General features: G+C 45.3%; 47 protein-coding genes and 2 tRNA genes (1 of these 49 cut by a window edge). 16 read left to right on the top strand and 33 right to left on the bottom strand.

The genetic code is table 11. The features are described 5' to 3' along the window. Positions 1-103 carry the start of a butyrate kinase gene (gene buk, locus DWZ67_RS06910; RefSeq protein WP_005830498.1) on the bottom strand. 980 nt of this gene lie to the left of the window's left edge, so 103 of the gene's 1,083 nt are visible here — the first part of the coding sequence; it begins with the start codon at positions 101-103; its stop codon lies beyond the left edge, outside the window. Between the two features lie 44 nt (positions 104-147). Beyond that, positions 148-1,068, bottom strand: coding sequence for a phosphate acyltransferase (locus DWZ67_RS06905; RefSeq protein ID WP_005834523.1), 921 nt, complete (start codon positions 1,066-1,068; stop codon positions 148-150). 258 nt (positions 1,069-1,326) lie between these two features. Here DWZ67_RS06905 and DWZ67_RS06900 point away from each other — a divergent pair, with 258 nt between their 5' ends. The 3 genes from DWZ67_RS06900 to DWZ67_RS06890 are packed head-to-tail and all read left to right on the top strand — an operon-like array spanning position 1,327 to position 3,743. Continuing rightward, entirely contained in the window at positions 1,327-2,265 is a 939-nt protein-coding gene (locus tag DWZ67_RS06900; RefSeq protein ID WP_009037685.1) for an LD-carboxypeptidase, read from the top strand. Continuing rightward, positions 2,262-3,275, top strand: a complete 1,014-nt coding sequence (locus tag DWZ67_RS06895) for a M20 family metallopeptidase (RefSeq protein WP_120138441.1) — start codon at positions 2,262-2,264, stop codon at positions 3,273-3,275. The genes DWZ67_RS06900 and DWZ67_RS06895 overlap by 4 nt, the downstream gene beginning before the upstream one ends. A gap of 45 nt (positions 3,276-3,320) precedes the next feature. Further along, positions 3,321-3,743: a SufE family protein gene (locus DWZ67_RS06890; protein WP_034523308.1), complete on the top strand. Its 423-nt coding sequence runs from the start codon at positions 3,321-3,323 to the stop codon at positions 3,741-3,743. Between the two features lie 240 nt (positions 3,744-3,983). On the opposite strand, the gene DWZ67_RS06885 is transcribed toward DWZ67_RS06890, so the two are convergent. The 10 genes from DWZ67_RS06885 to DWZ67_RS06840 all read right to left on the bottom strand — a co-directional run bounded on the left by DWZ67_RS06885 (position 3,984) and on the right by DWZ67_RS06840 (position 13,358). Continuing rightward, the gene (locus DWZ67_RS06885) at positions 3,984-4,187 is read right to left on the bottom strand and encodes a helix-turn-helix domain-containing protein (RefSeq protein ID WP_005830522.1); all 204 of its coding nucleotides are present in this window, start codon (positions 4,185-4,187) and stop codon (positions 3,984-3,986) included. A 43-nt stretch (positions 4,188-4,230) separates the two neighbouring features. Continuing rightward, positions 4,231-4,872, bottom strand: coding sequence for a DUF2975 domain-containing protein (locus tag DWZ67_RS06880; protein ID WP_117881111.1), 642 nt, complete (start codon positions 4,870-4,872; stop codon positions 4,231-4,233). A 15-nt stretch (positions 4,873-4,887) separates the two neighbouring features. Next, positions 4,888-5,493 (bottom strand): DUF2975 domain-containing protein, encoded by a 606-nt coding sequence (locus DWZ67_RS06875; RefSeq protein ID WP_005830530.1) that lies wholly within the window; start codon positions 5,491-5,493, stop codon positions 4,888-4,890. Positions 5,494-5,516: 23 nt separating this feature from the next. Next, complete coding sequence (locus DWZ67_RS06870; protein WP_005830532.1) at positions 5,517-6,185, bottom strand: DUF2975 domain-containing protein; 669 nt, start codon at positions 6,183-6,185, stop codon at positions 5,517-5,519. Then, a complete protein-coding gene (locus DWZ67_RS06865) occupies positions 6,182-6,976 on the bottom strand; it encodes a CPBP family intramembrane glutamic endopeptidase (protein WP_016272429.1) in 795 nt (264 codons plus the stop codon). Before DWZ67_RS06865 ends, DWZ67_RS06870 begins: the two co-directional genes overlap by 4 nt. A gap of 181 nt (positions 6,977-7,157) precedes the next feature. Further along, positions 7,158-7,643: a DUF3836 domain-containing protein gene (locus DWZ67_RS06860; RefSeq protein ID WP_016272428.1), complete on the bottom strand. Its 486-nt coding sequence runs from the start codon at positions 7,641-7,643 to the stop codon at positions 7,158-7,160. 225 nt (positions 7,644-7,868) lie between these two features. Next, positions 7,869-8,810, bottom strand: coding sequence for a bifunctional riboflavin kinase/FAD synthetase (locus DWZ67_RS06855; RefSeq protein ID WP_117600186.1), 942 nt, complete (start codon positions 8,808-8,810; stop codon positions 7,869-7,871). Further along, positions 8,794-9,414, bottom strand: coding sequence for an HAD family hydrolase (locus DWZ67_RS06850; protein WP_005830542.1), 621 nt, complete (start codon positions 9,412-9,414; stop codon positions 8,794-8,796). The genes DWZ67_RS06855 and DWZ67_RS06850 overlap by 17 nt, the downstream gene beginning before the upstream one ends. A 2-nt stretch (positions 9,415-9,416) precedes the next feature. Continuing rightward, entirely contained in the window at positions 9,417-12,101 is a 2,685-nt protein-coding gene (locus DWZ67_RS06845; protein WP_005830544.1) for a calcium-translocating P-type ATPase, PMCA-type, read from the bottom strand. 90 nt (positions 12,102-12,191) lie between these two features. Next, positions 12,192-13,358, bottom strand: a complete 1,167-nt coding sequence (locus DWZ67_RS06840) for a sensor histidine kinase (RefSeq protein WP_016272426.1) — start codon at positions 13,356-13,358, stop codon at positions 12,192-12,194. A gap of 108 nt (positions 13,359-13,466) precedes the next feature. On the opposite strand from DWZ67_RS06840, the gene rd reads away from it, so the two are divergent. Next, positions 13,467-13,628 (top strand): rubredoxin, encoded by a 162-nt coding sequence (gene rd / locus DWZ67_RS06835; RefSeq protein ID WP_005830549.1) that lies wholly within the window; start codon positions 13,467-13,469, stop codon positions 13,626-13,628. Here the strand turns inward: rd and DWZ67_RS06830 are convergent. Continuing rightward, positions 13,625-15,322 (bottom strand): Na/Pi cotransporter family protein, encoded by a 1,698-nt coding sequence (locus DWZ67_RS06830; protein ID WP_005834507.1) that lies wholly within the window; start codon positions 15,320-15,322, stop codon positions 13,625-13,627. The two genes, rd and DWZ67_RS06830, sit on opposite strands and share 4 nt — an antisense overlap. 83 nt (positions 15,323-15,405) lie before the next feature. Here DWZ67_RS06830 and DWZ67_RS06825 point away from each other — a divergent pair, with 83 nt between their 5' ends. Continuing rightward, positions 15,406-17,079 (top strand): nucleoside kinase, encoded by a 1,674-nt coding sequence (locus tag DWZ67_RS06825; protein ID WP_005834505.1) that lies wholly within the window; start codon positions 15,406-15,408, stop codon positions 17,077-17,079. Between the two features lie 42 nt (positions 17,080-17,121). Beyond that, positions 17,122-18,627 (top strand): sensor histidine kinase, encoded by a 1,506-nt coding sequence (locus DWZ67_RS06820; RefSeq protein ID WP_005830555.1) that lies wholly within the window; start codon positions 17,122-17,124, stop codon positions 18,625-18,627. Between the two features lie 101 nt (positions 18,628-18,728). Here DWZ67_RS06820 and DWZ67_RS06815 read toward each other — a convergent pair whose 3' ends face one another. Next, entirely contained in the window at positions 18,729-20,102 is a 1,374-nt protein-coding gene (locus DWZ67_RS06815) for an aminopeptidase P family protein (RefSeq protein WP_005830557.1), read from the bottom strand. A 327-nt stretch (positions 20,103-20,429) separates the two neighbouring features. On the opposite strand from DWZ67_RS06815, the gene rpoN reads away from it, so the two are divergent. The 5 genes from rpoN (at position 20,430) to DWZ67_RS06790 (ending at position 25,756) form a co-directional block, all read left to right on the top strand. Continuing rightward, positions 20,430-21,920, top strand: a complete 1,491-nt coding sequence (gene rpoN, locus DWZ67_RS06810) for an RNA polymerase factor sigma-54 (protein WP_120138439.1) — start codon at positions 20,430-20,432, stop codon at positions 21,918-21,920. 93 nt (positions 21,921-22,013) lie between these two features. After that, positions 22,014-22,676 carry a membrane protein gene (locus tag DWZ67_RS06805; RefSeq protein ID WP_005830565.1) on the top strand — a complete coding sequence of 221 codons (663 nt, stop codon included), beginning with the start codon at positions 22,014-22,016 and terminating at the stop codon, positions 22,674-22,676. A 68-nt stretch (positions 22,677-22,744) separates the two neighbouring features. Continuing rightward, entirely contained in the window at positions 22,745-23,125 is a 381-nt protein-coding gene (gene gcvH / locus DWZ67_RS06800; RefSeq protein WP_120138544.1) for a glycine cleavage system protein GcvH, read from the top strand. A 123-nt stretch (positions 23,126-23,248) separates the two neighbouring features. Next, on the top strand, positions 23,249-23,758 hold the full coding sequence (purE, locus tag DWZ67_RS06795; RefSeq protein ID WP_008662630.1) for a 5-(carboxyamino)imidazole ribonucleotide mutase: 510 nt from the start codon (positions 23,249-23,251) through the stop codon (positions 23,756-23,758). A gap of 129 nt (positions 23,759-23,887) precedes the next feature. Beyond that, the gene (locus tag DWZ67_RS06790; protein ID WP_120138437.1) at positions 23,888-25,756 is read left to right on the top strand and encodes a 4-hydroxy-3-methylbut-2-en-1-yl diphosphate synthase; all 1,869 of its coding nucleotides are present in this window, start codon (positions 23,888-23,890) and stop codon (positions 25,754-25,756) included. Positions 25,757-25,759: 3 nt separating this feature from the next. Here DWZ67_RS06790 and DWZ67_RS06785 read toward each other — a convergent pair whose 3' ends face one another. From DWZ67_RS06785 to DWZ67_RS06715, 15 genes are all read right to left on the bottom strand, one after another. Then, positions 25,760-26,761, bottom strand: a complete 1,002-nt coding sequence (locus tag DWZ67_RS06785; RefSeq protein ID WP_120138435.1) for a metallophosphoesterase — start codon at positions 26,759-26,761, stop codon at positions 25,760-25,762. Next, positions 26,758-27,528 (bottom strand): prolyl oligopeptidase family serine peptidase, encoded by a 771-nt coding sequence (locus DWZ67_RS06780; protein WP_005834487.1) that lies wholly within the window; start codon positions 27,526-27,528, stop codon positions 26,758-26,760. Before DWZ67_RS06780 ends, DWZ67_RS06785 begins: the two co-directional genes overlap by 4 nt. An 8-nt stretch (positions 27,529-27,536) precedes the next feature. Then, a complete protein-coding gene (locus DWZ67_RS06775) occupies positions 27,537-29,261 on the bottom strand; it encodes a family 43 glycosylhydrolase (protein WP_087332396.1) in 1,725 nt (574 codons plus the stop codon). A 58-nt stretch (positions 29,262-29,319) separates the two neighbouring features. Continuing rightward, positions 29,320-30,894: a sulfatase gene (locus tag DWZ67_RS06770; RefSeq protein ID WP_005834483.1), complete on the bottom strand. Its 1,575-nt coding sequence runs from the start codon at positions 30,892-30,894 to the stop codon at positions 29,320-29,322. Between the two features lie 222 nt (positions 30,895-31,116). Beyond that, entirely contained in the window at positions 31,117-31,968 is an 852-nt protein-coding gene (locus tag DWZ67_RS06765; protein ID WP_005834481.1) for an endonuclease/exonuclease/phosphatase family protein, read from the bottom strand. 55 nt (positions 31,969-32,023) lie between these two features. Then, positions 32,024-33,340, bottom strand: a complete 1,317-nt coding sequence (locus tag DWZ67_RS06760; RefSeq protein WP_009037668.1) for a glucoamylase family protein — start codon at positions 33,338-33,340, stop codon at positions 32,024-32,026. A 10-nt stretch (positions 33,341-33,350) separates the two neighbouring features. Next, positions 33,351-34,991 (bottom strand): glucoamylase family protein, encoded by a 1,641-nt coding sequence (locus tag DWZ67_RS06755; protein WP_120138433.1) that lies wholly within the window; start codon positions 34,989-34,991, stop codon positions 33,351-33,353. Positions 34,992-35,016: 25 nt separating this feature from the next. After that, positions 35,017-35,853, bottom strand: coding sequence for a LamG domain-containing protein (locus DWZ67_RS06750; protein ID WP_005834473.1), 837 nt, complete (start codon positions 35,851-35,853; stop codon positions 35,017-35,019). Positions 35,854-35,875: 22 nt separating this feature from the next. Then, positions 35,876-37,396: a RagB/SusD family nutrient uptake outer membrane protein gene (locus DWZ67_RS06745; RefSeq protein WP_120138431.1), complete on the bottom strand. Its 1,521-nt coding sequence runs from the start codon at positions 37,394-37,396 to the stop codon at positions 35,876-35,878. Between the two features lie 19 nt (positions 37,397-37,415). After that, positions 37,416-40,418 (bottom strand): SusC/RagA family TonB-linked outer membrane protein, encoded by a 3,003-nt coding sequence (locus DWZ67_RS06740; RefSeq protein ID WP_009037665.1) that lies wholly within the window; start codon positions 40,416-40,418, stop codon positions 37,416-37,418. A 439-nt stretch (positions 40,419-40,857) separates the two neighbouring features. Beyond that, positions 40,858-43,149, bottom strand: coding sequence for a beta-glucosidase BglX (gene bglX / locus DWZ67_RS06735; RefSeq protein WP_016272416.1), 2,292 nt, complete (start codon positions 43,147-43,149; stop codon positions 40,858-40,860). A 167-nt stretch (positions 43,150-43,316) separates the two neighbouring features. Further along, positions 43,317-46,151 carry a hypothetical protein gene (locus DWZ67_RS06730; RefSeq protein WP_005834465.1) on the bottom strand — a complete coding sequence of 945 codons (2,835 nt, stop codon included), beginning with the start codon at positions 46,149-46,151 and terminating at the stop codon, positions 43,317-43,319. Positions 46,152-46,271: 120 nt separating this feature from the next. Then, entirely contained in the window at positions 46,272-47,669 is a 1,398-nt protein-coding gene (locus DWZ67_RS06725) for a DUF5723 family protein (RefSeq protein WP_207888805.1), read from the bottom strand. A 154-nt stretch (positions 47,670-47,823) separates the two neighbouring features. Next, on the bottom strand, positions 47,824-49,590 hold the full coding sequence (locus DWZ67_RS06720; RefSeq protein ID WP_120138427.1) for a S41 family peptidase: 1,767 nt from the start codon (positions 49,588-49,590) through the stop codon (positions 47,824-47,826). Positions 49,591-49,698: 108 nt separating this feature from the next. After that, the gene (locus tag DWZ67_RS06715) at positions 49,699-50,682 is read right to left on the bottom strand and encodes an adenosine kinase (protein ID WP_022402172.1); all 984 of its coding nucleotides are present in this window, start codon (positions 50,680-50,682) and stop codon (positions 49,699-49,701) included. An 81-nt stretch (positions 50,683-50,763) separates the two neighbouring features. Between DWZ67_RS06715 and DWZ67_RS06710 the strand changes: the two genes are divergently transcribed. The 3 genes from DWZ67_RS06710 (at position 50,764) to DWZ67_RS06700 (ending at position 51,724) form a co-directional block, all read left to right on the top strand. Continuing rightward, positions 50,764-50,837, top strand: a tRNA-Asn gene (locus DWZ67_RS06710). A gap of 21 nt (positions 50,838-50,858) precedes the next feature. Next, positions 50,859-50,932: transfer RNA gene (locus tag DWZ67_RS06705), tRNA-Asn, on the top strand. A gap of 186 nt (positions 50,933-51,118) precedes the next feature. Further along, a complete protein-coding gene (locus tag DWZ67_RS06700) occupies positions 51,119-51,724 on the top strand; it encodes an outer membrane beta-barrel protein (protein WP_016272411.1) in 606 nt (201 codons plus the stop codon). On the opposite strand, the gene DWZ67_RS06695 is transcribed toward DWZ67_RS06700, so the two are convergent. From DWZ67_RS06695 to DWZ67_RS06680, 4 genes are all read right to left on the bottom strand, one after another. Next, positions 51,663-52,430, bottom strand: coding sequence for a ComF family protein (locus DWZ67_RS06695; protein ID WP_243635139.1), 768 nt, complete (start codon positions 52,428-52,430; stop codon positions 51,663-51,665). The genes DWZ67_RS06700 and DWZ67_RS06695 overlap by 62 nt on opposite strands. Positions 52,431-52,461: 31 nt before the next feature. Continuing rightward, a complete protein-coding gene (locus DWZ67_RS06690) occupies positions 52,462-53,259 on the bottom strand; it encodes an inositol monophosphatase family protein (RefSeq protein WP_016272410.1) in 798 nt (265 codons plus the stop codon). 9 nt (positions 53,260-53,268) lie between these two features. Further along, on the bottom strand, positions 53,269-53,736 hold the full coding sequence (locus DWZ67_RS06685) for a hypothetical protein (protein WP_016272409.1): 468 nt from the start codon (positions 53,734-53,736) through the stop codon (positions 53,269-53,271). Positions 53,737-53,977: 241 nt separating this feature from the next. Continuing rightward, positions 53,978-54,580, bottom strand: coding sequence for a DsbA family protein (locus DWZ67_RS06680; RefSeq protein ID WP_016272408.1), 603 nt, complete (start codon positions 54,578-54,580; stop codon positions 53,978-53,980). Between the two features lie 493 nt (positions 54,581-55,073). On the opposite strand from DWZ67_RS06680, the gene DWZ67_RS06670 reads away from it, so the two are divergent. Next, on the top strand, positions 55,074-56,207 hold the full coding sequence (locus DWZ67_RS06670; RefSeq protein ID WP_016272406.1) for a hypothetical protein: 1,134 nt from the start codon (positions 55,074-55,076) through the stop codon (positions 56,205-56,207). 76 nt (positions 56,208-56,283) lie between these two features. Beyond that, positions 56,284-57,671 (top strand): tetratricopeptide repeat protein (locus DWZ67_RS20250; RefSeq protein WP_207888804.1); only part of this gene is annotated, 1,388 nt, incomplete at its 3' end.

Here is a 57,671-nt window from a genome sequence, read left to right as displayed (position 1 = left end):
CCTCCACCGAATGCCGGATGTTGAGTACCAGACGGGGAGTTTCATCCTCATAGACAGCAATTTTTGTCGAGGTGGAACCGGGATTTACTGCCAGTATTTTCATTGATTACGATTTACAAATTACGAACTACAAATTACTAATTACAATCAAGGCTCTTTCACCCCGCTGGTCAGGCAAGCCATGGCAATGCTGTAATATTTGGACAAACCGGAATCGCTACGCGACGGTAATACCACCGGACATGAGGGTCCTTGCAGCAACCCGGCCATATCGGCATGAGAAAACAGAGATACAGCCTTATAAAAAGCATTGCCCGATTCGATGTTTGGGAATATCAACACATCCGCCTCCCCGTCAATCGGTGACACAATGCCTTTGATGTTACCGCTCGTCTTCTCACAAGAGGTCTTCACATCCAGCGGGCCGTCGATGATGACATTGCCGAACTCTCCGGCTTCCGCCAGTTCCACAATATTCACATAGTCCAATGAATGGGGGAATTTGGCGCTTACCTTCTCCGTGCAATGAATCAGCGCGATACGTGGCTGCTCTATCCCGAAATGGCGGCAAGTATGGATGGCATACCAAATCATTTCAATGCGCTGTTGCAGTGTCGGGCGGGGAATGACCGCAGCATCGGAGAAAAAGAGCAGTTTATCGTAAGTAGGTATCTGCATCACGGCCAGATGGGTCAGAATCTTTCCTTTAGGCAACAAACCATGTTCCTTGTCCAGAATGGCACGTAGCAAATTGTCGGTATTGATGATGCCTTTCATCAGGATGTCCGCTCCACCCTCGCGTACGATACGCACCGCCTCACGTGCAGCCTCATCGGAATCTTCTATATGCAAGGTACTGACATATTGAGGATATTTCTTCAAGGTGGGATATTTTTCCAATATGGCAGAATCGCCAATCATCAGAAATTCCGCAATCCCCTCCTCCAAGGCACGGGATATGGCATATTCTGTATTAGGGTCATTGGCACAGACTACCGCAATACGTTTCCTCTTATTCAAGGTTTTCAGGTGGGCTGTTAACTGGGCAAAGTTCCGTATCGGTTCCATAACGTTAGATTTTTAGCAAATATCTAAAAAAATGTCGAGAAATACGGCATTTGCCCCATTGAAATTTTATATGTTTAATATCATTTTGATATGTTCACCACAGATTACACAGATTGACACGGATTTGAACAGAATTTGAGTTACTCTGCTGATTATATATCATATATAACCTCCCTCTCTTCTGTTAAAAATCCGTGTTAATCTGTGATATCTGTGGTGAATTGTGTACTTTTGCCCAAAATAGATTGATAATATAATATGGGTAGTCTTATTTTCCCTCCGTATCTGCAGGAAGGTGATCGTGTCATTGTTCTCTCCCCTTCCAGCAAGATTGACAAATCTTTCCTGAAAGGCGCCTACAAACGTTTGAAGTCCTGGGGGCTGGAAGTCGTATTCGCAAAGCACGCGGGGAGTTCCAACGGAACGTATGCAGGAAATATCCGGCAACGCCTCGAGGACCTGCAGGAAGCCATGGACGATGAAGAAGCCAAAGTCATATTCTGTAGTCGGGGCGGTTACGGAGCCGCGCATCTGATAGGCAAACTGGATTTTACCAAGTTCAGGCAGCATCCCAAATGGCTCATCGGATTCAGTGACATCACCGCCCTCCATAATCTGTTCCAGCAGAATGGCTTCGCGTCGTTGCACGCCCCCATGGCGCGCCATCTCACAGTAGAACCGGAAGACGACTTCTGCACACAAGCACTGAAGGATATACTATTCGGGCAGGCATTGGGAGGAACCGAAGCATTCAGTTATGTCTGCCCGGGGCACAAACTAAATCATAAGGGAGAGGGAAAAGGCGTGTTACGCGGCGGCAATTTGTCTGTGTTCTACGGGCTGCGTGGTACTCCTTACGATATTCCCGCCGAAGGCACCATCCTCTTCATCGAAGATGTGGGAGAACGCCCACATGCGGTGGAACGCATGATGTACAATCTCAAACTGGGAGGTGTCCTCGACAAGCTTTCCGGCCTCATCATCGGACAATTCACCGAATACGAGGAGAACAAGTCCCTGGGAAAAGACCTATATGGCGCATTGGCCGATTTGGTGAAGGAATACGATTACCCGATATGTTTCGATTTTCCCGTCGGACATGTCAGCATGAATGTACCGCTGATAAACGGCGCTGCGGTAACACTGAAAGTTGGAAAGAAAGAAGTGAAACTAAGTTTTAATACAGAAAGAGAATGAAACGGAATTATACATTCATCCCGTTGCTGCTGTTGCTGATTGTAGCGATAGTGGCATGCAGCAACAACAGCAGCAAGTCTGCAGCCGATAATGACAGTGAGGGCAATGCGACCCAAGCGACTGTCCAAGTGCCTCAGTTCAGTGCAGACAGTGCATATCAATACATACAGACCCAAGCGGATTTTGGTCCGCGCGTGCCCAACACCGCCGCCCACAAAGCCTGCGGAGAATTCCTTGCCAAGAAGCTGGAGGAATTCGGCGCCAAAGTATACAACCAGTATGCCGACCTGGTGGCTTACGACAACACCATCCTGAAAGCGCGCAATGTTATCGGCGCCTATAATCCGGAAAGCAAAAGGCGTGTACTGCTCTGTGCCCATTGGGACAGCCGTCCTTATGCCGACCAGGATGCCGACAAGACGAAGCATCACAGCCCCATCCTGGGTGTGAACGATGGAGCCAGCGGTGTAGGCGTATTGCTCGAAGTGGCCCGCCAACTGCAACAGCAGGCTCCAGCCATCGGCATCGACATCATCTTTTTTGACGCCGAAGACTATGGCATCCCCTACTTCTATCAAGGTGCATACAAGAACGACACTTGGTGCCTGGGCTCGCAATATTGGGGACGAGTACCCCATGTAGACGGCTATAATGCCCGCTACGGCATCCTGCTCGACATGGTAGGCGGAAAGAACGCCACCTTCTACAAGGAACAGTTCTCTCAAAGAACCGCCGGTAAGTACGTGAACAAGATATGGAACACAGCCCACCGCCTGGGCTTCGGCAACTTCTTCCCCAAAGAAAAAGGCACCGAAGTGACAGACGACCATATGTATGTATACAACCTGCGGCAGATTCCCTGCGTAGACATCATCAACTATGACCCGAACTGCGACACCGGCTTCGGTGACTTCTGGCACACGATAGACGACACCATGGACATCATCGACAAGGGCACTCTCAACGCAGTGGGACAGACCTTGCTCGAAGTCATCTACAATGAGAAATAGACCATCAAATAGTAAATCGTAAATAGTAAAATAGTAAATCCCATGATAAGTATCAACGAAGTACAAGATGAAGTAATTGCCGAATTCAATGATTTCGACGATTGGATGGACCGGTACCAACTTCTTATTGATTTAGGAAACGAGCAGGAACCGCTCGACGAAAAATACAAGACGGAACAAAACCTGATTGAAGGTTGCCAGAGCCGCGTATGGCTGCAGGCAGACGAAGTGGACGGAAAAATTATTTTCCAGGCCGAAAGCGACGCACTAATTGTGAAAGGAATCATTTCACTGCTTATCAAAGTACTCTCCGGGCACACACCGGATGAGATACTGAATGCCGACCTCTATTTCATTGATAAAATAGGACTGAAGGAACACTTGTCGCCCACCCGTAGCAACGGACTGCTGTCTATGGTAAAGCAGATGCGAATGTATGCGCTGGCCTTCAAAGCGAAAGGCATCTAAAGGTTACGACCGACAATATATAAACTAATAATCAGCAGATTATATTTACCGGATGTTTACCCTATAATGTAAAAGCCGTTACTCCAGAATGTAACGGCTTTTACATTATGAAGTAACGACGTTTACCATAGTATGTAAAGGCGTTTACCGTAGTATGTAAAGGCGTTTACTGTAGTACATAAACGGAGTTTCTTAAGGCGGTAAGCATTTCAACCTCTACTTGCGCCTTCTTCTCCCTATTTATCCCTCCTTAAACTCCAGTATATCCCCCGGCTGGCAATCAAGTTCCTTACAGATTGCTTCCAGTGTAGAGAAACGGATGGCCTTAGCCTTTCCGGTTTTGAGAATAGAGAGATTGGCAGGCGTAATATCAATCTTCTCCGCCAGTTCGCCCAAAGATATCTTTCTTCGGGCCATCATTATGTCAAGGTTTACTATAATCATATAATTGTGTTCTATTTATCAATTATTCTTTTCCCACTCACACCTAAATAGTTAAGTCCTGTTCTTCCTTTATCTTCACCCCGGCGGCAAATATCTCGGTGAAAAGAATTATAATAACCAGGGATGTGAAATCCGTATCATGCGATGCAACCACTTCATAGCCCAGCAGAGCCACTTGCTTCACTGCTTCAAGATGATTCAGCCAATCGTGCAAAGTCATCAAGCCGTACAATGCAGCAAACGAATAAGTAAAGAAACGCAACCGGGCTACATTATCCGAAGTAAACACTTCCCGCTTTGAGATGGATACCAGCAAACGTATCAGGCAATAGATTCCTACAAAGAAAGGAATGATGGCAAACATGGCAAAGAAGTTCACTATGGAACTCCAGACAGTGGGGACAATCACAGTGCCTATTCTCTTTACCTGATAAGGTACTGACTTATCGGCAAAACGATTCGTCAAGGAATCGACTGCTGTCGTTTCCAAAGGTCTTACATCCACATATACCTTATCAAATAAACCGGAATACTCCGGCTGTGGAGTTCCCGAATGTACATTTACACTATTGTAACCCTCAAGAAAACTATTCTTCATATCCACCCAGCCCGCTATCATCGCATAGGCAAACTCTGCAACAATGACCAATATAGCCAGGATACCCAATATACTTATCTTTTTCATAATCCTCCCCCCACATTAAACCGTTAAATCCTGCTCTTCCTTTATCTTCACGCCGATGGCGAATATCTCGGTGAACAATGCCAACAGCATATAATTGAACCAAGCATACTTGAAAGAATAAGGCAACACCTCGTATCCCTCCAGCCGCACTTGAGAAGCCAAGTCATGATAGATGCCCCATTGCTGCAACTCGAATAAAAGACTCACCGAAATCAGCGCATAGACAAAGATGCGCATCCGACGCACATTCTTGTGCACAAACACCTCGCCTTTCGTGGCAGTAAGCACCAGCCGCGCCACACTATAGAACCCGTAAAGCGCAAACAGTCCCGCAGGAAACAGCAAGAACGATACCCACCGCCACTTCGTACTACGGAAACCTTGCACCGATACCTCACTTGTATTGCAATACATGGGCGTATCCTGTGCCGCACTAATCAAAGTATCAGCAGGCAGCGTATCATCTGCCCGCACCAAAAGTGACACAGAGGGTAAGGCATGAAAATCCTTCTGGTCGCCCGCCTCATTCCAGCCGTCCATAAATCCACTAAACATATCCGTTACAACACTACCAATAAACACTACCAAAGCCAGGAAGGCACATACTCTGATTTTATTCATATCTCTGTCCGTTCTTCTTATTATTAAATCGTCAAATCCTGCTCTTCCTTCATTTTCAATCCAATGGCAAACACTTCACCTACAATCAGCGAACAAAGCCCAAGTACCAGCGTGGTAGTGCTCACCAATTCTGAGAGGCTCAGCTCGTAACCATGCAGCGAGAATACGGTATCGATACCTATAAAATCAAGATATGATGACGCAAAGGTACAGCAGAAGCTGACAACCAGTGCCATTCCCAACCGACGCAGCCGACGTACATTCCGCCAGTTGAAGATGTCGGACTTGTTGATAGAGATTATCAAGCGGATAAACAATACTACCGCCCAAAGGGAAAAGCCCAAATGCAGATATATCAGCAAATACTTTGCCACCACTTTCCCGACAGAATCATGAGAATCTACGCTGACCATCAACGAAGAGTAGGCTGCAGGCACATAACTCCTGCTTTTCTCATTGTAGACGGAATCCCTGAAGAAATCAAACGACTCCATGGAAGAAGGTATCAGGTTGACAACCTTCAGGTTCATCAGTTCCTTGTAGGCAGCAATGTCACTCCCTTTCTTTCCCAGCTCCAGTCCGGTCTGCGCCCCCATCTTGGCTCCCAGAAAGATATAGTACCCCTGCTCCAATACCGAGTAACTCAGTACAAGCATTACCACCAGGCAGAGAATGTTCAATCTTCTTTTCATAATTCAGTTGTTGTTGTATTAGTATCAGATATATTATATTTATTCAGTTGTTTCAAGGAGAGTAGAAGCAACAATATGAAAACCACTGCCCAAACCAGTACATACGGGTTACTCAGCAGATGTGTCACATCCTCCATTTCAGGATGTTTCAGGCTCAGATAGACAGACAAGCCGTTATTCATGATATGTATCAGAATACATGCCATAAGACTCCGTGTCTTATAATAAAGCCAGGCAAGCAAGAAACCGATGAGGCAAGCACCTATTATCTGAACCGGATTCAGATGAAAGATACCGAATATCAACCCGGAAAACAAGATAGCCTTTGCCGGGCTATATCTGCGAAGCAGCTCCTTGGTAATGGCACCACGGAAAAGCAGTTCTTCCAGTACGGGTCCCAAAACAGAAATACAGAGAATACCCAGCCAACCGGATTGCAGTATATCAAATGTCTGGTCCAACAAATTGGGCAAAAAAGTAAGTTCGGACATCAGAAGACCTATTATACATATGGAAGTCATTCCGGCAAGCAGGCTCCATGCCAGATAAGGGACTGACACCGGAGAATACAGATGCTTGTCTCCCGTCAGGTAGTTCTTGCGCCACAAGTACAGTCCCATGAAAACAAAGCCCAGCAGCATGGTAGGCGCCACAGCAATCTGACCAGCCTTGTCCATGTCGAAAGTTCCATAAGCGAAATACGTATACAGCAGACAGAAAGGTCCTGCAAACAGTGCTCCTATAAGCTGCATCAAAAAGTAAATCAATACTAGTTTTATTGCCGTTTTCATTGTTCTATTCGTCTAAAAGTTCGCAAAGATACACATTTTCTCTGTCAATCCGTCAAGCTGTGGCAACAAGTCCCATCAGCAGCACCATCACTGTAGAAAGTGACAATACCAATAGTGTAATACTCATAAATGCTCTTCTCATAACCTAAGCCCCTCCCTCATTTCTATATTTGTTCTTCATTTATTTCACTGCCAGGAGCAATACGTCTTCCTCTGCAGTGGCATGTTCCACCAACAGATTCCAGTCGTTGTCCTTCTTACTCCATTTGTAACTCAAGTAGTTGATGTCATCTCCCGCCTGCAGATAAACTGCTTTTTCTTTCACATCGGAGTAGGCATGCGTCTTGTTGTCCCACAAGGCATATTCCACATCCGTACCGGCTTCTGTATAATTGTAGTTCAAGCAATAGAAGCGTTCAAACGCCTGCTCAATCTCGTTCCATTTCAACGCTTCCTTCTGTATCGTACGCCCTTGGGCATCATAGATGAAATTGTATTTCAAATGGTTCTGCAGAAACTTACCGTTCTCTACTTTATATACAATCTGGGACTCCACCTGATTTCCGTTCATCACTTCATTATAGGCAAAGTTTTCCTGGATATTACCACCAAAAGCATTTATCACTACTGTCACTACAAAGATTGTTGTCATTACTAAAGTTTTCATACCGTTATTGTTTTATTAGTTCTTTATTTTGTTTTTCGATAATCATTTATCGTTTCTCGATATGCAAATAAAAGACTTTTTTTTGATATGACAAAGAAAAACAGAAAATATTTATCGAAAAACAATAAAAAAAACATGTTTTACGATAAATACACAGAAAACAAACATTTCAAACGGGAAAATACATAGAACTGCAAGGAGATAAATGACCTTATCGCCTTATGTTTATAAAGAAAGAATGGATTTAATCTCCACCTCGTCACGGTGAAGCTGGGCAATAAGTTCTTCTATACTGTCGAATTTCAGTTCAGGACGGGTGCGGCGCACAAAGGAAAGACGCATCGGCTGCTGATAAATGTCAGCATCAAACCGGAATATATGGACCTCAATACTGCGATCGGGGCCGTTCTCCAACGTAGGTCGGTAGCCAATACTTAGCATACCGCCGTACTCCTTGCCTTCAACACAGACACGGACGGCATACACACCATCGCAGGGAATCAGCTTGTCAGAATCGGAAACACGGAGATTAGCCGTAGGAAAACCTATCTTACGCCCCACCTGATAGCCGCCGACAACCGTACCGTCCAAAAAGAAATCATATCCCAGATACTCGGCAGCTTCCGAAACGTTTCCCTCCAGCAACAGACCGCGAATAGCCGAGGAGCTGACAGTAACCTCCGTTACCGATGTCTCCTTACTATAAGAATACGCGCGCGCAAGAAGCACCTCCATACCCAATTCGCGACCATAGTGCACATAGTCTTCAAAACCCTCGCTGCGGTTATGCCCGAAACGATGGTCGTACCCCACTACCAAAGCTTGTATCTGATAGCGATCCTTCAGTATGGACATGAATTCCCGTGCCGAAAGCCGGGCTATTTCAGGAGTAAAATCAAGCATCATGCAATAATCCACCCCAGTCTTGGCAAGCAGGGAAACTTTCTCATCACAAGTGGTCAATAACTTCGGATGATAATCGGCCTGCATCACTTTACGCGGATGTACCGGAAAAGTCACGACCGACGAAGCAAGCCCACGCCCGGCAGCTACCGCACACACTTGCTCTATCAGGTAGCGGTGTCCCCGATGTACTCCGTCAAAGAAACCGATAGTGGCTACACTTGGACGGGAACCAATGTCCGATGTTTCACAAAACAACTGCATGTCTCCAATCCTCGTGGGCCTTTGGCGTATAGGTAGAAATACCCAACGCCTCCGCTGTCCGGCAATTGGCCTCAGAATCGTCAATGAAAAGAGTCTCGTTGGGAAGAATACCGGTCTCATCCAGTACTTTCTGAAATATATCGGCATCCGGTTTTGCCATCTTCATCTCATAAGAGAGATAGATATGCTCAAAAAAGTCCTCCGCACGGAAAGCCTTGTAGCGAAACGCGTGCAGACACGACCATTGCCAATGGATTTCATTGGTGTTGCTCAGCAGATAGACAACGTATTTTTTGCGCAGTTCCAACAGTAAATCCAATTTAAAAGTAGGAATACTCACCAGGAAACTGTTCCAGGCGTCATCTATCTGGGCATCAGTCACCGGTTTCCCTATCTTTCCACGAATCACTTCCCGGAACTCCGCACTGGTAATCAACCCTTTTTCATATTTCTGGAAGAAATCCTGCTGGTGATAGAGGTCCAACATGACTTCCACGTCCGGCAATCCCAGCTTTCTGAAATTCTCTAAACAGCGCTGGCGGTCCAAATCAATCAGAACTCCGCCAAAATCAATAATAAGGTTCTTGATTCCTCTTCTTTTCATCACTATTTCTGTGTTAAACGTCGGATAAGGCGAACCAGTTCACCTATCCACAAAACAAACGAGGTAGAAACGACAATCGTCATCCAAGTCATAAAATCGAGCGGCACTGTGCGGAATACAGCTCCACCAAACTGTACAATCAGTATCTGTCCGCCCAAAATGGCAAGTATAATCAGCTCCATGCCATAAGATTTGGAAATGCCCTTGAACGCCGAGTCCGAAGTGCCGAACACACGCGCATTGAACAAGTTCCAGAACTGAAGCATAACAAAGAATGTGAAGAACACAGTCAGCCGATAGGTAGTCATCCCTCCCTCCTCACTGTTAAACCAGAAGAGCATTCCCATAAGTAACACCAGGAAGGCAGACCCCATTCCCAGAATGTAATACCTCATGGACTTGGTTATAATGAAATCCGTACTCTTACGCGGTTTTTCCTTCATCACGCTCTCACTGGGTGGAATGGACGCCAGGGCCAGGGCCGCAAACGTATCCATAATCAGGTTCACCCACAACATCTGCGTGACGGTCAAAGGAAGCGTCGTACCCACCAGTGAACCCAGGAGAACGATAAACAAAGCCACAAAATTGATAGTCAGTTGAAAAACAATGAAACGCTGTATATTCTTATATAAAGAACGTCCCCACATCACGGCCGTACCTATACTGTTGAAGGAGTCATCCAGCAACGTGATGTCGCTGGCCTCCTTGGCAACGGAAGTCCCGGTACCCATCGAAAGTCCCACTTGCGCATGGTTCAACGCAGGAGCATCATTCGTGCCGTCACCCGTCACAGCCACTACCGCACCTTTCTGCTGCAACAGTTGCACCAGACGCTGTTTGTCTGTGGGGCGTGCACGCGACATTATCTTCAAGTCCATCACACGGTCCAATGCCTCCTCATCCGTCAATTCGGCAAATGCAGCTCCCGTAATGCGGTTCTTTTCCGTATCCTCCGGTTTCCACAGACCAATCTGGCGTGCTATCTCGGTAGCCGTACCCGGTGTATCTCCCGTCACAATCTTCACTCCGATACCTGCCGACTGGCATTTGGCAACGGCCGCAGGCACATCCGGACGGATAGGGTCACTGATGGCAACCACACCGAGGAACGACAAGTCATTTTCAGCAACCAATGACACACAATCAGACGCTTCCGCATCATCCACAATCTTGAATGCAAAGCCAAGTGTACGCATAGCCATATTCTGGTAGTTGAGCAACTGAGCCTCCACTGTAGAACGGTATTCCACCGCATCCACACGCTTGCCGTCCAACATGACATCCTTGCATTTACCCAAAACAATCTCGGGAGCTCCCTTCACATACAGCACCTTCTTCCCAATCAGGGGGGATTGCACCAGGGTAGCCATGAATTTCCTTTCCGTAGAGAAAGTCAGCTGGTCGATAACCGTAGCTTTCTCACGCAGCGCCAGATAGTCGCATCCTTGGCTGTTCAGCCAAAGCAGCAGTGCCACCTCCGTGGGGTTACCCACCCCTTTCGGCTTCTCGCCAGTCACCTCTTCTTCCAGGAAAGCAGTGGAGTTAGCACTGATACCTTCCATTACCAGCTTGCTGAGGTCATCATTCCCCAGCTGCCCGTTATTCTTCAAACCATAGAAATTGGGTTCATGCACCTGCATCAGATTTTGGGTCAATGTACCGGTCTTGTCGGTACAAATCACTGTAATGGCTCCCATCGTCTCGCATGCATGCATCTTGCGCACCAGGTTGTTGGTGGAGAGCATGCGGCGCATATTCAACGCCAGACTGAGTGTCACGCTCATCGGCAAGCCTTCGGGCACAGCCACCACAATCAGGGTAACTGCCATCATAAAGTATTGCAAAGTAGCCTGCAAGGCCGGCAGCCAATCACGGAAGGTATGAAATGAAGAAAAGTCATAAACCAGTACCACATCCTTTACAAAGAAAATGAGAAAAGCCAGACCCGCTACGGAAAAGCCAATCTTTCCAATCAGATTGGCCAATTTGGTCAACTGAATATTCAGCGGAGTAGGTTCCGTATTCTGTTCGGTACTTTGACGTGCCACTTTACCGATTTCCGTAGCATCGCCCACAGCCTCCACACGCATGGTGCCATGTCCGTCCACCACCGTTGTACCGCGCAAAATGCGGTTGGAAGCATACGTAGCCTCTTCGTCAAAGTCAGCTTCTACGGTAGTTTTCGTCACTACCGGCTCACCGGTCAGATTCGATTCGTTCACTTGCAGGGAAATGGCTTCCAGCAATTCACCGTCCGCCGGAACCTCTTCACCGGTTTCCAGCACCACTATATCACCCACCACTACATCTTTACGGGGAATCTCCTGCACATGTCCGTTACGAATTACTTTCACCAAAGTTTCTTCGTTCACTGCATTCAGCAGGTCAAACTTCTTTCCGGCATCATACTCAAAGAAGAAACCGATACCGGTAGCCAGCAGAATGGCTACTATAATGCCGATAGTCTCGGCATATTCATTCTCTACAATGGAAATAATCAAAGAAAACAGAGCGGCAACCAGCAATACCCTTACTACGGGGTCCTCAAACTTCTCCAGATACAATTTCCATAAGGAAGGCCGTTTAGGAGGCGTCAATAAATTTACTCCATGTTCGTCGCGGCTCTTCCGCACTTGTTCGTCGGTCAGTCCGACATGATAATAATCATCCTTTATTGCAGTCATGCAAGTCTTTAGGTTTAATTTTGGAACGCAAAAATACAATAATAATCCGGGAAAACAATACCTATATAATGATTAGTGATTAATTGACTGTCATTGATTCTCTTTTTCCCTCACCAGTTTCGGTCTGGTTGCAGGCTCCCACGGCAATGTGAACCAGAAAGTCGAACCTGCCCCTTCTTCCGATTCCACGCCTATTTCGCCCCCCAATTTGCGGACAATGGTCTGGCAAATGGAGAGTCCCAGTCCGGTACCGTTCTTTTCCTGCTTCAGCTTGACGAAACGTTCAAAAACATGTGGCAACTTTTCCTGGGGAATACCGGTTCCCGTGTCTTTTACGTAGAAATAGAGACCTTCCTCATAGGGTCTGAATCCGAGGGTAATACTGCCTTCCTGGGTGAACTTCAGGGCATTCGTCATAAAATTGGATACCACTTGTGCAAGCCGGTTTCTGTCTGTATGCATGGTATATTCCTTCTCAGAAGCCTCCCGGACAATCTGCACTCCACTACCCAGCTCAGCCACCCGCATACGGAACTGTTGTTCCAAATCGGACATCATCTGGTTGATGTCCACATCCGAGAACACAAATTCCAATGTTCCGGCTTCTATCTTCGAGAGGTCCAGAATATCAGCAATCAGCTGTTGCAGCATTTCATTGTTACTTTGCACAATTTCCAGGAACTGTGTCTTCTCCTCGTCTGTCGATGCAGAGGCCAGCAATTCCGAGAATCCGACAATTGCGTTCAGCGGGGTACGGATTTCATGGCTCATATTCGCCAGGAACACCGATTTGGAGCGGTCGGCATTCTCTGCCTTCTCACGTGCCAGTTTCAATTCAGCTTCCACTTGTTTCAGCCGGGTAATGTCATGCACGGTAATCACCATGCAGTCGCGGTCCTCAATCTCCATATACTCGCCGGAAACATAAGCATTGCATTCCGTAGTTCTGCCTTCGCTATCCCTAAGATTCAGAATAGCTGCCAAATCCGTGAAGTTCTTTTGCACCACAAAGGCATTCTCTATGGCATTCCGCACGGGGCAGTGCTCACACAAATCGTGAGTGCCGCAACCTCCTGCTGCCGACAAGGCATTGTTACAGCGCAGAATATCTCCCACCCGTCCAGTTTCGGCAGGCTTTACAGCTCCGGTAATATCGTAGTAATTGGTGTAGAATACAGTGAAGTCGCGGTTTATCAGCAGTACATAGGCGTGCAGATTCCGCATAATCGCCCTGAACAGCTTGTCGGTCATTTTCATAAAATGTTGTTTTAATAGAGAACAAAAATAAACTATTTTTGTTCAACAATAGAACAAAAAGGGCTTTTAAACGTTATTATAAGAGAATAAACCTAAAAAAAGAAATTTATGGAAAAGTACATTTGCACTGTATGCGATTATGTCTATGACCCTGAATTGGGCGACCCTGAAAATGGAATAGAACCGGGAACATCTTTCGAAGACCTTCCCGAAGATTGGGTTTGCCCCTTGTGTGGAGTAGGCAAAGAAGAATTTGAGAAAGCGTCCTAAGACGCTTTCTTTTCTTTTATATCGCTGCTGGCCTCCACTACATTCACCACATAGTCGCCCAGCTTTTCACATTCTGCAATGATGTCCATATAGTAAACACCCATCTGGTAATCATATTCCTTGTTGTTCACATCCAAGATATTCTGATTCTTCAGCTGATTGCGGTAATTATTGATTTCATTCTCCAAATTAAAGGACTTGTTCACATCCGCGCCTGCATGCTCCGGATGTTCCACCACGACAATCATCTGCTCCAAGGCATCATCCGTCAGCTTCATCATGAAATGAATATGCTCGTACTGCTTCTCGGTGAAATCCTGATTGGTCTGGCGCTTGCGGTTGATGGTACGTGCCAGATTATAGCAGCTGTCGCCGATGCTCTCTATCTCCGTCACTTCACGCAGCATGGCACGTATTTGCAACTTACTTTCCGAACTCAGGCGCCCTTCGGACACTTGATTCAGATAATTGGCAATCTCCAGCTCCATGCTGTCACTGATATTCTCGTACTTCTCCACACGGCTGAACACTTTGTTGAAATCATCATCCTTCTCCGTATGCAGCAAGTCCTGCACCATTCCGAACATACGGCGGGTACGTTCGGCAAAGAGATGTATTTCCTTGCTTGCCTGCAAGATGGACAGCTCTGCCGTAGAAAGCATACCGCCCGAGATAAAACGCAAGCGATATTCCTCGTCCTGCTCCTTCATTGGAATAATGGCACAGACCGTACGTTCGATAAACTTCACGAACCATATCAATATCAGCACGTTGCAGATATTGAAGCAAGTATGGAATGCCGAAAGCTTGAAGGATACGGCCACAGCCGGATCTTTAGTACCCATCACGTTCTCTACGAACCATGACACAGCCTCGGTAAAGGGGGTGAAAAGACACAACACCCATATCACACCAAACACATTGAATACCAAATGAGCCAAAGCAGCCCTCCTCGCCTGCGTATTACCGGTCAGCGCCGCAAGGTTTGCCGTGATGGTTGTACCGATATTCTCTCCCAAAACCAGTGCTGCCCCCAATTCGAAACTAATCCAGCCGTTGGCGCACATAATAAGCGTAATGGCCATAGTTGCCGCAGATGCCTGCACAATCATGGTCAACACCGTACCGATACCCACAAAAAGGAGTATGGAGATAAAGCCCATGTCGGTATAGTCCTGCACAAATGACAGCATATCAGGATTTTGGCTCAAGTCAGGAGCATTGTTTTTCAAATAGGAAAGCCCCATGAACAAGAATGAGAAACCGAAAATAAATTCACCGACAGACTTGCGGTTACTTTTTTGAGAGAAGAGGAGAGGAATGCCGAAAGCAAGAAGAGGAAGAGCAAAGGCGGCAATGTCCACCTTGAAACCTAAAGCTGAAATAATCCATGCCGTAACAGTCGTACCGATATTAGCACCCATTATGACACCTATGGACTGTGAAAGCGTTAACAACCCCGCATTGACAAAACTTACAACCATCACCGTGGTTGCAGAGGAAGATTGTACAAGTGCTGTAATCAGCACGCCCGTCAACACACCGGTCACTCTGTTGGTTGTCATTGCGGTCAATATTTTCCGCAGTCTGTCACCGGCAAATTTTTGAAGCCCCTCACTCATAATCTTCATTCCGTAAAGAAACAGTGCCAATGAGCCGAGTAGCTTTAAAAAATCATAAAAAGAATATTCCATCTTTAATTATTTAAGGTGTTTCATTCCTTCACGTGTTATAATGTCCTATATTTAACGTGTCAACCCACTAAAAACGAGACATCATGAAACACATGTTACAAATTTGTTGCAAAAATAATAATATTTCTAAAGAATTCCCTATAGGGAGCTCACTTTTGGATATTTATTACGGTTTTAATCTAAATTTCCCCTATCAGGTAGTCAGTGCAAAAGTCAACAACCGTTCCGAAGGACTGAATTTCCGTGTATACAACAATAAGGATGTAGAGTTTCTCGACATACGTGACTCCTCAGGCATGCGCACCTATGTCCGTTCCCTCTGCTTCATTCTTTACAAAGCTGTCAGCGAGCTGTTTCCGGAAGGAAAACTGTTCGTAGAGCATCCGGTATCCAAAGGTTACTTCTGTAACTTGCGCATCGGCCGTTCCATAGAGCTGGAAGATGTGACCGCCATCAAGAAACGGATGCAGGAAATCATCGCCGAAAACATCCCCTACCATCGTGTAGAATGCCACACCACCGAGGCTGTGCGTATCTTTAGCGAACGGGGCATGAACGACAAGGTTAAGCTGCTGGAAACCTCCGGCTCGCTATATACCTATTATTACACATTGGGCGACACCGTAGACTACTACTACGGCAACCTGCTGCCCAGTACCGGGTTCATCTGGCTGTTCGACATCGTGAAGTATTACGACGGCCTGCTGCTGCGTATCCCCAACAAGGAGAACCCGAATGTACTGGAAGAAGTGGTGAAACAGGAGAAGATGCTCGACGTATTCAAGGAACACCTGCGCTGGAACTACATCATGGGGCTGAGTAACGTGGGCGACTTCAACCTGGCTTGCGAGACAGGCCATGCCACCGACCTCATCAACGTAGCCGAAGCCCTGCAGGAGAAAAAGATAGCCCAAATAGCTGACGACATCTACCACCGCGGCGAAAACGGAAACCGGGTGAAGCTCGTACTCATCTCCGGTCCATCGTCCTCCGGAAAGACGACTTTCAGCAAGCGGCTCAGCGTGCAGTTGATGACCAACGGCCTGCGTCCCTATCCCATCTCGCTGGACAACTACTTCGTAGACCGTGAAGACACCCCACGCGACGAAAACGGAAACTACGACTACGAATCACTCTACGCCCTCGACCTCGAACTCTTCAACACCCAGCTGCAGGCATTGCTCCGTGGCGAAGAAGTGGAGCTGCCCCGCTTCAACTTCAACCTCGGGAAGAAAGAGTACAAGGGCGACAAACTTCGCATCGACGAGCATACCATCCTCATCCTGGAAGGAATCCATGCCCTGAACCCTGAACTGACACCACAGATTCCCGCCGCCAGCAAATACAAGATTTATGTATCCGCCCTGACCACCATCTCGCTGGACGACCACAACTGGATTCCCACCACGGACAACCGCCTGCTGCGCCGCATCATCCGCGACTTCAACTACCGCGGCTACTCGGCACAAGAGACCATTTCACGCTGGCCCAGTGTACGTGCCGGCGAGGACAAATGGATATTCCCCTACCAGGAAAATGCCGATGTCATGTTCAACTCCGCCCTCTTGTTCGAATTTGCCGTGCTCCGCTGCCACGCAGAGCCCATCCTTACCAGTGTTCCACGGAACTGTCCGGAATACGCAGAAGCCTACCGGTTGCTGAAATTCATCAAATATTTCACCCCCGTGCAGGACAAAGAAATTCCACCGACATCCTTATTGAGAGAATTTTTAGGAGGCAGTAGCTTCAAATACTAAGTTTTTATTCTAACTTTGTGAGCAAATAAAACAAACGTACACATGAAAAAAATTATTTCGATACTTCTCTTAGCGACTTTCTGCATCTTTACTCAACTCCATGCGCAAAACCGTGCAGACGAATTGATGAAACAAGCACAAGAAAATCTTACGAAAAAAGAATATATCAAAGCCCGCTATCTATTCCTGCAAGCCTACAATGCCTTTGCCACGCAAGACAAGTATGCCCAGGCAGTGGAATGCGGCGTCAATGCCAGCGCCCTCTACCATCGGGAGAATTACTATAAAGAAGCTTTTGAACTGCTGCGCGGTGCCGAGCAAGTGGTGGCAACCGGCGAACAGAAAACGGGCAAGGCCATGCCCAACCTACGTTTCCGCATCAACAAGGAACGCCTGCAGATGTACATCAACCTGAAAAATCCCGCACGCGCCAAGGAACAGCTGACCAAACTGGAAGAGACCGCCAAAGCCTCTCACAACGACTCTCTGAGCAACGACCTGCTTTATACGCAGGCCAACTATTACTACACCTTCGGCATGAACACACAAGGTGATGCGGCTACCAACCGCCTGATAGGGCAATATAAGGAACAGAAGAACTACGCCAAAGTAGACGAATGCTACAAGACTCTTATCAGTATCGCCCGCAAAGCAAACAATGCCGGACTGGTGGCACGCACCTACGACAAGTACATCCTATGGACCGACTCCGTAAAGGCGCTTACCGCCCAAGAGGAACTGAACGCCCTGAAGAAGAAATACGATGAAAGCCTGGCCACTATCCAGGAGAAAGATGATTCCCTAAGCGCCAAGCAGTACATCATCATCGGGCTTTGCATACTCGCCGCCATCCTTGCCGCCGCACTGGTATTCGGCGCCATCGTATTGCTGCGTTTCATCATCCTCACCCGTAAACAGAAGAAGGCCATCAGCATTGCTAATGAGCACAATGAGCTGAAAACCAAATTTATCCAGAACATTTCCGCCCAAATGGAACCGACACTGGACACGCTCGACGCCTCACTGCCGGGCGTAAAAGCCCTGCATGCATTCTCCAACCATATCCAGGAACTGTCCGAATTGGAAACCACCTTGTCCGAACCCTACGAAGTGCAGGAGAAGAATATCTCCACTTTCTGTGAAGGCATCATGGACAAAATCAAAGGAATGACACAAGAAGATGTCACCCTGACCGTGAATGCCCCCAAATTGAATGTGAAAATCAACCCTGAGCAACTGGAACGCGTCTTGCTGCATTTGTTGGAAAACGCCGCCGAGTACACCCCTGCCGGAGGAAAAATATGGCTGGACTTCAAGAAACGCGGTGCGCACACCCACCAGTTCATCATCAGCGACACCGGTTGCGGTATACCCGAGGAGCAACGCGAAAACATCTTCAAGCCTTTCACCGAAGTGAAAGACCTGACGCAAGGCGACGGCCTGGGACTCCCCATCTGCTCACTGATTGCCACCAAGATGAACGGCAGCTTGACACTAGACAGCAGCTACAACAAGGGAGCACGGTTCGTACTGGAACTGCACGCATAAACCATACATAATACAATCTGTATGACCCCTAAATTTGAGAGCCGCTTGCCACCGGCATTATCGGGACAAACGGCTCTCTGTGTATATTAAGGATGTGGTTGTCAACGCAACGCTTCCACCTCTTCCGGTGTCAACGGAATTTTCTTGCCCAAGCGACGTGCTCCCGTTTCGGTAATCAGATAATCCTCCTCATTACGGATGCCGCCGAAATTGCGGTATTCTTCCACCTTATCGTAGTTGATGAAGTCCATGAACTTCTTCTCTCCTTTCCATAAGTCAATCAGCTCGGGGATGAAGTAGATGCCCGGCTCAACCGTATGCACAAAGCCCGGTTCCAGAGGGATGGCAAGACGCTGGCTCTTGCGGCCGAACTGCGTACTCTTGGGCTGACCGTCATAGCCTACCCAGAGCTCACCCAGGTTCTCCATATCGTGCACATCCAACCCCATCATATGACCCAGTCCATGGGGATAAAACAAGGCATGCGCCCCTTCGCGCACGGCATCTTCGGCATTGCCCTTCATCAACCCCAGCTCTTTCAGCCCCTCCACCATCACTTGGGCGGAAAGCTCGTACACCTTCATATAGGGAATGCCCGGGCGAAGCGCTTTAACAGACTCCAGATGCATGGCGTTCTGGATTTCGTAAACGGCACGCTGGCGTGGAGTAAAAGTCTTGTCCGCCGGCACGGTAGACGACATGTCACCACAGTAACCCGAAGGCAGCTCGGCGCCGGCATCAATCAAGAAAAGGTCTCCCGGTTGCACCCGGTTGCCGTGATAGTGGTTATGCAGGGTCTGGCCGTTGACAGTAGCAATCGTGGCAAAAGACAGCTCGCAGTTGTTCATCTCGGCGATACGGTTCATTTCGGCCACAACCTCGTATTCGTACATGCCCGGACGAAGCACCTTCATTGCGGTGATGTGCATGTCAGCAGTCACGTCGCATGCCTTTTCTATTTCCGCTATTTCTTCTGCCGACTTGTAGTTGCGCTGTGCCACCACCGCACGGATAAACGGCACAGACCCTTCCTGACGTGCCGGAGGAACACCCAGCCAGTCCATCAGTTTCAACTTATGCTCGGCACGATAAGGGGGCAAATAATGGATGGTCTGTCCCTTCTGTACAGCCTTGTGCAGATAACCGACGATGTCGGCAAAAGGACGGGTTTCGGAAATTCCCACAGCAGAAGCCTTTTCGTGAAGGGTGGGCTGGGTACCCATCCAGACAATATGGTCGATGGTCAGCTCATCGCCAAAAATGATTTCTTTATCTTCATCTATGTCGATGAGAGCTGACAGCCCGGCAAACGACAAGCCAAAATAGTAGAGAAAAGTGGAATCCTGGCGGTAACGGAAAGTATTGTCCTCATAGTTCAAACCTTGTTCATCGTTACCCAAAAACAGTAACACTCCGGAGCCTATCGTTTTTTTCAGCTGGGCCCTGCGCTGCACATACGTTTCTTTAGCAAACATAACATTCCTTGTTTTAGTAGTTATAGGACAAAGATATAGATAATCTTTGAAAGAAGATAATACAAAAAGGAGATTAATCTATATAGTTCATAATCAGAAGACTATTTTGCCAACGTTTTTCAAGCCTTTGGCAAAGTTTTGCCACCGCGTTGGCAAAGTCTTGCCATAGGCATGGCAAAAGTTTGCCAAGCTATTGGCAAAAGCTTGTTTTCTCTTTTCTTGTTAAATATCATCAGAGAGGTTTCGTGTTATCGAACTATTCACTATTTTTGCGGTAAATATCTGAAAGAAGATGCACAATGAGTGCATTGAATAATTTATAAAAATATGGCACAAGGCTCCCGACAAGTACAGACCCAAGCGCAACAGCAGATACAAACGCTGTCGCCGCAACAAATTCTGGTGGTAAAGCTGCTGGAACTTCCCGCCGTGGAACTAGAGGACCGCGTACGTGCCGAACTCTTGGAAAATCCGGCACTGGAAGAGGGTAAGGAGGATACTCCCGGTGATGAATACCCCGACACTCCTGATACGGAAACCGGAACGGAAGACGGTGGAGACACCAGCTATGATTCTTTAAGCGATTATCTGAACGAAGACGATATCCCCGACTACAAGCTGCAGGAGAACAACCGCAGCAAAGGGGAGCAGGCAGAAGAAATCCCTTTTTCCGACGCCACCTCCTTCTATGAAACCTTGCACCAGCAGCTCGGCGAGCAGGACTTGACTCCGCACCAGCGCGAACTGGCCGAATATCTCATCGGCTCGCTGGACGACGATGGCCTGCTGCGCAAATCGCTGGACAGTATCAGCGACGAACTCGCCATCTACGCCGGTATCGACGCTTCTCCCGAAGAGCTGGAAGAAGTATTGAAGATTATACAAGACTTCGACCCCGCCGGTCTGGGCGCCCGCACCCTACAAGAGTGCCTGCTCATCCAGATTCGACGTAAGGAAGCGCAACGGCCCATGCCCTCGCCTCCACAATACTATATAGAAGAAGATATTCTTACCCAGTGCTACGAAGAGTTCACCCGCAAGCATTGGGACAAGATTATGCAGAAATTAGGTATCAGCGAAGATACCCTGCAACAAGCCGTTAAGGAAATCTGCAAGCTGAATCCCCGTCCCGGTGCCTCGCTCGGCGAAGCCATCGGCAAGAACATGCAGCAGATTGTGCCCGACTTCCTGGTAGACACTTATGACGACGGTACCATCAACGTGACACTGAACAACCGCAACGTGCCGGAACTGCGCATGAGCCGCGACTTCACCGAGATGGTGGAAGAACACACCAAGAACCGGGCCAACCAGTCTAAGGAATCCCGCGAAGCCATGATGTTCCTCAAACAAAAAATGGATGCCGCACAAGGTTTCATCGATGCCGTGAAGCAACGCCAGAATACGCTGATGACCACCATGCAGGCCATCATAGACCTACAACGTCCTTTCTTCCTCGAAGGAGACGAGTCATTGCTCCGCCCCATGATTCTGAAAGATGTTGCCGAACGTACCGGGTTGGACATCTCGACCATCTCCCGTGTGAGCAACAGCAAGTATGTACAGACCAACTACGGCATCTACCCGCTGAAATTCTTCTTCAACGACGGCTACACAACCGAAGACGGCGAAGAGATGTCTGTACGCGAAATACGCAAGATACTCAAAGAGTGCATTGACAACGAGGACAAGAAAAAGCCTCTGACCGATGACGAACTGACCGAGCTGCTGAAGGAGAAAGGCTATCCCATAGCCCGCCGCACGGTGGCAAAGTATCGCCAACAGATGAATATCCCCGTGGCAAGACTGAGAAGATGAGAGAAAAGGATGAGCGATTAGGGATTAAGGTTTAAAGATTAGTGCATTCAAATAGTAAATTGTAAATAGTCAAATCGTAAATAAAATTAGGTTGTGGAAGAGCATATTATAGCAGATAAAACTTTAATCAGAACAGCGAAAGTGATTTCGGCGGTATTCACACCGTTCTCCATCCCTTTTCTGGCTTTTCTGGTTCTGTTTATATTCTCGTACCTGCGCATCATGCCGTTGCAGTACAAGTTGATAGTATTGGGCGTGGTGTATTGCTTCACCATCCTGATGCCTACACTGACTATCTTCATCTTCCGCAAAATCAACGGTTTCAGTCCGGAAGAACTGGTGGAACGAAAAAGGAGATACATTCCCTTTATTCTGACCATCACTTCTTATGTATTCTGCCTGCTCATGATGCACCGGCTCAATATCCCGTGGTACATGACCGGTATCATACTCTCCGCCCTGGTAGTGATGATAATCTGCGTCATTGTCAACTTAAAATGGAAACTGAGCGAACACATGGCAGGCGCCGGAGCCGTAATTGGCGGACTGGTAGCTTTCAGCGCCTTGTTCAGCTACAATCCCGTATGGTGGCTATGCCTCTTTATACTGGTGGCTGGCGTGTTGGGCACCGCCCGCATCATCCTGCGACACCACACCCTGGGCGAAGTTATGGGAGGCTTTGCCGTAGGGCTTATCTGCTCGCTGCTGGTACTCCACCCGCTGAGCAACATACTGTTCCGAATCTTCCTCTTTTAAGAGCCTTGTTTAATTTTTAATTTTCAACTTTTAATTTACATAGTATCAACCCTTAAAAACTAATGATCATGAACTTCCCGACTAATGTAAAGTACACCAAAGAACACGAATGGATTCGCCTGGAAGGTGATGTAGCCTATGTAGGTATTACCGATTATGCACAAGAGCAACTGGGCGACATTGTGTTTGTCGACATCCCGACCGAAGGTGAGACACTGGTTGCCGACGAAGTGTTCGGCACCATCGAAGTAGTAAAAACCATATCAGACCTCTTCCTGCCCGTAACCGGTGAGATTCTGGAGCAAAACGAAGCCCTTGCCGACCAGCCGGAACTGGTAAACCAGGACCCATACGGCGAAGGCTGGCTCATCAAAATCAAACCCGCCGCTGATGCCGACTTCGACAGCCTGCTGGATGCCGAAGCCTACAAAGCGCTGATAAACGAATGAAATGAAAGGATTAGGGATTAGGGGTTAGCGATTAGCACCAGATGGAATGATAGCGCAGTCCCTAACCCCTAATCGTTAATCCCTAGCCCCTATAAAATTAACCCTTTAATAATTTAATGATTCATGTCTCCAATCGTTAGCATCATCATGGGCAGCACTTCCGACCTCCCCGTTATGGAGAAGGCCGCGCAATTGCTCAATGACCTGCATGTACCGTTCGAAATGAACGCTCTCTCTGCTCACCGCACACCGGAAGCAGTGGAGGAATTTGCCAAGAATGCCCGCCAACGCGGCATTAAAGTGATTATTGCCGCTGCCGGTATGGCTGCCGCCCTGCCCGGCGTCATTGCTGCCAATACCACACTGCCGGTAATCGGGGTTCCCGTAAAAGGGTCCGTACTCGATGGCGTAGACGCCCTTTACTCCATCATCCAGATGCCTCCGGGTATACCAGTAGCCACCGTTGCCATTAATGGTGCCATGAACGCTGCCATCCTTGCCGTACAGATGCTGGCACTGAGCGATTCCTCATTGGCTGAAACATTCGCCGCCTATAAAGAAGGGCTGAAAAAGAAAATAGTCAAGGCAAATGAGGACTTGAAGGAGGTGAAGTACGAATACAAAACCAATTGATTTACGATTGGACGATTTACGATGTACGATTGAAGATACCAAGAAGTAATTTCAATCGTACATCGTAAATCGTCCAATCGTAAATCGTCCAATCGTAAATCTTTTAATCCTTTAACTGTAAATATCATCGTGGATTTATTCAACTATTCCCGACGGGAAACATCAGAAGTAAACATCGGAGCCACCCCTATGGGCGGCTCCAATCCTATCCGCATACAAAGTATGACGAACACCGCTACGCAGGACACAGAAGCCAGTGTGGCGCAAGCCAAACGTATTGTCGACGCCGGAGGAGAGTATGTACGCCTCACGGCCCAAGGCATCAAAGAGGCTGAAAACCTGATGAATATCAACATAGGCCTACGCCAGGACGGATATATGGTGCCGCTTGTGGCCGACATTCACTTCAACCCGAAGGTAGCGGACGTGGCAGCACAGTATGTAGAAAAAGTACGCATCAATCCGGGAAACTATGTGGATGCAGCACGTACTTTCAAACATTTGGAGTATACCGATGAAGAGTATGCCCAGGAGTTGCAGAAGATACACGACCGCTTTGTACCCTTCCTTAACATCTGCAAGGAGAACCATACTGCCATCCGCATCGGCGTAAACCACGGTTCATTATCCGACCGCATCATGTCGCGCTATGGCGATACACCGGAAGGCATGGTGGAATCTTGTATGGAGTTTCTGCGCATCTGCGTACAAGAGAATTTCACGGATGTGGTCATTTCCATCAAGGCATCCAATACAGTGGTCATGGTAAAGACAGTACGCCTGCTGGCAACCGTCATGGAGCAGGAAGGTATGCGATTCCCGCTGCATCTCGGTGTAACGGAAGCCGGAGACGGAGAAGACGGACGCATCAAATCGGCCTTGGGCATCGGCGCCCTGCTGGCAGACGGCTTGGGTGACACCATCCGGGTTTCCCTGAGCGAAGCTCCGGAGGCGGAAATCCCCGTAGCCCGCAAATTGGTGGACTATATCGTGCAGCGCCACGACCATCCTTATATCCCCGGAGCAGATGTGCCGGAATTCAATTATCTCTCTCCCACCCGCCGCGAGACTGCTGCCGTACACAATATCGGCGGAGACAATCTGCCCGTGGTCATTGCCGCACGCCTGGACGGGGACATGGACTTCAATCCGCAATTCGTGCCGGACTATATCTATACGGGACGTTCCATCCCCGAACAACTTCCGGAAGGCATGCAATGTATTATCGATGCCGATGTCTGGATGGAACAAAGCAACAGCGAGACAAAACCGGACAATGCCTGGCCCGCCTTTAAAGGAGACCAGCTTCCTTTCCTAAGCAGTTGTGGCGCTTCCTTGAAATTCCTCTTCATCACGTATATGGGGCTGAATGACGAAGCCATCGCCTGCCTGAAGTATCATCCGGAAGTCGTATTGATTTCGCAAAGCAATCATCCCAACCGGTTGGGCGAACAACGCGCTCTAGTACACCAGATGATGAAGGAAGGCCTAAAAAACCCGGTAGTCTTCTTTGAGCACTACGCAGAGAGCGAACTGGAAAATCTGCAAATCAAAGCGGCGGCAGACATGGGAGCACTCATCTTCGACGGTCTGTGTGACGGTATCCTTCTCTTCAACCAAGGAGAAACCATAAGCGGCAAAGTAGTGGATGCCACTGCTTTCGGCATCCTGCAAGCCGGACGTGTACGTACCAGCAAGACCGAATACATCTCTTGTCCCGGCTGCGGACGCACACTCTACGACCTGGAAAGTACCATTGCCCGTATCAAGGCAGCTACCGGCCACCTGAAAGGACTCAAGATAGGAATCATGGGATGCATTGTCAACGGTCCCGGAGAAATGGCGGACGCCGACTACGGCTATGTGGGCGCCGGACGAGGCAAAATCAGCCTCTACAAGAAGAAAGAGTGCATCGAAAAGAACATTCCCGAAGAAGAGGCGGTAGAAAAGCTGATAGAACTGATAAAAAGTAACGGAGATTACGCTGAAAGGACTTAAGTCTCAGCGCAGATATTCGTCAAAGTCCACCTCTCTGAACTTAAAGTTATGATGTTCGGAGGGGTGGTAGGCTTTATTCCAAGTCGAATAGGTCTTCACATCTATCTCCCTTGTCTTCCGGTTAAAAGTTACAATGCGTAAGTAGCCCTCACCTCCCAATCTACTGCCTTCCACACCACGCTGATAGTTTGCCAGCATCTGATACACTTTATTTCCCTCTTTCCCTATAGAGACCAGCGTGCCGACTCCGCTTTTCAAGACATGCCCACAAAAGACAGCTATCACATTGCGATGTTTGAGAAGCAATTTCTCCCAGATTCCAGCACCATCGTTCACTGTGCGCCCAGACTCTTTGCCGATGCCATATCCTTGAGGGCGCCACCAGTCTTTCCCGTCATGCAACGTACTGTCACAATACAAATAGGCGTGTGTATTCAATATGACAAGCTTATCCGGATGAATACCCACTATGGAATCGGCCCATTGCAGAGCCTCATCAGAAGGCCCGAATTCCAGATTCAAGACCAGCCAATCGGTATCGCCCGACCTAAGGTTTATGTAATAGTTATCCAATGTCTTTCCATCTGCACTGCCTCCCCAATAACTCTTCTGCTTATAGTCAGAAAGAGGGAAATACTTGTTGGCCATTGCAGTGTTATGCACGTCCGAAAACTTACCGGGCTTACTGCCAATATCGTGATTTCCCCATACGACAGAATAAGGTATTCCTGCTTGGCTGACACGATGAAAAGCTTTCTGCATATATGCCCATTCCACCGGAGAATTATCTTGTGTCAAATCTCCCACTTGGAACACGGCATCTATTTTCTTACGGTTGGCAACCAACCAGTCCACTTGCGAATCGAAGACCTCCGGACATTGCTCCAGATAAGTCTGCGTATCCGGCAATACCACAAAAGTACTTACCCGACCGGAAGTGGTGCAAGAAGTTAAAAAAGCGCCCCCTAAAAAGAGCGCTCCGATAACAGACAATATTCTCATCATTTTTTCTTCTGATTAAACAGCCACTCCATAAAATCAGGATAGTTGAAAGCCGGATTCCAACTACCATGATTACAACCAGGAAATTCAATATATTCCACATCGGCACCAATAGCTTTCAAGGCCCGATATGCTGCACGCGATCCTTCAGGAGTTACTACATTATCCGCATCTCCATGAAAAATACGGAACTTGACCGATTTGCCAGCCTTCAACCGTGCCGGATTCACTGTTCCACAAATAGGTATTGCTGCCGCAAAAATCTCCGGATAGCGGACAGCCATGTCAAATGTACCCATTCCTCCCATAGAAAGTCCCATAACATAGATACGGTCTTTGTCTATCTGCGGCATGGCCAGATAGAAATCCAACAACTCTTTCAACGTACGGAAAATAGGAGAAACAGGCACTTCCAACGGCATATCTGCCGGAGCAAAAGATGAAGGGCGCTCCGTATATGCCCAATATCCGGTTTCAGGACACTGCGGAGCCAAAATAAACGCCGGATACTTTTCGCGGTTTACAGGATTAAGCCACATCTGCCCACCATGAACCAATTGTTTCTCATTATCATTGCCACGCTCTCCGGCACCATGCAGAAAAAGCACCAAAGGATACTTTTCATCAGGTTTCATCACCTCTGGACGCAACAAACGATACAACAATGTATCTCCACGGGAAGAGATATAAGTTTCCTTTTGAAAGGTTTCTTGTGCAAACGAAAACAAAAAAAAGAATAATCCACAAAGGATGCCGATTATACGTTTCATCTTATTATTTATTTTACATGTTTAACTTCCGAACGTAAAGATACACCATTTTCATTGAAAGCCTCCACACAAAAATAATAATCCTGATCAGCAGTAAGGGTTTTCATCAATAAATCAGTCTTATCATAGACCATCCAAGAGCTGTAAAGTTTGTCCGGTGCAATGCCCCAAAGTATGTTGTAACCTTGTGCACCTTTCACAGCCTCCCAACGGATGGAGATGTCACGACGGTCTGCTTGGCGGTCAAGTACCAACTTTTTGGGTTGTTGCGGTGCCTTCCCCGTACCCAATCCAAAGACGCGAAGTTCAGATATAGCCAGATTCGGTGTCGGTATATCTATATTTTTATAACGGATATAACGGGCAGACTTGGGTAATGCCAGTTCAACATAATCATTCGGAGTATCCCTATAACTTTCCTTACGGTCCACCAATATATCCCAATTCTCACCATCAAGAGAACCTTCGATGAGATAACGGTGATGGAGTCCTTCGTAGCGACCGTACATATTACTTTGATAATCGTGATAGTTTATCTGAACAGCATACACATCAGCAGGTTTCTCTAAATCAATCATCACCCACTGCCGTTCGTCATTAGCCTCGGCAAGCCAAAAAGTTTTAGTCAGTTCATCCGTTAGGGCATCTGCCTTAAATTCGTCTTTTGTAGTAAAAGCCGTCACCGGCTTGCCATACGAGAGCAACATCCAGCCACGGAACTGTCCAGCCTTGCCCGGTACGGCAGGTGCATAACGGGGATAGTCTCCGAAACGGGTATCTACATACATAATGCCATCTTTATCAAACCCTGCCGGAAACATACAAAGGCGACGTTCCCAATTCACATTGATAGAGAGTGACATCGAAGCAAAATGCCAATACTGCCCCCCAGGACCAAGCACGGTACTTCCATGTCCGGCACCGTTCATATAACCACCCGGCTTGTAGGACACCGGATTATGCTTTTGGTAAGTATAAGGCCCCATCGGATAATCGGCCACATAAACACCATCGGCATAGACATTGAATTCCGTTCCCGGAGCACCGTATTGCATATAGTATTTCCCATTATGCTTCGTCAGCCAAGGCCCCTCAATATATCCGCCCAATACAGTATCCGTATGGTTTTCACCGAAACGTTCCCAGCCATGTTTAGGCATATCCAAATTGAAGAGTTCTTTCGTTTCTCCCTTCTTGATGAAACGCCGGTTCTTGTCCAGTTCCATTCCCCTGATAGGATACACATTGGAAGAACCCCAGAACATATACGCTTTACCGTCATCGTCAATAAACAAATCGGGATCTTGCAGATTATGCAAAATTGCCGGAACAGCTTCCCAGTTTCCTGAAGCCGGATTATCCGTATAAAGGATACTCATGGAACCGGAAGGATCACCGGTCACATAAAGTACCGAATCTTTGTAATTATGTGCCGCCGGAGCATTACACCCTTGCGGATACCAGTTCCTGCCCGGACGTACAAACTCCCAGTTCAGCAAATCCCTGGAACGCCAATAACCGTGTGAACGGGTGACAAACATATAATATTCACCCCGAAACTCCACCACGGCAGGATCGGCACCGGAACGGTAGGAGATACTCTTATCCGAATTATAAATCATATACGTGTAATCGATATTCAAAGGATTACAATAAGTATCCATACGCATGTCCTGTGCAGAAAGGAAATTCGCCAAACACAACAGCAGCACCAGACCACTTAATCTTTTCATCATATTATCCACATTTATATTTCTAAATATTCATTTATACATCACGAAATATGCACTATTATTTGCACAGAGATTCAGGAACATCATATTCTTCCTGCAGGCGGGCAAGTTCCGCTTTCAATTCTGCAGCAACCTTCTCCATCCCTTTTTCACCATACAAATTATGCATTTCTGCCGGGTCCTCCTTCAAATCATAAAGTTCCCACTTGTCATCCACATAAAAATGCATCAATTTATAGCGCTCCATCTTGACACCGTAATGTGCACGGACACTATGAAAACCGGGGAATTCATAATAGTGATAGTAAAGTGACTTCCTCCAGTTTCGTGGAGTATTTTCTCCCTCTACCAACCGACGAAATGACACTCCCTGCATGTCTTCAGGAATCTCAATTCCACACATATCGAGAAAAGTGGGAGCGAAATCAATATTTTGAGTTAATCCTGTTACCTGCGTTCCAGGCTTAATATGTCCCGGCCAGCTCATTACCATCGGCATACCGAAAGACTCCTCGTACATAAAACGTTTATCAAACCAACCGTGCTCGCCCAGATAGAACCCCTGGTCTGTAGTATAAACGACAATCGTATTTTTATCCAATCCGGTACGCTTCAAATAATCCAATATTTCTCCTACACTCTCGTCCACGCTTGCCACACAAGCCATATAATCCTGCAAATAACGCTGATATTTCCATTCTGCCACCTCTTTGAAAGTACGCTGTTTCGAATAAAATTCATTGTTCCGTTCACGATAGGCATCCATAAAACGGCGGCGCTCATCCGGCTCCATCGTACCAAGAAAAGCATGAGGCCACGGGTCGAATAGCAGACTGTCGCTATTCATACCCGCAACCATCTTCAAGTCGTGACCTTCGTACATATCACGGTATATATTCATCTTCTGCATTTGTGCCGCATAACGTCCTTCGTATGCATCATAATAATTGTCGGGTAAAGGGAACTGCGTGTGTTCGTACAAATGATAATGCCGTTCGGCAGGCACCCAATTACGGTGAATGGCTTTGTGATGCATCATCAAGAAAAAAGGTTTATTCTTATCCTCGCGCCCACTCATCCAGTCTTCACAATATTGAGTGATGAGGTCAGTTACATATCCTTTATGCCGAGTGGTATCTCCCTCGGTAATAAAATACGGATTATAATAATCTCCCTGATCATTCAAAATCATCCAATGGTCAAACCCGGTAGGCTTTGAAACAAGATGCCACTTGCCGATAATGGCTGTTTCATAACCGTTTGCTTGCAATATCTTCGGCAGTGTCTGCTGCGAACCGTCAAATCCTTTATTTCCATTCCTCATAAAACCATTCTTATGACTATGCTTACCAGTCAGTATGGCTGCACGACTGGGACCGGAAATGGAATTGCAACAGTAATTATTCTGAAATACCGCCCCTTCATGCCCAATACGGTCAATATGGGGAGTAGGAGCTATTTTACCTATGGGATGTCCATATATACTCATTGCTTGTCGGGCATGGTCATCACTCATGATAAAAATAATGTTAGGACGCCTGTTTCCTATTCCTTGTTTCTGTTCTTGTCCTTGCATCCAAACCGAAGGAACAAAGGGCAACAAGGCAATTCCCCAGGATAGTTTATTTTTCATGTATTCATTATTTGTTGTAATTTATCAAAGGCGTAACACCGTTTTATAATTTACTGATTATCAGTACAGTTAGAATACAGTGCATTCAGTATACGACTGAACCCTATTCAGTATACGACTGAATGGCATTCACTATACGACTGAATCAGGTTCAGTATACAAGTGTTTCTTGAGCCCTTATGATTTGTAAATAATGCAGAATAGAATTAGACGAGTGCCTCTTTACAGTTTCAAAGTAACCAATACGGGAGCATGGTCGGAAAGATAGCCATTGTCCGGCTTATCGCCAACTGTGCGGTAACGCTCCACCTCTACAGAAGCATTTACGAATATAAAATCTATCAGCCTGCGCTTCTCCACCGGAATACGTCCGAAGTCATGAAAGCTCCATGTCGGTCCGTAAACGACCTTTGCCGTGGAACAAGCGTTCCTCATTCCACCTTCCGTCAATATAGTGACCGGCTCGGAGTCTACCGTTCCATTAAAGTCTCCAGTGATAATTACCGGAAGCTCTCCCGCTATTTGCTTTATCTTCTCGAGTATTAACTTAGCGCTTTCTCGACGTGCCACCTCACCTACATGGTCAAAGTGGGTGTTGAAAGCAGCTACTTTCCTGCCACTCACCTTGTCTTTCAACACAGCCCAAGTCACGATACGCTCGCATGCCGCATCCCAGCCTTTCTTTCCGATGGAATCGGGAGTCTCACTCAGTCCGAAATCTCCGTTCTTTAAAAGCTCAAAACGCTCTGTCTTATAAAAAAGGGAGCAATATTCGCCTTTCTCTTTTCCATCTGCACGACCTACGCCAAGGGCAGTATATTGAGGAAGACGCTCCTTCAAGTCATTGAGTTGATTCTTTACCACCTCCTGCATGCCCACAATGTCCGGAGCATAATAAGCAATCATCTGTGCTGCATTATCCTTACGGTATTTCCAGTTATTCATACTGTCCGCTACATGATCCAGACGGATATTAAACGACATCACCTCCACCTTAGCTTCCGGTTGCTTGCCGCACGAGGCGACAAGCAATACGAAAGCAACCAATACACTATTGAAAAGCACGTTTTTCATGGTTATAATCCTTTTTAATCTATATAAAATTTACCAAAATCAAATCCTGCCAAACCTAATCAGCCTTATTCAAATAAGGAGACGTAAAGCCTAATCTCTTCAATCCCTTCTGTACATCGGGATGACTCATGAAAAGCTTCCAAATTAAACCGGTGCGATAGTTCTCTATCATCACAATAATCGGTCCCTGGTCAATGGCAAGATACGAAGGCGCAAACCAATCCTCAGTCAGATTAAATGCATCTTTGAACCCATATTCACCCCAAAGACGGTCACCCAGTTCTTCATAGAAATAGCGCATGGCCTCCAAAGAATATTCCGGTGTATAAGGGATGGATGAAAGGGCCGCAGTAGGCGTAATCACGCCGCGATCATTTCCGGGGCTATGGGCCGAATAGCCTTTATCACCGTCACTGGCTGTCAATCCCCAGCATTTCTCACCGTAACCCTTATATCCCTTCGGATTGTCGATACAATAGGCACGGTTAATCAAGGTATGGGCCTTCATTTGTTCCTCGTAGTCAGCATAGCGGTCCTTCAAGCCATGCGGATCAAGCCCCATGTAAGAGTAATGAGTAAAGAACAAAGGACCGCCCTTACCGTTATCGTTTCCGAGAGGAAGCCTGATGCCATAATACTCCCGACCATTCAGAAAAGTATTCGCATTGACCCAGCCTTTATGATAAACACTCTCGGCAATCGGATAAGTAGGAGAAGACGCACCTAAAATATAAATAATGTGGCACTCGTTATGACCTTTAATCTGATGGTTCATCGCCCACCCGTTATAGGGTGACCAATGCCAATACATCACATCTTGCCCCTGAGTGAAAAAATTCCACTCTGCTTGGCGCCACAGATTATTAATCATTCCCCGGATACGGTTTTCCGTCGGATTATCCTTTATAAAATACTGATGGGCAGCCAACAAACCTTCGAACATGAAAGCGGATTCTACAATATCGGCTCCATCATCCTTACGGCTGAAAGGAATGGTCTTACCGGTTTTACCGTTCATCCAATGTGCCCACATGCCGTGATAACTGTCGGTATTCTTGTCGCTCAAGAAACGAACAATCTTCAGTATACGTTCAGCACCTTGTTCACGGGTGATAAACCCGCGTTCTATGCCGACAATGATAGCCATCACTCCGAATCCCGACCCACCAATGGTAGCTGTCTCGGCACCACCGTTACTCCGTTCATGCGCCAATCCGGATTCAGGATGGGCAAAATCCCAAAAGTAACGGAAAGTTTGCTTCTGAACGAGGGTCATAAGTTCGTCGTCAGAAAGCCGCTTCTGCTTTTTCTGTCCCGAAATCAAATTAAAAGGGTATAGCAAAAGTATCAAATATATTAATATTCTCATCATAATCATTCTTTTAGTTTAAGCACGGACTCTGAAAGCCAAGCTTCTTCAGTCCTTGTTGGATTTCCGGTATAGACATAAATAAATTCCAAAGGAGACCTGTTCTATAATTCTCTATCATACAGATTATCGGCCCTTGGTCAATGGCTATGTACTGAGTATCGTACCAATCTGCCGTCAAATTAAAGGCATCTATAAAACCATAATCTTTCCAAAGTTTGTCTCCCATCTTATAATAGAAGAAATGCAGCGCTTCCATTGACTCCTCCGGAGTATAAGGAAATGCAGACAAAGCAGCTGTTGGAGCAATGACCCCTTTATCATTAGTAGGTGAATGAGCTGAATATCCCGTATCGCCGTCACTTGCCGTCACCCCCCAACAAGAAGCGCTATAACCCGTATATCCTTTAGGATTTTCCTTACAATAATTGTAATTAATCAACGTATGATTGCGATTTTGCATCCAGTAATCGGCATATTGGTCTTCCAGTCCTTGTGGGTTAATGCCTAGAAAAGAATATTGAGATAAGAACAGCGGTCCCCCTTTATCCGAACCTAAAGGAAGAGTGATGCCATAATAAGATTTTCCATTCCTGATTCCTCCATTTTTAGCCCAGCCCGCTTCATATACAACTTTATCGATAGCATGTGTTGGAGACGAAGCAGCAAGTATATAAGTAATCAGACACTCATTCCATCCTCTTATTGCCAGGTTCTTCTCAAAACCGTAATCGGGACTCCAATGCCAATATAGTACATCTTCACCATTTTTCCGGAACCAGGTCCAGTCAATAGCTTCCCAAAGACGGGTTATGTCGGCACGCAACCTGCTTTCTACTTCCGTATTTTCCTTGAAATAGGCTCGAGCGGCAAGCAAACCTTGAAATAACAAGGATGTCTCAACCAAATCGGCACCGTTGTCTTTCTCACTGAAAGGTTTGGTTGCTCCCGTTGCGCCATTTATCCAATGTGCATAAGCACCATGATAAGCCGTACATTCCTTATCAAGAAAAGTAACTATCTTCTGCACTCGTTCAACAGCTTGCTGACGGGTAATAAAGCCCCGTTCAGCAGCTACCAGCATGGCCATCACGCCAAAGCCGGTACCACCGGTAGTAACGACATCGCCCGAAGTAGTACGTTCGCGCGCCATTCCGGAATATTCATGCCCAAAGTCCCAGAAGTACTTAAAGGTCTGCTTCTGTACCAATGTCAACAAGTCCTCATCAGGGATACGCTCAAACTTGTCTGTATCATCCATTCCTGTCTTAATCATACAAACCTTGCCATTGGAAAGCAGTGTCCCGGAAGTGGATTTCACCCCCGGATTGACAATCAATTTATACGATGACAAGACTTTAAAGCCTCCCTTAGGAGTCACCGATACTTTTTTCTCTTGCAGGAACTCATAATCGCAGCTTACAGGAAGCTCCTCATGTTTCAAAGCAATATTGTTACGGGCTGAAGCCTCATCTACAGCATCCGAGAACTCCAAAACAATGGCTACATTGGGAGCAACATTCTCAAATGTCTGTTGGTTTTGTTGGTCACCCACAATGATATTCTTCAACTCGAAAGGCTGATTCACTTCAGGTTGATTATCACCACTGCACGCAACCAACAAAAGACATACTATGAAATATAATACTTTCATCCTATCATCAGATTAAAGTGTAGCTTCATTCTTTTCCAGAGTAAATACTCTGGATTTCGGTTGCCGTCAACACCTTGTCATATAGGCGGAACTGATCAAGCTGACCGGGAAAGTTCTTTGCCCAGGTTTGTGCTCCTGCACCCGAAGTAAGACTCGGAGTAGTGCTGAACTGAAATGCACCGACAGCCAAAGAAGCGCCTACATTATTAAACTTCAATTTCCCACAATCAGGCAATTCTTTGGTAAAGACACCCTCACCATTACGATAAACAGTAATGGTAGAAGTATTGCCATCATACACAAAAGCCAGATGCACCCATTCGCTACCAAAAATATCATCTATTTTTGCCTCAACCCATCTTTCATCATTCTCTTTTGCTGTCTGATTGAAGATATGAACCTTGAAAAATGCCTGAGTCTCGCTATTATTATTCTCCAAGAAGATGTCGAAGTTGCCCCAGAATTTAATAGAGTTAGGGATAGAGAACAAACCTTGCGCAGAAGTATTCTTAGTGGTTCTCATCCAGAAAGCTACAGTCAAATCACCGATAGTGGGCATGTTATTTTCCAATATAGAAGGAGTCTTGGCCAAAATGTAAGCATTCTCAGCACCTTGATAGGCCATGCCAGCGATTCCGTCTTCCGCAAACTTGGCATTACCGTTATCTGCTACCAAAAATCCCCATTCACCTTTATCCCGAATGTCCTCTTCATCAAAAGGAAGATACATCTTCAAAGGGGTAGTAGGTACTTCACCTGTACTCTCAGGGTAGTCGAAAGCAGGATGATCCATATCCTGAAAACAAGACTGCATACACAATGCAAACAGGCAAGAAGCCACAGATACTATATATTTTTTCATAAGTAGTTAGTACATTTATAGATTAATAATTGGGATTTTGAACCAATACACCATTCGACTTGTCAATTTCGTCTTGCGGAATGGGCAACAAAGCATGTCTGTCTTGATAACCGGTCTTGCCTGCCGCATGAAGTACCTCTTTAGCAATACCCCAACGAACCAAGTCGTAGAAACGGTCGAACTCCATACCTAACTCAACACGTCTTTCATGACGAATGGCCTCACGCAGTTCATTCTGGTTGTTGGTCGTCACTTCCGGTAGAATTCCGATATTATTGCCACGAGCACGAGCGCGCACCATCTCCAAATAGTTACGGGCAGAAGATAAATCACCCAATTCACAAGCAGCTTCGGAAGCCATTAATACCACATCAGCATAACGTATCAGACGAATATTTACCCAATATCCTCCCTTTGTGAATTTCAAACGCATCGCCGGGTCCGTATATGCCTTCTTGTTAAAGTATTTAGCTATAACATCAGCATTCGAAATAGGTTTCTCACCATAAGGCTTGTTAGCAGGTATGGACTCTGGATCGTCCTTGCCGTTGCGTATAAAATAAAGCAAAGTTTCGTCTTTTCTCGGATCTCCCTCTTCAAAAGCATCTGCCAATTCTTGAGTAGCGGTGTGTTGCCCCCAACCGAGATTCCACTCGCCTGCGCCACGTACACCCTGAACGGAAGCAAACTGGCTTCCTATGTCATTAGAACCTGGTTGTGATTCTGTTGCCGTACATTGCAATTCAAAAACAGATTCACTACAGTTTTCACCTTTTTCTCGGAATATGTCTTCATAAGGTGTTTTCAGATTATATAAACCGGAGTTAATCACTTCTTCAGCGGCAGCCTTCATATTCCCCCAGTCATTACGCATCATGTATGTGCGTGCATGAAGAGAACGAGCAGCTCCCCAAGTGAGACGACCTACATAAAGTTGCTCCCACGTTCTGGGCAGACTGTTTTCGGCTTCCGTAAGGTCAGAATCTATTAATTCATATATCTTTGCCACAGAAGACTTTGGAACATTTGCCTCAGCTGCATCATAAACTTTAAAGTCAATCAAAGGCACTTCACCAAAAGCGCGTACAAGGTTGAAATAACAGAAAGCACGTACAAACAAAGCTTCCCCCTTATTGACGAGGTCACCTTCTGTCAATGACGGATTTTGGCTCATCTCATCAAGCAAATCATTTACCTTATGTATCAATGAATAGTTATCATTCCAATAACTCTTAATCATCCCATTACTTACCAAATATTCAAAGTCATCGAACATCTTGCCGGTAGCAGCTCCATCGGACAATGTACTTCCTTTCTCTGCGTCCTCAGAACGCATACCGTGGATTGCCAATGCAGTATTGCCGCTTGTCAAATGAAAACCGCGCAACTTGGCATACATATTAAAAACCTGTGTTTCATAAGTACCACCAGTCAAATCATCCTCTGTCTGTTGTCCAAGCGGTTTTCTATCAAACATATCCTCACACGAAGTTAGTGCAAAGCTTACTGCTAAAAATGCTATATAATAAAATATCTTCTTCATAGTCTGTCTCTATATAATTTTAGAAAGTCAAATTAAAACCAATCGTATAAACTGTAGGCATAGGATAGCCTCCACCATCAATACCAAACGAAATAGCACTTCCGCCCACTTCCGGAGTATATCCTCCATTACGGCTCCAGGTCTTGGGATTCTGCACATTGGTATAAAGACGCAGTGACTGTACCTTGATACGATTCAACAGTCGTTTGTCAAAGTTATACCCCAATTCGATATTACGGATTCTGAAGAAACTGCCATCTTCGATGAAATACGTGGAAGCCTCCTGATTTATTTTGTGTGAAGGGTCGAGCAAGGGCTCCCAATTGGAAGTGCCCTCTCCATGCCAACGATTCAATTGCTCTGTGCGATAATTCAGTTGTGCATAGCTACTGCTTCCCCAATTACGGTAAATTTCATTTCCATAAACACCCATCATGTCAACAGTCAGGTCCAGATTCTTCCATCCCAAATTAACATTAAAACCGTAAGTAAAATCAGGAGTTGGATTACCTATCATTGTACGGTCATTATCAGTAATTTTGCCATTACCGTCAACATCAGCAAATTTCAAGTCACCCGGTGTTACCGAGCCAACCGAGTTAATCGGAGAGAAACGGATGTCGTCTTCGTTCTGATATACACCCTCAACCTTGTAACCATAGAAATAGCCAATCGGATAACCTTCGGAAACACGTGAGGGACCACTGATAATATTATAGTCTTTGTTTACCAGTGAAAGCACCTTGTTATCAATAGTGCTCAAATTAGCACCTAATCCATATCTCCAATCTTCCCCAATCTTGTCGTTCCAAGAAGCACTAAGTTCAAAACCGCGATTGCGAATCTCACCCACATTCTGTAATCCGGGAACAGTACCTGCAATACCCGGAATGGAAGTCAACATATCTTTTGTTGTTTTGTTATAATAAACCGGAGAAAGCTGCAAACGATCATTGAACATATGCATGTCAAAACCTACTTCCCATGAATAATTACGTTCCCATCCCAAAGTAGGTGAAATCAGTTTGTTGGGGCCTTTACCCGCAATGATATTGTCACCGAACACAGCTGAACCCGAACTAACAATGGTGGCATATGCCGGATAACTGGAACCAGTATTCTGGCTACCCAACACACCCCAAGAGCCTTTCAACTTCAAGAAGTTAATTACATTCTGGTTCTGCATAAACTTCTCTTCGGTCATTACCCAACCGGCACCGAAAGAGTAAAAGTTGTCCCAAGTATTACCTGTCTTATAGAAAACAGATGAACCGTCCCTACGGAAAGAAGCATTAAGTAAATAACGATTCTTGTAGTTATACAATGCTCTGAACAAATAAGACATGGTAAATCTGTCACTCTGAGAACCGCCATTAGTTGCCGTAGATACATCGTCGATGGTAGAGAGCCACCATCTGTCCGGGTCGTCGCCCACCAAAATGCCGTAGCCCGCAAGCTGGCTGCGTCCACCACTCAAACTGGAAGACTCATTGTAATTGGTTGTAAGACCGGCAGTCAATGTCAATCCATGATTGCCAAACTGTCCGAGATAAGTCAACACATAGTCAGACTGTGCAGCAAGAGAGGTAGACTTGCTTTGGTTCACACTTTCTCTTTCAGTCAACCGTTCTTTCCCCCCCTCCACATCGGGATTATAAACATAAATCAGCGGAGAATATGAACGTCCCTGACTGGAAGCATAGTCCATAGAGAAAGTTGCTTTGAACGTAAGGTTCTTCAGAATATCTATCTCTCCGAACACATTACCTGCCACGCGATAGTTTTCAGACTTGTTGTGAGCACCGCGCAGCTCTGTTTCAATAAGAGGATTCCACACTTGTGCACGCTGGAAGTCGGGCAGCGTATGTATCAGTCCCGATTCAAGGTCATGAGTAGGAGCAATAGGAGCAGCCTTCAAAGCACCATCCACACCCTTTGCATCAGGATACTTGGCACGAACTCCATTAAGCTGGAAACCAAAACGCAGGAAATCGGTTACGCTATATTCACTGTTCAAGTTTACGGTAAACTTATTGAGCTTTTCCGTTTTAATGGAACCTTCTTCCATGACGTAACCCAAACCCAAATAAAACTTACTCTTATCCGTTGCACCCGTAATGCTCACATTGTTATTGGTCAGAAAACCTGTCTGGAATATCTCATTCTGCCAATCAGTATTACCAGTCCATTGAGTATAATCATAAGGGTCGCTTCCTTGAGATATCAACTGCTCGTTGTACAGCATCTTAAACTCTTCGGCATTCGTCACACCTACACGGTCATAAATAACCTTCCAACCCACTGAAGAGTTGATGTTGACCATCGTCTTCCCTATTTTTGCCCTTTTAGTAGTAATGATGATTACACCATTGGCACCACGCACACCGAAAATAGCCAAAGAAGAAGGGTCTTTCAAGATTTCCATAGATTCAATATCCGCAGTGTTCAGATAATTGATATTGTCCGTGAACAGTCCATCTACCACATAAAGGGGTTTGAAACCGTTAATGGAGTTCGTACCGCGAACACGGATTTCAGGGTCTTGTCCTGCACGACCCGTATTCACCACCTGTACACCGGCAACCTTACCCTGTATGGATGCCAGTGGATTGGTAGAAGGCTTAGAGGCAATCTCGTCCGCTTTCACAGTAACGATAGAACCGGTCAAGTCGCGTTTCTTGGCACTACCATAACCAACTACAACCACCTCATCAATGAGCTGGCTGTCCTCTTCCATCTTCACATTGATAGTTGAACGCCCATTTACGGCAATCTCCTGCTCACGCATACCTATATAACTAAAAATCAAGGTAGCATTAGATGCCACATCAACAATCTGATATTTACCATTTATATCAGTAATACTACCTTTACTCTCCTGCCCTTTTACACGAACAGAAGCACCGATAACAGTTTCGCCTGTCTTGTCCGTAACGACACCCGAAATCGTAATTTTGTTCTGTGCCATCGAAGTAATGGCAAACAATAACATCACACATGTAATTAGTAGATTTTTCTTCATTTTGTATTGATTTAAAATTCTTTTGCAAACATACCGGAGAAGTTGATATATGTCAAAAAACAAGCTACCACAAGAGTACCACAGTTCACCGGAGGGGTACATCATTACTACTACTGTATAACATAAACGACAGATTATAAGGAATATAAAAGTACAATAAATATTTAGGTACTATTCATATATATAGAGCAAGAAGATAGAAAAGCAAAGGGGGCTTTTATCCTATTCTGAAGTTTTTTATCCCATATTCAAGAACGTCATACCTTTCACTGCCTCAAAGCCGACCATAAGATTTCCATAACCGATTGCCATTATACGATAGATTATATACCAAGCAAATACTGCAAAACGTTTGCAGTGAAGATGTAGACAATATGCAGCAACAATGCCATCTCAACGCAGTGGCTCGAATGCTGCATATTGCCGTCTTGAGAATCAGTTAGAGTAACTTGAACGCTGCTTTCTTTACGTCCTGGCTATTTCTGCCAATCATCACCTCAAAGTCACCGGACTCGCATACAAAATCAAGATTGTAGTTGTAGAACTTCAGCAATTCGGGAGTAATCTTGAAAGATACTTTTTTAGATTCACCGGCTTTCAGGAAAATCTTCTCAAAGCCTTTCAACTCTTTCACCGGACGGGTTACACTTCCCACAAGGTCACGAATATAAAGTTGAACCACTTCTGCACCGTCTCTCTTGCCGGTATTGGTCACAGTCACGGTAGCAGTCAGTTCGCCCTTATCCGTCATGCTAGTCTTGTCCAAAGACACGTCGCTATAAGAGAATGTGGTATAGCTCAAGCCGAAACCAAAAGGATAAAGCGGTTCATTGTCTATGTCTATATAGTTGCTGCGGAATTTCTGGAACCATGCACCGTCGGCAAGAGGGCGGCCCGTGTTCTTGTGGTTGTAGAACAAAGGAATCTGTCCCACGCTCTTCGGGAAAGTCGTAGTCAGCTTCCCACTCGGATTCACATCACCAAACAGTACATCACCGATGGCAAAACCTGCCTCACTGCCCGCAAACCATACATTCAGAATGGCCGGCACGTTTGCCTGCTCCCAGTTCAGTACCAGCGGACGACCGGTAAACAGTACCAGTACCACTGGTTTTCCTGTTTTCAATAATTCTTGTAACAGCATGCGTTGGGTGTCGGTCATTTCAAGATTCGTGCGGCAACTGCTCTCTCCACTCATTTCCGAAGACTCACCGAGCGCAGCCACAATAACATCCGATTTGGCAGCCACGGCAAGAGCCTCGTCCAGCAACTCCTTGTCCGAACGATTGTCACGGTGTAAAGAACGTCCGAACATAGTGGCACGTTTCTCATATTCGGCATCACTCATCAAATTACAGCCTTTCGCAGTCAATATTTCGGCTTTATCGCCTGCTACCGCCTTCAAACCTTCAGCCAAAGAAGTTGCATTCTTCAATACAGCAGCCACACTCCAAGTACCCGGCATATTACTGCGGCTGTCTGCCAACGGACCTACCACAGCAATAGTGCCTTTTTTGGCCAGCGGAAGCACATTACCCTCGTTCTTCAACAACACCAAGCTCTCCGAAGCAATCTTACGCGCAACAGCACGATGCTCTTTGGTAAAGATTTGCTTCTTGGCACGCTTCACATCACAGTATTTATAAGGATTATCGAACAAGCCCAACTTGTACTTAGCTTCCAAAATACGGCGACAAGCCGCATTAATTGCTTCTTCTGTCACTTTTCCTTCTGTCAATGACTTCTTGAGCGTACCTACAAATGCATCGCTCACCATATCCATATCCACACCTGCATTCAGTGCCAAGGCGGCAACAGTCTGCGTATCGCCCATACCGTGGTCGGTCATCTCAGCAATTCCAGTATAGTCTGTCACCACAAAGCCGTCAAATCCCCACTGCTTACGCAGTATATCCGTCATCAACCACTTGTTTCCAGTGGCAGGAATGCCATCGACCTCATTGAAAGAGGCCATCGCACTGCCCACACCGGCATCAACCGCCGCCTGATAGGGCAACATGTATTCATTGAACATGCGCTGATGACTCATATCTACTGTATTATAGTCACGTCCTGCCTCACCGGCACCATACAAGGCAAAATGCTTTACACAAGCCATGATTTCATCATTACGGCTCATATCCTTTCCCTGATAACCACGTACCATGGCCTGCGCAATGGCTGCTCCCAGAAACGGGTCTTCACCGTTGCCCTCGGACACACGCCCCCAACGGGCATCACGGCAAATATCCACCATCGGACTGAATGTCCAGCAAATACCGTCGGCGCTGGACTCAATGGCTGCAATACGTGCCGATTCTTCAACCGCCTTCATATCCCATGTACACGACAATCCCAAAGGAATGGGAAACACCGTTTCATATCCATGAATAACATCCATACCAAATAAGAGAGGAATACCCAAACGACTTTCTTCAACCGCCTGCTTCTGTACATCGCGGATACGTTCCACGCCTTTCAGATTGAAAAGCCCGCCCACTTCACCGGCACGAATACGTTTGGCCACATTACTACTTTTAGCCTGACCGGTCGTAATCTCACCGGTAACCGGCAGATTCAACTGACCTATTTTCTCTTCCAGGGTCATCTTCTTCATTAAATCGTCGATGAAACGATTCATATCGACCGGAGATTTCTGCGCATACGCACTAGCGGCAGTAAACACCAACAAGACTAAAAATGATTGTAACTTGAAAAGTAAATGCTTCATGTCTTTCATGCTTTTAATTTATAGAAATATTATTTTGCTGCAAATAAAAGAAAAGCATGCGACAACCTCCACATCCCGCACTACAACAAAAGTACACCCATCACTAAAAAACAAAAGAGGAAGTACAATATTAGTACTTCCTCCATTAATATTTTACTGTAAAACAGTCATTTAAAATTTATAAGGAAATCAGTCAAACTTTCTTCCGGAAGCAAATTGAATTTCTTACGTAACCGGTATCTCGCAGCATCAACCCCACGTGTAGAAATGTTGAGCAACTTCGCTATCTCCTTTGTCGGCATATTCAAGCGGAGCAATGCACAAAAGCGTAAATCTCCTGAAGTCAAATCAGTATATTGAAGTTTCAGATTCCGGAAGAAATTTTCATGTATACGGTCAAAATTAGCTTGAAACATTATCCAGCTCTCTTCATCAGACACTATATTATTGTTAACCAAAGCGAGAAGCTTATCCAAATTCTTACGACTATGCTGTCCGGACAACTTTTGCTTCTGTATCTCCTCTTTCAATGAATTCAAAAACTCCTGATGAGCGATATTCATCATTACCACGCTGGACAATTCTTTGCTTTTAAAACGCAAATCGGCCTCAAGCTGTTCCTTTTCCAACTCGATAATCTTCTTCTCTTGCCGTTCAAGCTCTGCCTGATGGGCTACACGCTGCTGCTCAATCACACGATCCTTCTTTTTCTTCACAAAACGATAAACAATATATTGCAGCAAGGCCAGCAGGCACAACCCTATCAGAATGTAGCTTCCCACAGCCCAATAAGACAAATACCACGGAGACAAAATCTCAAAGGGAAACTCTACCGATGCCAAAACTCTACCAGTATCATATATCTCCGCCCGAAAAACATAACTTCCATAAGGAAGACGGGCATACTTTTTCTGCAAATTGCGTCCATCGGGTATCCACTGATCAGAATACCCTTCCAACCGGTATCTTACTTTATAAGTATAATCGTTATAAACCGGATAGCACAATGTAAAACTCACTGTATTAAACTCATGTTCGACCTTGACTCCCGACTGCACGACCAATGTTTTCCGTTTATCACTGAATTCCTCAGTAACCTGCATCTCTGAAATCCATAAAGAACGCCTAGTCTGAGATTTATATAACGAGGAACTATCTGTTTCAATACGGGCAATAGCATTATTCAAGCAAAGATAGGAATGATTATTTCTCTTGTCATAAACCACGCTTCCTCGTTCTTCCACAGCCAGACCGTCAAACAAAGAATATGGAATCCGAAGTTCGATATTGAAAGTATTTATCGCACACTTCACCAAATACACAGTCCTGTCGCCCACAAACCAATAGTAATCTCCGTTCGCATGACTCACAGTCTTGATTCCCTTCAATTCCATCAATTGTTCATTCATTGTTTCATAGGGAACAATCGAATCAGTCATATCTTCGTAAGTATAGAAATATTCCCCATTAGAAAAAACTACCCGACCATTGATTTTGAACAAAGTAAAACTCCCACCTTTCACTTCTCCCAAACTCTCATACTTCCGCACATCCTTTACCTGCTTCATATCCGAATCAATCCGAAAGCGATACAAACCATTCCTTAAATGTTTCGCCCAAATATTCCCTTGATGGTCCACTTCTATATGACGAATCATGTGACTGAACCCACGTAAGGACCGAGTAAAGCAATACTCTCCCGAAGCAGTCTCCGTATATAAATTCAGAAGCGCATAAGCTCCCTCCAACAAAAAAGATTGTTCCTTCAATTCAATTTTTTCCATACACATCCCTCCTTTTACATCAGATGCCAGCTTTGATTTCAGTCCTGATATAAGGAAAGTTCCCTTGTTGTGCCCGCAGAAAATCTGTTTTCCCCATTCATCGACGAACCACGCTTGTTCTTCCAAACCCGGAACTAATTCAGTCTTTCCATCCCTAAGCCAATAAAGTCCTTGATTAGAAGCAATATAAGCTTCATTTTCCCTTACCAAAACATCATATACCATGCCTATTTTACGAAATGGAGGTTCATAATAATAGATTAAAGAATTGTTGTGTATATAGGCAATACCTTCATCCAAAGCTGTCCATATATTGTTGTCATCATCACAATACAATCTCAAAACAGTATTGTTCTGTAGTTTATTATCCGTATTGACCTTCCAAATCAGCTTTCCCTTTTTATCCAACGCATATATGCCATCGGATATTGTGCCAACAACGTAGCAACTATCTTTGGTCATCACCGCACGATTAATGGTATGCTTCTTGAATATATCATCACATTCAGTTTCCCATTTTTCTACCCTCCCATCTCGATACAGGAAACCTCCCTGATTACGGGTAAACATTAAAACCGCATCATCATAAGGGAGCCCGGCCAGGACATCACTATCTCCAAATGCTTTTCTGGGAATAAGTTCTTTCATTTCCCTACCGGCAAAGACATAAAGTCCACCGTTTATTCTTTGAGAATAAAAAGTATTTCCAACCTGGAACAAATTCAGTGGAAGGTTCTTCATTCGAATACCTTCTACCGAATTTCCATTATAAAAAAAGAGAGAACCGAATGATTGAAATACAATTTCTCCTTGAACGCAAGCAATATCCCAGATTTCGTCATTATGAAACGCAAAATCTTTCACCTTATTTTTCAATGAATGATATTCAAGAGTGTCATAAGGAGTACGGACAAAATAACCGAATTCTTCGTAAGAGCCTACATAAATTCTTCCATCTTCACTGATATATATAGCACGCACAATTCCTTTTGTCGGTAATTCATACAGCCGCCAAGCACTTCCATCAAATTCCAACAGCCCACTGTTATTACCGAAATACATCACTCCTCTTTCGTCTTGAGCAATGGCCCAATTCTGAATACCGGCATTATAATCCGACACCGAATAGTTCCTCACTATAGGAGAAAAAGGTATGGGTGAAGCTTGCAGCAAACTACTGAAAACCAAAAACAAGAGAAACGTTATTGCAATTCTCATGAGTACTGTTTATAGGTATTTACCAGCAAAGATAAAGCTTTTTGCGTTTTCGTAAAAACAAAATCGCAGATTATCCTCTTTTATAGAAAGATAACCCGCGACAACTGATAACTCACTTTATTAATTTTCAGCCGTTTTCTGTTTTCCCAAAGGAATAGAAACCCCCAAGTAAGCATTGACATTCTTCGTATTCTTGCCAAAGAACATATAGTCTGTTCCCGCAAAGAAAGGACCCAGTTTCAGTGCCAGACCGAAGGTTTTACCGGCTCCTTGAAGTACGGAATAGCTGGCAGCTACATTGAAAGCATTCGTCGGACGGATGCAGGCAGAGAAAGTCAGCTCATTCAAAGTTTTCGGCTTGGCAAAACGACCGGTATACAAGGCACCCACTACCAGCCAATCATTCAGTAAGGCATATTCAGCGCCAAGAACCATTGTAGAAGTCAATCCACAGGTACGGCTCTTCTCAGAAGCCTCCTCCGTCTTGAGCTGCAACATGTCATAGTTAAGAATCTCGCCGCTGTTCACAATATCCATGAACTCCTGTTGCGAGGCCGGGTCAAGAAGATCATAAGTCTGCTCTGCATTGGCTCGCGCTATACTGGTATTCGATTTAGACCATTTGATAAAGCCCAAATCAAGAACTGAAGCAGAAAGTGTCAATTTATCCAGTAACTTGTAAGATACTCCCAAATCAATAGCCCCACCATATCCGGCAAAACCAAAACTGCCAAAATCAATTTCATCGATATAATCACCATTCTCATTCTCGGGAAGTTCTAACAGCTTTGACGAGTTCTCCAAAGTTGCATCCACTTGAATGGAAGCTTTACTCGTCACTCCTGAAGAGCCGACAGAAGGAGTTTCCACATGAATCTGGTTGATGTTCAGCTTTAAGTTACCGATACCCAGCAGCATCTTCACCTTACCACCTACAGCCAGTCGGTCTGTGATATTCCTTGCAAAGCCAAGGCCGACTTCCGCATAGGAATTTATCTCAAGCTTCTGTCCATTAATGGTTTCGTTAATACCCCAATAGTCAGAAATATTGTCGCCGAACTCCCGGCTGCTCATGTTATTCATAAACTGGAACATGGTTTTCGGTATGGCGGCACCGATATCATTACGCAACCCCACATTGACTGACCAGAAGTTCTTTCCTTTATACCACCCGGCAGACAGAATGTCGGTACTCAAATTCACATTCAAGTTATTGGTAGCATCCAGTCGGTTCATAAAGTCATTGCTCATGAAATAGTCGCTATCATCACTGTTCTCAATAATGTCCATAATATCCCTATACCCCAGGGAACTGGAGTTGACGGTAGCATTCAACGAACCTATCACGGGAATATTCAGATAACCGCGTCCCGGCATCAAGGCCGGATTGAGCTGCATACGCTGGTTACTTCCTTCCATAAAGTAGGAAGTGCGCAGGAACTGGGCTTGTCCGGAAAGAGAGAAGCAAAGCAACAATACCACAGACAGCCATACTCTCAGAGAATTCAATTGTTTCATAACCTTGTCAATATTTTCATTATCACCTGCAAAAATATAAAACAAGTTAATACCCTACAAACAACTTAACCGGATAGTCGTGTATAAAAGGCTTATACAGAGACTATCCGGTATAAATTAAGGAGCAAATAAAAGAATCCTCTTAAGAGTGTCCTTATACTATTTCATCATAAACATGTTCATTTGCTCTCGTAGCGGTACTCAGAAAAACCGGGGCTGTCTCCTTTCTTTGTTGCAGAGACATTGACGTCACTGCCGGAGCACTCAACATTTCCTTATATTTTTCCGGAGCAGTCAGTATCTTTACAGCCTCTTTCAAATCATCATCATCTTTCAACTGCTGGATAATGCTTCCACGCTGGAAATAATAACGTTTGATGATTTCTACCGCAATCATGCTCTTGATGTCCTTGGAGAAATGGTCAAGGTCACGGTCCAGATTATGCGACAATTTTTTCTCCAGCGCTTCAAACTCTTTCGAAGCATCAGTCAGATAGCCCTCAAATTCGGCCATCTCCTTCAGGTTCTTCAGCATCTTCTCTGTCTGCTGGTCGTATTTGAAGTCCGCCTTTTTCACCATCGCCTTGAAGTCCGCATAATCGGCATCTGTAATTTCAAACTTCTCTGCTGAAGGAATGGTAGGATGTTTCAAGCAATAGTCCGTAGCATAATTGAAAATAAGATTGTCATTGACAAGATAGAACAGAATGTTGGGCAGCTTCTCCTGCTTCACCGCAATGTCCGGAGTCACGCCTCCACCATCCCGCACTTCACGTCCGGCAGCCGTATGGAACACGGTAGTAAGGCTGTCCGGAATACGTCCCACACTGCCGTCCTCATTCCGGTGCTTGTAGTCGATAGCCTGCACACAACGGCCGCTGGGAATATAATATTTGGAAGTCGTCAGCTTCATGGTACCACCGTACGGCAACGGACGGGTGGTCTGCACCAATCCCTTACCGAAAGTACGGTTACCGATAATGACCGCACGGTCAAGGTCCTGCAAAGAGCCCGCAAGGATTTCTGACGAAGAAGCCGTTCCGCCATTGACCAGAACAGCCAAAGGAATTTCCAGATCCAACGGTTCACGCAATGTCTTGTAGGTATTGCTGGCTTGCTTAATCTTACCCTTTGTCGTCACAAGTGTTTTTCCGCGAGGCAGAAAGAAGTTGGCTATCTCTATAGACTCATCCAGCAAGCCACCCCCATTGTTCCGCAAGTCAATCACCAACGAAGTCATCCCCCGCTTCTTCAAGTCCAGAAAAGCCTGCTTGAACTCCTTGGAAGGATTCCCCGAGAAGGTGCTGAGATTGATATAACCTATATTATTATCCAGCACCGTATAATAAGGTATGAACGGCAATTGGATGGAACGGCGCACAATGTAGAAATCCAACGGTTTCTCTGTACCGGGACGTTGCACTTTCAGCTTGAAGCTGGTACCCACTTGTCCGCGAAGCATCTCGCTGACTTCCTGGTTGTTCTTTCCGGCAAGGTCTTTTCCGTCAATTTCCATCAAAATATCTCCGGCTTTCAGGCCTACATCGGCAGCAGGCATATTCTCATATGGCTCAGATATCATGGAACGTTTTAGTTTCGGATTCCAAGTAATCACAGAACCTATACCACCATAGGAATTCTTCAGCATCTGCTCCAATTCGCTTTGGTCATCTTCCGGATAATACTCCGTGTAGGGATCCAGCGAGTAGAGCATGGCATCAATGCCTTCACGGATAGTCTTGTTCGGATCAATCGTATCCACGTAGAACATATCCAACTCTTTCACAATGGAATTGAATATATCCAGATTCTTTGCTATTTGGAAACTGCGGCTATCACCACTCTTAAACCCCCAAAAACAAACGGCTCCCGCTACAATCAGCAAGGTAACCATCCAGCGTATCTTTAAAATTCTTCTCATAATTATGATAATGTGCTAATATGCCAATGTGCCAATGTGCTAATAACCTGCAGCGTAATAGCGAAACAAATATTGCGCAGCCAATTAGCACATTGGCACATCAGCACATTAATTAATTAATAAAATTTCTTCCTTGATTTTTTCCCATTGTGCAGCCTGAAGCTCTGTACCCACCACTTGTATCACATCTTTGGAGAGAAGGGAGCCTATCTTGCCACATTTCTCCAGCGAGTAGCCACACGTCAGTCCATACAAGAAACCTGCCGCAAAATAGTCGCCAGCTCCTGTAGTGTCCACCACTTTCTCTACCGGAGCCGCTTGTACCTGCACCATCTCTGTACCTTTGCGAATCAGAGAACCACGGGCACCCACCTTTACAATGGCTATGCTACACATTTTGGCAATGATGTCCAATGCTTCCTCCGGTTCCTTACCCGTAAAGGCCTTTGCCTCTTCCTCATTGGCAAAAACAATATCCACATATTTGTTGACCAACAGAGAGAAAAATTCAAGGTCTCCTTCTACTATATTGTAGCTCGCCATGTCCAAACATACTTGTAAGCCGGCCTCTTTAGCCAGCTCAATGGCACGGAGAATCATATCATGGTCTTGCACCAGATACCCCTCTATAAATAGGTAAGCATATCCTTTGAACATATCCAGCGAAAGATCTTCCGCCTTCAATGTAGAAGCCGCCCCCAAATAAGTGCCGAAAGTACGCTCCCCATCAGGAGAAATGAAAGTAGAGGCTACACCGGACGGAAGGGTAGTGGAAAGCAATAAATTCGCCTCTGTCCCACGTTCCAGCAGGCTATCCCGGAAAAAGTTACCGTAAAAGTCATTGCTTACTTTTCCGATGAATCCCGTACCCGCACCAAGGCATGCCATTGCCCGAATTGCGTTTCCGGCAGAACCTCCGTTAGCCAGGTGCGTCTTCATCCGGCTGAAATACTCACTAATTTTCAAGAACTTATCTTCATCAATCAGCGTCATGCTTCCTTTCGGAAGCTGCATCTCCGTCAAAATATTATCATCTTCAATGATTGCCAGCGCATCGACCAAAGCATTGCCCAACCCAATTATTTTATCCATCTTCGATATTTTTTTTGCAAAGATATTGCATATTTCAAAATATCCTATTACTTTTGCAGCGCATTTGAGAAAAAACAACATTCTTCCTTAGCTCAGTCGGTTAGAGCATCTGACTGTTAATCAGAGGGTCCTTGGTTCAAGTCCAAGAGGAAGAGCGAAAAAACTTGAATGCATATTCTTCCTTAGCTCAGTCGGTTAGAGCATCTGACTGTTAATCAGAGGGTCCTTGGTTCAAGTCCAAGAGGAAGAGCGAAAAGGTTCGTCAATTAGGCGAACCTTTTTTGTTTTCCCACATTATCCCACACAAAAGACAAACATTTCTATTTCATATTCAAAGATTTAACATACATTTGCCAAATGTAAAGTAAGGAGTTTCATAAAAGCACCTGTCTTTATTTATTAGAAAAACATATTTTAATCCAAACACCAAACTACAATGAAAACTCTTTTATTCTTTTTAGTCATAGGATTCAGCCTATGTACCGCTGGTAAAGCACAAACCTCTCTTGTTTCTACGCGAGAAAAATTCCGCCACCATGAAATATCCGTCAGTTACGGCTTCCTCCCCATTACCGACGCCAATAGTATAGCCGAAGAGTTTATTGCTCCGACAGCAAGTTTTGGAATCTATACACGCGAGAAGACCAGCTATTACGGCGCTCTGAATATCAGTTATATTTATAGAATCAACCGTAAAATCAGCCTAGGCATAACCGGAGGAATAACCGGTAATAGAGGGACGGCCAGTAGCCTTTATGAAGTTTTGGATGAGAATAAGAACGATGACCGGCGCTATCTGTATATCCTCCCCACCTTCCGGTGGCATTGGTTCACCCGCCCCCAATTCTCCCTATATTCCTCTGCAGGGCTCGGCGCCTATTTCCTCCGGAACAGCTTTGGAGGAGACACTTATCACAAAAAGGAATTTGCCTATCAGTTCAGTTTTCTGGGTATCGAATATGGAAATCAGTTTGCCTTCTTCACCGAATTCGGCGTAGGATATACGGGAACAATCGTGGCAGGCGGACGTTTCCGCTTCTGATCCACGACCCCGCCACTGCCAGCGTCAGGATACTAACATGTACGCCTCCCACATCTTTAAGCGCATCGGCACATGCAGTTGTAGTGGCTCCGGTGGTCAGTACATCATCCACAATAAGGATATGTTTCCCCACAAAGCGTTCCGGATAGCGGAGAAGGAAAATACCGTCTACATTTTCCCAACGCTCGTAAGCAGACTTTCGGGTCTGCGTTTCCGTATGTCTTCTGCGCAGCACGGAGGACACATCAATAGGAATACCCGTTACGGCAGAAACGCCGCGCGCTATACATTCACTCTGATTGTATCCGCGCAACTTTTGTTTGCGGGGATGTAGAGGAACGGGGATAATTACGTCTATACCACGGAAAAAACCGGTAGCCGCCAGCTCCGCTGCCATAAAACGCCCCATTATTTCTCCCAAATCTTTCCGGCCTCCATACTTCAGTTGATGCAGGATGTGGCGGAAATCACTTCCTTTGTGATAATAAAAGAAGGAAGTGCCGCGTTCCAGAGGTATCTTCCCCCAAAACATACGCTCCACGGAGTTGTCTTCGCGAAGATGATAGTTTGTCCGTGGCATATTCATATTACACCTGATGCAAATGCCCTCTTCTCCCTCTTGCAAAGAGCTCCCGCATACAGCACACTGACGCGGGAAGAAGAGATGGACAAAGGACAAGAACCAGGCTTTAAATGTGTTTTCCATAAAAAAGTGTAATAAGGCAATAAGAACCGTATCAGAATGGCAGCGCCTCCCGTACCAACCGCAAAAACAACGGATGCAGCGGCCCGTTGGTGGCTATGATATGATGCCCTTCTATAAAGTTCTCGTTTCCCAAAAAGTCTGTTACCTTACCGCCGGCTTCCAACACCATGAGTGCAGCCGCAGAGAAATCCCACTTACCGATAAAAGCTTCCAGCCAAGCGTCAAAACGTCCGGCAGCCACATAGCAGAGGGCAAGCGCCGCCGAACCATTCATGCGAATGCCTGCAACCTTACCGTAAAGTTCGTGTATCAAATGTTCGCCCGTACGGGCATACTGCTCGAAATTGTAGGGTAACTCTGTCACCACAAAAGCGTCTTTCGGTTCACTGACAAGCGAAACACGCAACCGTTCTCCGTTCACATAGGCTCCTCCTCCTTTCCAAGCATAAAAACACTCGTCTCGGCAGGGTTCATAAACCACACCCAGCAAAAGCGACTGCTTGTCACGCAAGGCAATACTTACACAATAGGGAGCATTGTCGTGAATATAGTTCGTTGTCCCATCCAAAGGATCCACTACCCAGCAATACGTTTCGTCACTATAGGCAGCAGACCCTTCTTCGGCAATGAATCCGGCTTCGGGAAGCAATTTCCTAAGGGCAGATACAACCTTTTTCTCGGAAGCCTTGTCCACATAAGATACATAATCGTGCGCATGTTTTTCCTGCACCACCTCCCGACGGAAACTTTTCCGCTCTTCCTTCAAAAAATGCCCGGCTTCACGGGCTACACAGCAGACAGCCTCTGTCAACGCCTTCAAATTTTCCATATTCTTATATTATTTACCATTCGCATCTTCCTGATAAATGAGCCTCCCCCGTTGGCTGACCGTCCACTCACCGTCTTCCAGACGTACGTTTTTCGTATCATCATCTTCCACATTCCAGGCATATCCACCGGCAGGCAGACCTCGACGGTCCAGAATTTCATTCGAAACACCTTCCTCCGAGAAAAACAACTCCACTTGCGTAGAGTCCGGACTGAACACCAAGAACAAAGTCTTCCCGGCATCATCCACTGCATTCATGCGGACACCTTTCTCCCACAAACGGATGCAATCTTTCTGCACCTCGCTCCACGTATATCCGGCAGAAGCAATACAACCATGTTCGTCTTTATCACTACCAACCACGGCCTCTTTTTCCTTTCTCTCCGAAGTTTCCGCTTCCTTTTTACCGCCGTTTCCACAACCGGTCAACAAAGCTCCGGCACATATCAGGCACATAGATACAACCTTCATATTCATACGCTTGTTTTTATTAGTTTTCAATTGACAAAGTTAAAAACAAATCGGCAGTACTAAAAGTTTCTTCCCTTTTTATACGCACGGCTCTTTCGTTTAAAGGAGTTATCGGGAGTCAGAAGGAGTCATCAGCCGGCAAGTCGGCTTAGGAGTTAAAGCCGATAGTTCTGTGAATACATACACAAGAGTATCGGCTGTAACCCCTAGCGGAGCAAAGTGATAACTCCTCTAACTCTCTTGCTTGTCATGGCTTGAGATATACCACTGTTTTTCCACTACCATATTTGCGAATAATACCTTCTTCCAGAAATAGGTTCAAATCGGCCACCGCCTGATGTTTCGCCTTTCCGGTCAGCTGTTCATAATCAGTACGCGTAATGCAGCCATACTTATTCAAATGCTGCAACAGTTTTTTTCTCCGCTCCTCCAGTGTCAATTTGGAATGAGAGATATAGGGAGATGCTTTCCGTTCCAGCTCCATCGTCTGAAAGCGGTTGCGGAATTTACTGCCGATACGCAAGTTTACATTCTGAAAATGCACGGACGGAGAGCGAATATCCTTTTTATTCGCCACGGCCTTGTCGCACTTCAATGATAACGAAAAGAATCCCAATTCGCCCACTTCAACTATCCATCCGTCTGCCAGCCAGCTGTGCAACTCATCCGTTATAGCCTGCAACGTGCCATCGAGAATGGCAGGGCTGAAACCGGTAGCCTTGTGAACCAGTTCGCGGAATTTATCGGCAGGAATGGTTCCTTTGGGAAGAATACGGGCGTGAAGCAGCTTTTCTTCACCGTCCTCCGGAGAAGGATTGGGGGTCTGGTATAAATCGTAATAAGCACTCATATAATTTAGAATATCAGTTGGGCAATATTATTCATTCAATGCTGCAAGAACAAGTCCTGATGCACCGAGTTTAATTCGTTAGACAATTGTTGCTGTTTCGTTAAACGTCCATCTTACGAAAGAACAACAATTGTCTAACGGAAAGAAGACATCTGTCTAACGAATTAAAAACAACGCCCAAAGGTATTAATAAAAAGGGAAGTAGGGATTAAAAAAGGGGGAAAATCGCTCTAATAATAGGTTCATTGGCGTAATAAAAGATTTTATTCAGTTTGTTTTTAAACAGACTCTTAAATGAGCAAAGTTGAGAATAAAAAGTTGCCGTTCCAAACAAAGAAAGAATATTTGCCCACTTAATCCCATTTTGCAGCCACATAACCATTAAATAGAGCAAATAGCCCATTGCCATCTAAAACCGTTTTGTAGAGCTACACATATTTTGTATATTTACAGAACGTTATACTTCTACACATACAATAATACAATTAAAAAAATGAAAAAGACTTTATCCCTTTTAGTATTCTTATTAAGTTCCATAGTAATATTGGCACAGTCTGTAGAATATCAGACATTCATTTACACAAGCGATGATTTGGCTGATGAAATTCAGAATCTTTGTGAAGAAAGGAACTCCACCCGCAGCTATATGGGAGACTTATTCAATGCCAGTAAAGAATCTGTCAAAGGCATTGCATCCGGCTACGTAACATCCTTTATCGATTTGGGAGTGAATGCTATAGGCACACTGTTGACACGTAATTCGCGACTAAAAGATGAGTGGGAAGAGACAGTCAGGAGCGAAAACATTTACACCACAAAAATCAGCACTGTTTCAGAAATGAACGACTTTTATAAAGAAACCTCGTTCGATGGCGCATTAGACCCCAAAGGCATGAGATTCGACGGTATAGGCTGCCTGCGAAAAGATGGAAATGATACTGTTTTCTACATTTCCTGCCACATAGACCGGAATAAAATCAACCGTATCATAAACCATTCCAAATTCGAGTTGGCCCTCGACACACTGATAATCTGTCCCACCCGTTCCAATTTGCCCAACTCTATTCTGGATATTCCATTTTCATTTGAAGAACGAAAAAACTTCTGCCTTTCCATAACAATGAAGCTTACTTCATCCTGGATGAACGAAATAGTACAATTACAAAAAGACCAAGAACTTGGAGAATTTTCATTGGAAATACCTGTAGATTCGAGCCAGCTCGACAAAAATGGATTCTTTCGTTACGTACGGAAAGGGAAAGAGACTCCCAAATATAAAATCAGAGGAGAAAGCTTCATTGTTCCCCGTTCCTATATGGGCTTCCGTGACGAGAATGACGAATACAGAATCAGCTTCGGTACCGGAGAATACAAGTTATCCATGGAATTAAAAGAAACTTGCGATATAACAGAACAGTATCGCAAGAATTGGAAGAAAGACCGGAAGCGCAGAAAAGAAATGGAACCATCGGAAGACATATTAACCCGCAGTTGGCAAGTTGTTTCCAGCCAGCAATGGAATGAATTGACCAAGCAATGGGTTATTACGACACTGAAAGCACCGGCAGACATCATTACCAAAGATGTGATAGACAAGCTGGGGTTTGAAGCGGAAACGGAATATTAAGTTCATAGACTTTTTCTTCCTATCATGCAGAAGTGCACTCAATATAGCATACAACCCTAAATAAGCAGGTAGGCATATGAGATTATTTTTCCTTATTTTAAGTTTATCAATAGGCATCTGTGCCCATTCACAGAATAAGCAAGCGTTAAGCAAATCAGATTCTCTCTTTGCCAAGGGGGTGGAGCTTTATAATCAAGGGAATTATAAAGCTGCCATTCCTTTGTTTACCGAAAGCGATAAAATAGACAAAGCAGAACTTGACTCGACGAGTAACCGTAGAGAGTATTCGGCAATGTGGCTGGGAAGTTGCTATTATAAGTTGGGGGATGAAGAGAAGGCAAAAGAAATTTCTACTTTTGAATATATGTACCCACCCACCGATAGGAGACTGACTGTTAAATCAGATTCGCTGGCGGCAATAGGAGTGATTCTATTTAAACAAAATGAATACAGAAAAGCTTTGTTGCATATACAGAACTGTGCAGAAATCGAAAAACAAGTATTGGGGGACCAGCACCCTTATTATGCAAACAGTTTAAGCAACTGTAGCCAACTGCAGACTTTACTGAAAGATTCTATCAGCGCTCTTCAATTTGCAATTGAAGCAAAAGATATCAAAGAGAATGTTTACGGACATTTTTCTTATCAGAACCTATCAGAGACATGGAATGTCGCCACAATATACAGAGATTTCAAGTTTGACAATAATAAGGAGAAAGCAGCATCTCTCTTTTTAGAAGCCTATCAAATAGCTGATTCACTAAAATTGGAATATGAAAGCAATGGATGTCTACGCGAAGCAGCTATATGTTATAATCATATAGGATTTTATTTAAAAGAAGAAAATAAAGAAATGGAACGCGACTATTATGATTTGGCTTTATGCAATTTAAGCAAAATCACACAGAATGACAATTATTCAAACAAATTGAGACATACCATTTCTTTAAACAAAGCAAATTCATATACAACAGAAGCTTTATTACAAAAAAGCTTAGCAAATTACAATAAGGCTATAGAATTAGAATTAAAATCTTTAACAATAAGAAACAACATTTGCGGCAATGAATCATTTGAAAGTTCAATCTCACTTAACAACTTATCGACCTACTATTCAGACTTGGGAAAATATAAAAAAGCTATAGAATTAGCAATTGCAGCTATAAGTATACAAGAAAGAACAGTTGCTAAAACCTCTCCTGATTACACTGCATCACTGAACAATTTAGCTGGATATTATTCTCTTTCAGGAAATTATGCGGAAGCAATAAGATTAGCAACTGAAGTTTTAAATTTAGATGAAATTATCTTTGGGAATGAGCATCCTAGCTATGCAATTGCCCTTTCCAATCTTGCCGCTTATAAAAGCGCTATTGGAGAATACTCCGAAGCTTTAGATTTAGAGAAAAACGCATCAATTATTTACGAAAAAACGCTAGGAAAGGATCATCCAACCTATGCAGG

The sequence above is a fragment of the Bacteroides sp. AF34-31BH genome, from assembly GCF_003602795.1.
Classification (GTDB): Bacteria; Bacteroidota; Bacteroidia; order Bacteroidales; family Bacteroidaceae; genus Bacteroides; species Bacteroides uniformis.
The sequence above is the reverse complement of the archived record's forward strand: the minus strand, read 5'-3'. Positions and strand labels throughout refer to the sequence as shown.

Excerpts from the sequence above, each read along its gene's own strand:
- DWZ67_RS06860 (WP_016272428.1), bottom strand. The coding sequence starts at position 7,643 with ATGAAAACTTTAGTAATGACAACAATCTTTGTAGTGACAGTAGTGATA.
- DWZ67_RS06680 (WP_016272408.1), bottom strand. The coding sequence starts at position 54,580 with ATGAGTGCTTATTACGATTTATACCAGACCCCCAATCCTTCTCCGGAG.
- DWZ67_RS06695 (WP_243635139.1), bottom strand. The coding sequence starts at position 52,430 with ATGGAAAACACATTTAAAGCCTGGTTCTTGTCCTTTGTCCATCTCTTC.
- DWZ67_RS06670 (WP_016272406.1), top strand. The coding sequence starts at position 55,074 with ATGAAAAAGACTTTATCCCTTTTAGTATTCTTATTAAGTTCCATAGTA.
- DWZ67_RS06820 (WP_005830555.1), top strand. The coding sequence starts at position 17,122 with ATGAAAAAAATTATTTCGATACTTCTCTTAGCGACTTTCTGCATCTTT.
- DWZ67_RS06725 (WP_207888805.1), bottom strand. The coding sequence starts at position 47,669 with ATGAAACAATTGAATTCTCTGAGAGTATGGCTGTCTGTGGTATTGTTG.
- DWZ67_RS06770 (WP_005834483.1), bottom strand. The coding sequence starts at position 30,894 with ATGAAAAATAAACTATCCTGGGGAATTGCCTTGTTGCCCTTTGTTCCT.
- DWZ67_RS06715 (WP_022402172.1), bottom strand. The coding sequence starts at position 50,682 with ATGGATAAAATAATTGGGTTGGGCAATGCTTTGGTCGATGCGCTGGCA.
- DWZ67_RS06850 (WP_005830542.1), bottom strand. The coding sequence starts at position 9,414 with ATGAAAAGAAGAGGAATCAAGAACCTTATTATTGATTTTGGCGGAGTT.
- DWZ67_RS06685 (WP_016272409.1), bottom strand. The coding sequence starts at position 53,736 with ATGAATATGAAGGTTGTATCTATGTGCCTGATATGTGCCGGAGCTTTG.
- DWZ67_RS06855 (WP_117600186.1), bottom strand. The coding sequence starts at position 8,810 with ATGCAGTTGTTTTGTGAAACATCGGACATTGGTTCCCGTCCAAGTGTA.
- DWZ67_RS06785 (WP_120138435.1), bottom strand. The coding sequence starts at position 26,761 with ATGATGAGAATATTGTCTGTTATCGGAGCGCTCTTTTTAGGGGGCGCT.
- DWZ67_RS06745 (WP_120138431.1), bottom strand. The coding sequence starts at position 37,396 with ATGAAGAAGATATTTTATTATATAGCATTTTTAGCAGTAAGCTTTGCA.
- DWZ67_RS06690 (WP_016272410.1), bottom strand. The coding sequence starts at position 53,259 with ATGGAAAATTTGAAGGCGTTGACAGAGGCTGTCTGCTGTGTAGCCCGT.
- DWZ67_RS06875 (WP_005830530.1), bottom strand. The coding sequence starts at position 5,493 with ATGAATAAAATCAGAGTATGTGCCTTCCTGGCTTTGGTAGTGTTTATT.
- DWZ67_RS06760 (WP_009037668.1), bottom strand. The coding sequence starts at position 33,340 with ATGATGAGAATATTAATATATTTGATACTTTTGCTATACCCTTTTAAT.
- DWZ67_RS06730 (WP_005834465.1), bottom strand. The coding sequence starts at position 46,151 with ATGAGAATTGCAATAACGTTTCTCTTGTTTTTGGTTTTCAGTAGTTTG.
- DWZ67_RS06865 (WP_016272429.1), bottom strand. The coding sequence starts at position 6,976 with ATGAAAACGGCAATAAAACTAGTATTGATTTACTTTTTGATGCAGCTT.
- DWZ67_RS06750 (WP_005834473.1), bottom strand. The coding sequence starts at position 35,853 with ATGAAAAAATATATAGTATCTGTGGCTTCTTGCCTGTTTGCATTGTGT.
- DWZ67_RS06830 (WP_005834507.1), bottom strand. The coding sequence starts at position 15,322 with ATGGAATATTCTTTTTATGATTTTTTAAAGCTACTCGGCTCATTGGCA.
- DWZ67_RS06775 (WP_087332396.1), bottom strand. The coding sequence starts at position 29,261 with ATGAAAAGATTAAGTGGTCTGGTGCTGCTGTTGTGTTTGGCGAATTTC.
- DWZ67_RS06905 (WP_005834523.1), bottom strand. The coding sequence starts at position 1,068 with ATGGAACCGATACGGAACTTTGCCCAGTTAACAGCCCACCTGAAAACC.
- DWZ67_RS06815 (WP_005830557.1), bottom strand. The coding sequence starts at position 20,102 with ATGTTTGCTAAAGAAACGTATGTGCAGCGCAGGGCCCAGCTGAAAAAA.
- DWZ67_RS06840 (WP_016272426.1), bottom strand. The coding sequence starts at position 13,358 with ATGAAAATGACCGACAAGCTGTTCAGGGCGATTATGCGGAATCTGCAC.
- DWZ67_RS06720 (WP_120138427.1), bottom strand. The coding sequence starts at position 49,590 with ATGAGAAGAATTTTAAAGATACGCTGGATGGTTACCTTGCTGATTGTA.
- DWZ67_RS06825 (WP_005834505.1), top strand. The coding sequence starts at position 15,406 with ATGAAACACATGTTACAAATTTGTTGCAAAAATAATAATATTTCTAAA.
- DWZ67_RS06895 (WP_120138441.1), top strand. The coding sequence starts at position 2,262 with ATGAAACGGAATTATACATTCATCCCGTTGCTGCTGTTGCTGATTGTA.
- DWZ67_RS06765 (WP_005834481.1), bottom strand. The coding sequence starts at position 31,968 with ATGAAAAACGTGCTTTTCAATAGTGTATTGGTTGCTTTCGTATTGCTT.
- gcvH (WP_120138544.1), top strand. The coding sequence starts at position 22,745 with ATGAACTTCCCGACTAATGTAAAGTACACCAAAGAACACGAATGGATT.
- DWZ67_RS06885 (WP_005830522.1), bottom strand. The coding sequence starts at position 4,187 with ATGATTATAGTAAACCTTGACATAATGATGGCCCGAAGAAAGATATCT.
- DWZ67_RS06740 (WP_009037665.1), bottom strand. The coding sequence starts at position 40,418 with ATGAAGAAAAATCTACTAATTACATGTGTGATGTTATTGTTTGCCATT.
- DWZ67_RS06700 (WP_016272411.1), top strand. The coding sequence starts at position 51,119 with ATGAAAACTCTTTTATTCTTTTTAGTCATAGGATTCAGCCTATGTACC.
- DWZ67_RS06880 (WP_117881111.1), bottom strand. The coding sequence starts at position 4,872 with ATGAAAAAGATAAGTATATTGGGTATCCTGGCTATATTGGTCATTGTT.
- DWZ67_RS06845 (WP_005830544.1), bottom strand. The coding sequence starts at position 12,101 with ATGACTGCAATAAAGGATGATTATTATCATGTCGGACTGACCGACGAA.
- bglX (WP_016272416.1), bottom strand. The coding sequence starts at position 43,149 with ATGAAGCATTTACTTTTCAAGTTACAATCATTTTTAGTCTTGTTGGTG.
- rd (WP_005830549.1), top strand. The coding sequence starts at position 13,467 with ATGGAAAAGTACATTTGCACTGTATGCGATTATGTCTATGACCCTGAA.
- rpoN (WP_120138439.1), top strand. The coding sequence starts at position 20,430 with ATGGCACAAGGCTCCCGACAAGTACAGACCCAAGCGCAACAGCAGATA.
- DWZ67_RS06780 (WP_005834487.1), bottom strand. The coding sequence starts at position 27,528 with ATGAAACGTATAATCGGCATCCTTTGTGGATTATTCTTTTTTTTGTTT.
- DWZ67_RS06900 (WP_009037685.1), top strand. The coding sequence starts at position 1,327 with ATGGGTAGTCTTATTTTCCCTCCGTATCTGCAGGAAGGTGATCGTGTC.
- DWZ67_RS06870 (WP_005830532.1), bottom strand. The coding sequence starts at position 6,185 with ATGAAAAGAAGATTGAACATTCTCTGCCTGGTGGTAATGCTTGTACTG.
- DWZ67_RS06755 (WP_120138433.1), bottom strand. The coding sequence starts at position 34,991 with ATGAAAGTATTATATTTCATAGTATGTCTTTTGTTGGTTGCGTGCAGT.
- purE (WP_008662630.1), top strand. The coding sequence starts at position 23,249 with ATGTCTCCAATCGTTAGCATCATCATGGGCAGCACTTCCGACCTCCCC.